At 32.0% G+C, this 57,671-nt stretch carries 55 protein-coding genes and 1 pseudogene (1 of these 56 running past the window's edge); 25 read left to right on the top strand and 31 right to left on the bottom strand.

What is annotated here, in order from left to right:
* Both A5893_RS08710 and porY read left to right on the top strand, forming a co-directional pair.
* Positions 1–295: the end of a response regulator transcription factor gene (locus tag A5893_RS08710; protein ID WP_068822187.1), read on the top strand. The gene continues 371 nt to the left of window position 1, outside the view; only the last 295 of its 666 coding nucleotides appear in the window; the start codon falls outside the window, past its left edge; it ends in the stop codon at positions 293–295.
* 2 nt (positions 296–297) lie between these two features.
* Positions 298–1,569, top strand: coding sequence for a PorY family sensor histidine kinase (gene porY / locus A5893_RS08705; protein ID WP_068822186.1), 1,272 nt, complete (start codon positions 298–300; stop codon positions 1,567–1,569).
* A 16-nt stretch (positions 1,570–1,585) separates the two neighbouring features.
* On the opposite strand, the gene A5893_RS08700 is transcribed toward porY, so the two are convergent.
* Together A5893_RS08700 and A5893_RS08695 are read right to left on the bottom strand one after the other, a co-directional pair.
* The gene (locus A5893_RS08700; RefSeq protein ID WP_068822185.1) at positions 1,586–1,969 is read right to left on the bottom strand and encodes a DUF3037 domain-containing protein; all 384 of its coding nucleotides are present in this window, start codon (positions 1,967–1,969) and stop codon (positions 1,586–1,588) included.
* Positions 1,947–2,738 (bottom strand): HipA family kinase, encoded by a 792-nt coding sequence (locus A5893_RS08695; RefSeq protein WP_068822184.1) that lies wholly within the window; start codon positions 2,736–2,738, stop codon positions 1,947–1,949. The genes A5893_RS08700 and A5893_RS08695 overlap by 23 nt, the downstream gene beginning before the upstream one ends.
* Positions 2,739–2,857: 119 nt before the next feature.
* Here A5893_RS08695 and A5893_RS08690 point away from each other — a divergent pair, with 119 nt between their 5' ends.
* Positions 2,858–3,769 (top strand): YihY/virulence factor BrkB family protein, encoded by a 912-nt coding sequence (locus A5893_RS08690; RefSeq protein ID WP_068822183.1) that lies wholly within the window; start codon positions 2,858–2,860, stop codon positions 3,767–3,769.
* A gap of 50 nt (positions 3,770–3,819) precedes the next feature.
* Complete coding sequence (locus tag A5893_RS08685; RefSeq protein WP_157687531.1) at positions 3,820–4,050, top strand: hypothetical protein; 231 nt, start codon at positions 3,820–3,822, stop codon at positions 4,048–4,050.
* A gap of 11 nt (positions 4,051–4,061) precedes the next feature.
* Here the strand turns inward: A5893_RS08685 and A5893_RS18065 are convergent, their stop codons facing one another.
* Both A5893_RS18065 and A5893_RS08680 read right to left on the bottom strand, forming a co-directional pair.
* Positions 4,062–4,211 carry a hypothetical protein gene (locus A5893_RS18065; RefSeq protein ID WP_232456834.1) on the bottom strand — a complete coding sequence of 50 codons (150 nt, stop codon included), beginning with the start codon at positions 4,209–4,211 and terminating at the stop codon, positions 4,062–4,064.
* A gap of 54 nt (positions 4,212–4,265) precedes the next feature.
* A pseudogene (locus A5893_RS08680) lies at positions 4,266–4,486 on the bottom strand (BLUF domain-containing protein); the annotation flags it as partial.
* A gap of 122 nt (positions 4,487–4,608) precedes the next feature.
* Between A5893_RS08680 and A5893_RS08675 the strand changes: the two are divergent.
* Together A5893_RS08675 and A5893_RS08670 are read left to right on the top strand one after the other, a co-directional pair.
* Positions 4,609–5,151, top strand: a complete 543-nt coding sequence (locus tag A5893_RS08675; protein WP_232456833.1) for a TMEM175 family protein — start codon at positions 4,609–4,611, stop codon at positions 5,149–5,151.
* Between the two features lie 38 nt (positions 5,152–5,189).
* A complete protein-coding gene (locus tag A5893_RS08670) occupies positions 5,190–5,939 on the top strand; it encodes a DUF1570 domain-containing protein (RefSeq protein ID WP_157687530.1) in 750 nt (249 codons plus the stop codon).
* Between the two features lie 17 nt (positions 5,940–5,956).
* Here A5893_RS08670 and A5893_RS08665 read toward each other — a convergent pair whose 3' ends face one another.
* The 5 genes from A5893_RS08665 to A5893_RS08645 form a co-directional block, all read right to left on the bottom strand.
* The gene (locus A5893_RS08665) at positions 5,957–7,333 is read right to left on the bottom strand and encodes a PAS domain-containing protein (protein WP_068822179.1); all 1,377 of its coding nucleotides are present in this window, start codon (positions 7,331–7,333) and stop codon (positions 5,957–5,959) included.
* Between the two features lie 347 nt (positions 7,334–7,680).
* Positions 7,681–8,364 (bottom strand): TMEM175 family protein, encoded by a 684-nt coding sequence (locus tag A5893_RS08660; RefSeq protein ID WP_068822178.1) that lies wholly within the window; start codon positions 8,362–8,364, stop codon positions 7,681–7,683.
* A 151-nt stretch (positions 8,365–8,515) separates the two neighbouring features.
* Positions 8,516–9,853, bottom strand: a complete 1,338-nt coding sequence (locus A5893_RS08655) for a TldD/PmbA family protein (RefSeq protein ID WP_068822177.1) — start codon at positions 9,851–9,853, stop codon at positions 8,516–8,518.
* Positions 9,854–9,951: 98 nt separating this feature from the next.
* The gene (locus A5893_RS08650; RefSeq protein ID WP_068822176.1) at positions 9,952–11,589 is read right to left on the bottom strand and encodes a TldD/PmbA family protein; all 1,638 of its coding nucleotides are present in this window, start codon (positions 11,587–11,589) and stop codon (positions 9,952–9,954) included.
* A gap of 381 nt (positions 11,590–11,970) precedes the next feature.
* A complete protein-coding gene (locus tag A5893_RS08645; RefSeq protein WP_198342295.1) occupies positions 11,971–12,600 on the bottom strand; it encodes a WD40/YVTN/BNR-like repeat-containing protein in 630 nt (209 codons plus the stop codon).
* A 208-nt stretch (positions 12,601–12,808) separates the two neighbouring features.
* On the opposite strand from A5893_RS08645, the gene A5893_RS08640 reads away from it, so the two are divergent.
* On the top strand, positions 12,809–13,717 hold the full coding sequence (locus A5893_RS08640) for a winged helix-turn-helix domain-containing protein (RefSeq protein ID WP_068822174.1): 909 nt from the start codon (positions 12,809–12,811) through the stop codon (positions 13,715–13,717).
* A gap of 220 nt (positions 13,718–13,937) precedes the next feature.
* On the opposite strand, the gene A5893_RS08635 is transcribed toward A5893_RS08640, so the two are convergent.
* The 10 genes from A5893_RS08635 to A5893_RS08590 form a co-directional block, all read right to left on the bottom strand.
* The gene (locus A5893_RS08635) at positions 13,938–16,607 is read right to left on the bottom strand and encodes a DEAD/DEAH box helicase (RefSeq protein ID WP_068822173.1); all 2,670 of its coding nucleotides are present in this window, start codon (positions 16,605–16,607) and stop codon (positions 13,938–13,940) included.
* A 2-nt stretch (positions 16,608–16,609) separates the two neighbouring features.
* Entirely contained in the window at positions 16,610–17,563 is a 954-nt protein-coding gene (locus A5893_RS08630; RefSeq protein ID WP_068822172.1) for a Hachiman antiphage defense system protein HamA, read from the bottom strand.
* Between the two features lie 341 nt (positions 17,564–17,904).
* The gene (locus A5893_RS08625) at positions 17,905–19,545 is read right to left on the bottom strand and encodes a TldD/PmbA family protein (RefSeq protein WP_068822171.1); all 1,641 of its coding nucleotides are present in this window, start codon (positions 19,543–19,545) and stop codon (positions 17,905–17,907) included.
* A 183-nt stretch (positions 19,546–19,728) separates the two neighbouring features.
* Positions 19,729–21,045 (bottom strand): TldD/PmbA family protein, encoded by a 1,317-nt coding sequence (locus A5893_RS08620; RefSeq protein WP_068822170.1) that lies wholly within the window; start codon positions 21,043–21,045, stop codon positions 19,729–19,731.
* An 85-nt stretch (positions 21,046–21,130) separates the two neighbouring features.
* Positions 21,131–22,765 (bottom strand): TldD/PmbA family protein, encoded by a 1,635-nt coding sequence (locus A5893_RS08615; protein WP_068822169.1) that lies wholly within the window; start codon positions 22,763–22,765, stop codon positions 21,131–21,133.
* Between the two features lie 132 nt (positions 22,766–22,897).
* Entirely contained in the window at positions 22,898–24,688 is a 1,791-nt protein-coding gene (locus A5893_RS08610; protein WP_068822168.1) for a hypothetical protein, read from the bottom strand.
* On the bottom strand, positions 24,688–26,838 hold the full coding sequence (locus A5893_RS08605) for a DUF4175 family protein (protein WP_068822167.1): 2,151 nt from the start codon (positions 26,836–26,838) through the stop codon (positions 24,688–24,690). Before A5893_RS08605 ends, A5893_RS08610 begins: the two co-directional genes overlap by 1 nt.
* The gene (locus A5893_RS08600; RefSeq protein WP_068822166.1) at positions 26,831–28,312 is read right to left on the bottom strand and encodes a BatA domain-containing protein; all 1,482 of its coding nucleotides are present in this window, start codon (positions 28,310–28,312) and stop codon (positions 26,831–26,833) included. Before A5893_RS08600 ends, A5893_RS08605 begins: the two co-directional genes overlap by 8 nt.
* A gap of 10 nt (positions 28,313–28,322) precedes the next feature.
* Positions 28,323–29,207, bottom strand: coding sequence for a DUF58 domain-containing protein (locus A5893_RS08595; RefSeq protein ID WP_232456832.1), 885 nt, complete (start codon positions 29,205–29,207; stop codon positions 28,323–28,325).
* A 123-nt stretch (positions 29,208–29,330) separates the two neighbouring features.
* Positions 29,331–30,323, bottom strand: a complete 993-nt coding sequence (locus A5893_RS08590; protein WP_068822164.1) for an AAA family ATPase — start codon at positions 30,321–30,323, stop codon at positions 29,331–29,333.
* A 335-nt stretch (positions 30,324–30,658) separates the two neighbouring features.
* On the opposite strand from A5893_RS08590, the gene A5893_RS08585 reads away from it, so the two are divergent.
* The 12 genes from A5893_RS08585 (at position 30,659) to A5893_RS08530 (ending at position 38,767) form a co-directional block, all read left to right on the top strand.
* Positions 30,659–31,288 carry a DUF4159 domain-containing protein gene (locus tag A5893_RS08585; RefSeq protein ID WP_068822163.1) on the top strand — a complete coding sequence of 210 codons (630 nt, stop codon included), beginning with the start codon at positions 30,659–30,661 and terminating at the stop codon, positions 31,286–31,288.
* Positions 31,289–31,356: 68 nt separating this feature from the next.
* Entirely contained in the window at positions 31,357–32,154 is a 798-nt protein-coding gene (gene mazG, locus A5893_RS08580) for a nucleoside triphosphate pyrophosphohydrolase (protein WP_068822162.1), read from the top strand.
* A gap of 89 nt (positions 32,155–32,243) precedes the next feature.
* Complete coding sequence (locus tag A5893_RS08575; protein ID WP_068822161.1) at positions 32,244–32,525, top strand: type II toxin-antitoxin system RelE/ParE family toxin; 282 nt, start codon at positions 32,244–32,246, stop codon at positions 32,523–32,525.
* Between the two features lie 12 nt (positions 32,526–32,537).
* Positions 32,538–32,843, top strand: a complete 306-nt coding sequence (locus A5893_RS08570; protein ID WP_068822160.1) for a HigA family addiction module antitoxin — start codon at positions 32,538–32,540, stop codon at positions 32,841–32,843.
* Between the two features lie 71 nt (positions 32,844–32,914).
* Positions 32,915–33,370, top strand: coding sequence for a hypothetical protein (locus A5893_RS08565; RefSeq protein WP_068822159.1), 456 nt, complete (start codon positions 32,915–32,917; stop codon positions 33,368–33,370).
* A 56-nt stretch (positions 33,371–33,426) separates the two neighbouring features.
* Complete coding sequence (locus A5893_RS08560) at positions 33,427–33,996, top strand: RNA polymerase sigma factor (protein ID WP_068822158.1); 570 nt, start codon at positions 33,427–33,429, stop codon at positions 33,994–33,996.
* Positions 33,980–35,299, top strand: coding sequence for a hypothetical protein (locus A5893_RS08555; protein WP_068822157.1), 1,320 nt, complete (start codon positions 33,980–33,982; stop codon positions 35,297–35,299). The genes A5893_RS08560 and A5893_RS08555 overlap by 17 nt, the downstream gene beginning before the upstream one ends.
* A gap of 208 nt (positions 35,300–35,507) precedes the next feature.
* On the top strand, positions 35,508–36,212 hold the full coding sequence (locus A5893_RS08550) for a CoA transferase subunit A (protein WP_068822156.1): 705 nt from the start codon (positions 35,508–35,510) through the stop codon (positions 36,210–36,212).
* Between the two features lie 45 nt (positions 36,213–36,257).
* Positions 36,258–36,911: a 3-oxoacid CoA-transferase subunit B gene (locus A5893_RS08545; protein WP_068822155.1), complete on the top strand. Its 654-nt coding sequence runs from the start codon at positions 36,258–36,260 to the stop codon at positions 36,909–36,911.
* Between the two features lie 108 nt (positions 36,912–37,019).
* The gene (locus A5893_RS08540) at positions 37,020–37,838 is read left to right on the top strand and encodes a phosphatase PAP2 family protein (RefSeq protein ID WP_068822154.1); all 819 of its coding nucleotides are present in this window, start codon (positions 37,020–37,022) and stop codon (positions 37,836–37,838) included.
* 84 nt (positions 37,839–37,922) lie between these two features.
* Positions 37,923–38,432, top strand: coding sequence for a YdeI/OmpD-associated family protein (locus A5893_RS08535; protein WP_068822541.1), 510 nt, complete (start codon positions 37,923–37,925; stop codon positions 38,430–38,432).
* Positions 38,429–38,767, top strand: a complete 339-nt coding sequence (locus A5893_RS08530; RefSeq protein ID WP_068822153.1) for a Rieske (2Fe-2S) protein — start codon at positions 38,429–38,431, stop codon at positions 38,765–38,767. The genes A5893_RS08535 and A5893_RS08530 overlap by 4 nt, the downstream gene beginning before the upstream one ends.
* A 64-nt stretch (positions 38,768–38,831) precedes the next feature.
* Here the strand turns inward: A5893_RS08530 and A5893_RS08525 are convergent, their stop codons facing one another.
* The 7 genes from A5893_RS08525 to A5893_RS08495 form a co-directional block, all read right to left on the bottom strand.
* Positions 38,832–39,884, bottom strand: coding sequence for an agmatine deiminase family protein (locus tag A5893_RS08525; RefSeq protein ID WP_068822152.1), 1,053 nt, complete (start codon positions 39,882–39,884; stop codon positions 38,832–38,834).
* A gap of 18 nt (positions 39,885–39,902) precedes the next feature.
* Positions 39,903–40,775: a carbon-nitrogen hydrolase gene (locus tag A5893_RS08520; RefSeq protein ID WP_068822151.1), complete on the bottom strand. Its 873-nt coding sequence runs from the start codon at positions 40,773–40,775 to the stop codon at positions 39,903–39,905.
* 149 nt (positions 40,776–40,924) lie between these two features.
* Complete coding sequence (locus tag A5893_RS08515) at positions 40,925–41,296, bottom strand: hypothetical protein (RefSeq protein WP_068822150.1); 372 nt, start codon at positions 41,294–41,296, stop codon at positions 40,925–40,927.
* Positions 41,297–41,307: 11 nt separating this feature from the next.
* Positions 41,308–41,652, bottom strand: coding sequence for a hypothetical protein (locus A5893_RS17840; RefSeq protein ID WP_068822149.1), 345 nt, complete (start codon positions 41,650–41,652; stop codon positions 41,308–41,310).
* On the bottom strand, positions 41,649–42,557 hold the full coding sequence (locus A5893_RS08505; RefSeq protein WP_068822540.1) for a TIGR01777 family oxidoreductase: 909 nt from the start codon (positions 42,555–42,557) through the stop codon (positions 41,649–41,651). The genes A5893_RS17840 and A5893_RS08505 overlap by 4 nt, the downstream gene beginning before the upstream one ends.
* 52 nt (positions 42,558–42,609) lie before the next feature.
* Positions 42,610–43,113, bottom strand: coding sequence for a GbsR/MarR family transcriptional regulator (locus A5893_RS08500; protein WP_068822148.1), 504 nt, complete (start codon positions 43,111–43,113; stop codon positions 42,610–42,612).
* Between the two features lie 130 nt (positions 43,114–43,243).
* Positions 43,244–44,704, bottom strand: coding sequence for an APC family permease (locus A5893_RS08495; RefSeq protein ID WP_068822147.1), 1,461 nt, complete (start codon positions 44,702–44,704; stop codon positions 43,244–43,246).
* Positions 44,705–44,928: 224 nt separating this feature from the next.
* Here A5893_RS08495 and A5893_RS08490 point away from each other — a divergent pair, with 224 nt between their 5' ends.
* Positions 44,929–47,289 carry a sodium-translocating pyrophosphatase gene (locus A5893_RS08490; RefSeq protein WP_068822146.1) on the top strand — a complete coding sequence of 787 codons (2,361 nt, stop codon included), beginning with the start codon at positions 44,929–44,931 and terminating at the stop codon, positions 47,287–47,289.
* A gap of 264 nt (positions 47,290–47,553) precedes the next feature.
* On the opposite strand, the gene A5893_RS08485 is transcribed toward A5893_RS08490, so the two are convergent.
* Positions 47,554–47,907 carry a 4Fe-4S dicluster domain-containing protein gene (locus A5893_RS08485; RefSeq protein WP_068822145.1) on the bottom strand — a complete coding sequence of 118 codons (354 nt, stop codon included), beginning with the start codon at positions 47,905–47,907 and terminating at the stop codon, positions 47,554–47,556.
* A 90-nt stretch (positions 47,908–47,997) separates the two neighbouring features.
* Here A5893_RS08485 and A5893_RS08480 point away from each other — a divergent pair, with 90 nt between their 5' ends.
* From A5893_RS08480 to dnaJ, 5 genes are all read left to right on the top strand, one after another.
* Positions 47,998–49,023 (top strand): acyl-CoA reductase, encoded by a 1,026-nt coding sequence (locus A5893_RS08480; RefSeq protein ID WP_068822144.1) that lies wholly within the window; start codon positions 47,998–48,000, stop codon positions 49,021–49,023.
* A gap of 48 nt (positions 49,024–49,071) precedes the next feature.
* Complete coding sequence (locus tag A5893_RS08475; protein ID WP_068822143.1) at positions 49,072–49,275, top strand: fructose-6-phosphate aldolase; 204 nt, start codon at positions 49,072–49,074, stop codon at positions 49,273–49,275.
* Positions 49,275–49,955 carry a cell division ATP-binding protein FtsE gene (locus tag A5893_RS08470; protein ID WP_068822142.1) on the top strand — a complete coding sequence of 227 codons (681 nt, stop codon included), beginning with the start codon at positions 49,275–49,277 and terminating at the stop codon, positions 49,953–49,955. Before A5893_RS08475 ends, A5893_RS08470 begins: the two co-directional genes overlap by 1 nt.
* 121 nt (positions 49,956–50,076) lie before the next feature.
* Entirely contained in the window at positions 50,077–50,670 is a 594-nt protein-coding gene (locus A5893_RS08465) for a nucleotide exchange factor GrpE (protein ID WP_068822141.1), read from the top strand.
* 94 nt (positions 50,671–50,764) lie between these two features.
* Positions 50,765–51,934 carry a molecular chaperone DnaJ gene (dnaJ, locus tag A5893_RS08460; RefSeq protein WP_068822140.1) on the top strand — a complete coding sequence of 390 codons (1,170 nt, stop codon included), beginning with the start codon at positions 50,765–50,767 and terminating at the stop codon, positions 51,932–51,934.
* Positions 51,935–51,994: 60 nt separating this feature from the next.
* Here dnaJ and A5893_RS08455 read toward each other — a convergent pair whose 3' ends face one another.
* From A5893_RS08455 to dinB, 4 genes are read right to left on the bottom strand one after another with little or no spacing between them, the layout of a single operon-like run.
* Complete coding sequence (locus A5893_RS08455; RefSeq protein WP_068822139.1) at positions 51,995–52,462, bottom strand: RES family NAD+ phosphorylase; 468 nt, start codon at positions 52,460–52,462, stop codon at positions 51,995–51,997.
* Positions 52,462–52,911 carry an antitoxin Xre/MbcA/ParS toxin-binding domain-containing protein gene (locus A5893_RS08450; protein ID WP_068822138.1) on the bottom strand — a complete coding sequence of 150 codons (450 nt, stop codon included), beginning with the start codon at positions 52,909–52,911 and terminating at the stop codon, positions 52,462–52,464. The genes A5893_RS08455 and A5893_RS08450 overlap by 1 nt, the downstream gene beginning before the upstream one ends.
* A 46-nt stretch (positions 52,912–52,957) precedes the next feature.
* Positions 52,958–55,933 carry a DNA polymerase III subunit alpha gene (locus A5893_RS08445; RefSeq protein ID WP_068822137.1) on the bottom strand — a complete coding sequence of 992 codons (2,976 nt, stop codon included), beginning with the start codon at positions 55,931–55,933 and terminating at the stop codon, positions 52,958–52,960.
* Positions 55,934–55,937: 4 nt separating this feature from the next.
* On the bottom strand, positions 55,938–57,125 hold the full coding sequence (gene dinB, locus A5893_RS08440) for a DNA polymerase IV (RefSeq protein WP_068822136.1): 1,188 nt from the start codon (positions 57,123–57,125) through the stop codon (positions 55,938–55,940).
* Between the last annotated feature and the right edge of the window lie 546 nt (positions 57,126–57,671).

Here is a 57,671-nt window from a genome sequence, read left to right as displayed (position 1 = left end):
CAATATCATCAGATATAAAGAAATAAAAGTGGATTTCTCTTCTAAAACTGTTTATGTAAATGATGTTGAGATAGATATTACCAAAACAGAATTTGCATTATTTTTATTCTTATTACACAATAAAGCTAAGGTTGTTTCTAAAAATGCAATTGCAGAACATTTAAGTGGACAATCTGCATTATATTTTGATAACTTTGATATCATATACACTCATATAAAAAACTTGAAAAAGAAATTGGGTATTGCCGGAGATTACATCAAAACGGTTTATGGTACAGGATATAAAATAGTTTAAATTTGAAATTACTTAAGTACAGTTCAAGACAATATTTATGGCTCTCTGCCATTATCATTCTATTAAGCATTCCCAGTTTTTATTTTGTTGTTAATTCTTTGTTTTTAAAATCTACAGATCAAAATTTAAAAAAAGAGGCAACTCAACTTCCAACACATCTTATTCAATTAAAAGAAGAAAGCGATTTAATTCTTTGGAAGAACATAGACCATGATGTTGTTATTTCAGATTTTGACCCCAATAATTTTAAGGTAGGACCCTTTACAAAAGAAATATATAATCCAGAAACTAAAGAAGATGAGCGTTATCGGATTTTAGAAACAAAGAATGATATTTTTGGGAAAACCTACAATATTTCTTTCAAGGTTTCTTTGGTAGAAAATGATGATCTAATTAAAAGTATTTTAATAGTTCAAATAACTTTATTATTACTATTGTTTATAGGTTTTCAATTAGTTAACAGAAGTATCAGTAAAAAAATATGGTTGCCTTTTAATAAAATCCTCACTTTTTTGAAAGATTATGACCTTGATAATAAAACGCCGCTTAACGAAGAAATTTTAGGAATAGATGAATTTAATGATTTGAATTTAGAAGTAAATGGATTAATAAGCCGGACAGAAAAAACATATCATTTACAAAAAGAATTTACAGAAAATGCTGCTCATGAACTGCAAACGCCAATTGCAATCATTAAAACCAAACTAGATTTATTTTTACAAGAATCTAACCTTACAAAAAACCAAAGCTTAATTGTAGAGCAAATTAGTTATGTATTGCAAAAGTTAGGTAACCTTAATAAAAATTTGCTTTTACTATCAAAATTAGAAAACCAACAATTCCATTTTAATGAAGATGTTGAAGTTAAAGAGCAGGTTTTAAGTGCCATTGAAAATTTGAACTTCTTTGCAGAAGCAAAATATCAACAAATTTTGTTCAACAAATCAAAAGAAGTTTTTATTGAAGGAAATTTGAATCTCTTTTCTCAATTAATTCAGAATTTACTTATAAATGCCATCCAACACTCTTCAAAAGGCACAATTATTAACATTACTTTAACAAGTGAAAGTTTAACAATAAGCAACGAAGGGAAAGAATTTGATTTTACACAAGAGAAATTATTCTCCAGATTTTCTAAAACAATAGAAAAAGATCAGAAAGGCAATGGATTAGGATTAGCTATCTCAAAAAAAATTGCAGAGGTACATCAACTAGATTTAACTTATAAATACGATAAGGCTAAACATTGTTTCATCATCAGTTTTAAAGCTTAATTTATTGCTTATTTACTTAAAGCACAAATTCTTCAAATAGCTTTTCTAAACTTGATTCTAGATTTTTACTAAAGCCAGGATGTGGTTTTGAAGTTTGAATTATTGTACTTCTTGTAGCGGTTAACCATCTAAAACGAGATGGAATATCTAAATCTGAAATTTGGGAACCGCATTTTATACCTTCACAAATACATTTAAAAACATGAAGATGCTGTTCTAATTCTTTTAAATCTAAATCAGGATAAATACCTTTTAACCTGGCGTCATTCAGTTGATATTTTACTTTTAAAAATTTTTCTTTTTTGCAAAATAAAACAACGCCTACATTTAAAAACTCTTCTCGTTCTACCCTTGGCACAACGCGTAAAACAGCATACTCAAATAAGTTTCTCTCTAGCATCGTTTGCAGATTTAACAAAAATATGAGCATTCTTAATCCTATTGTTTAAGAAAAAAGCATACGCCTTTTTAAACTCACCTGTAGAATCAAAATGATTCCCATTTAACCAATCATCAGGAATTAGCTGAACAACTTCTTCAATAAAATTAGAGTCCAATATTTCTGATAATTCTAAACTAACCTCATTGATATTGGTTGCCTGCGCTAGTAAGATATGATCTTTTATTAAAGGAAAAGGAGATAGCGATGATTTTTGGTAATCATCCCAGGAATGATGAAAATATAATGCTGCACCATGATCAATTAACCAAATATCTTTATTCCATACCAACATATTCGGATTTTTTGCGGTACGATCCATATTCATCAATAATGCATCAAGCCATACAATTTTCGAGGCTAAAGTTTCATCAATTTTTGATACTCCAGGATCATATGTAATAGAGCCAGAAAGGTAATGTAGACCTAAATTTAAGCCTGTACTAAATTTTAGTAAATCCTGTATTTCTTCGTCGGGTTCTGTTCTTCCAAATGCTTCGTCTAAATCGGCAAAAACTAATTCTGGTACATTAAATCCTAATTTTCGGGCAATTTCACCACCAATTAATTCGGCAATTAATGCTTTAGTACCTTGCCCAGCTCCCCTAAATTTTAAAACGTATAAAAAACCATCATCTCCTTCTATAATGGCCGGCATAGAACCACCTTCTCTTAGCGGAGTTACATATCTGTCAACATTTACTCTTCTTAACACTAATTCTTTAGCCATATTTCACCTTTTAAATATTTGGTGTTATTGTTGGTAATTAAACAAAATTCTATTAGCCAAATTAATACATTTAATTTTTATATCGATTTAAATAAAAACAAGAAATAACAATACGCTTAATGATAAAAAAAATAACTCCACAAAACGGCTTAAAAGTTTTAAAATCATCTTTCAAAAATCTATCTCAAAATGATGCCTTAAGAATTGCAGCCTCAACAGCATTTTTTGGCACTTTTGCTATACCCGCAATTTTAGTTGTTATCCTTCAAATATTTGGTATTTTCTTAAATCGTAGGAAATTTGGTTCTAATATTATAGAAAAGCTAACTCAAATTATTGGAGAAAATAGTGCAATAGAAATAAAACACATTTTAATTAATCTGATGAAGGTGGGTGAAAACTGGTTTTTTACCTTAGTAATGCTGGTGTTTTTAATTTTTGTTTCCACCACACTTTTTGTAATCATAAGAAATTCTATAAATCAATTATGGTCTTTAAGAATCAATAAACATTTAGGTATTGGTTTCAATCTAAATCAAAGATTAAAATCATTGGCTATCATATCTTCTGGAGGTTTCCTGTTAATCATGGCATTTATTATTGAAGGAATTAGGTTATTTTTAGAAAAACAGTTTAAAGGAGAAATTACTTTTTTAAGTGATTTTTTAAACGAGGCTATTTTCCTGATAATTACTACAATCTGGTTATGTATTGGATTTCGGTTTATTGCTAATGGTCAGCCTAAATGGAAGCCCGTAATAATTAGCGCATTTTTTACTGGTATTCTACTCACTTTTGGTAAGTTAATCATGAGGTATTTCTTATTGAACTCTAATATCAACGAGATTTATGGTACTTCTGGTGCTATTTTATTAGTGATGCTGTTTATATTTTACTCTTCGTTTATCTTTTATTTTGGGGCTTGTTTGGTAAAAGCAATTTGTGATGAATTAGAAATCCCTATACAACCATCAGAAAATGCGCATAAGTTTAGAACTGAAAAAATAGAGGAAGAACGACCATTAATCTAGTTTAACTTTTAATCGGTATTATAATTGTATCCATTAAAAAAACATATATTATGACAGATTCATTTGAAATTTCAATAAATATAATGGGCGATCTTGAAGCTAAAGCAGCCATGGTTAATTTAAATGAAATCACCAATAGTTACGACATTCTTTTACCAGATGATCATCAAATCAGTATCAAGTTTTCAGAAAACGGAGAATTAGTGCAAACTGTAGGTACACCTTTAGATAGCAATACTTTACACAGTATTAGCGAAGCAATAAAAAATCATAATCAGTGATAAACCAAGCTTTAGTCTAAAGCTTCAAAAATTTTCTTTCTTTGCACCATTAACTTAATTAGTTTTACTGCAGATGCGGTTTCTAAGTAATTTTGAATATTAGGATATCTTATATTATCAATTCTATTAACCGTTTCTATGGTAAACTCATCATAGGCCATATTCCAATTTTCAAATATTCTATTTTCTGCATAGCCTTCATCTATTAATTTTACAATAGCTAGCCTTTTGTCTGCGACAATAGAACTGTATAATTTTTTGACGGCATTTTCTTCTCCCTCAAAATATTGGATAAAGTACCTTCAATGTATAATAATAACCCTGTAATGTTTTGCTTTTTATTATTCTCTCTCGAATAATTAAGAAGGCTTTCAATCCCGTTTTCCTGGTTTTTGAAAACAGCAGACTCCACAGCCTGGTAAAAAATGTAATACATAGATGTTTTTAAGATGTTTACAAATTTAGTTATTTCTAGTTTCTAAATACTTAATTAATATTAATTTGGATAAAATTTTTGCGATGTTTGATTACAAATGATAAGGATTCAAATTATTATTAATGAATAAAAACAGGTTAGAGGCTTTTAGTGATGGCGTTTTGGCCATTATTATTACTATCATGGTGTTGGAGTTAAAAATACCACATGGACATGAATTTAAAGATTTAAAACCTTTACTACCTGTTTTGGGAAGTTATATTTTAAGCTTTATATACATTGGTATTTATTGGTCTAACCATCATCATACTTTTCAGGTAGCAACCAAAGTAAATGGAAAAGTTTTATGGGCTAACCTTTACCTATTGTTTTGGTTATCACTTGTTCCTTTTGCAACTTCATGGATGGGTGAGACAGAATTTGGTTATAATTCTGTTGCTTTATATGGTTTTATGTTATTGATGGCTTCCTTAGCATATTATTTACTAGATTATTTTTTAATTAAAATAAATGGGAAGGATTCTGTTTTGGCTAAATCATTAGGAAGCAGATATAAAGAAACAATATCACCAATTATATATTATAGGCATTATCCTGGCTTTTTTTGTGCCATTAATTTCTGCTTTGCTTTATGTTATAGTTGCTATTATGTGGTTTTTACCTGATAAAAGGATTGAAAAACATTTTGAAAATTAACCATAAGATGATTAAAGCTCTATTTACCCTTATTTTACTCCTATTATCCTCATTAATTTTTGCTCAAAAAATTAAATTAAACACTGTTGATTTTGAACTTAAACCAGAAGAGATTGCAAAAATTAATAGAATAGTTTCTTATGAAACAAAAATTTTTAATGGTTTATATGATAATCTTATCAATGATACTTTACAGCTAAACATCAACCTTTATAGCAAGTATAAAAACTTTAGATCTGCTTTAGAACAATATGGAATGAAAGGATTTACCGAATCTGGATTTTATAGTTCAACTACAGATCAGTCCTTTATTTATTATGAGGGAATTGAAAATTTACAAACGGTTTTACATGAAACAAGTCATGCACTTTTAAAAAATAATTCAAGATATTATCCCAGATGGTTTACAGAAGGCTTAGCCGAATTCTTGGAAACTTTAGAAGAAAAGCATTTTAGCATTCAAATAGTAGCTCAATTTGATAGATTAGAACGCATGAAATATGATTACCAAAAACAAGAAAAACTTAATTTATTAAAATATATTTCCAATAATGAAGGATGGCGGGATAAAGGAAAACTTGAATATATGTACACTACTTCCTACAGCATTATATTTTACCTGTATAAAAAAGACCCTCAATTTATTTCTAAAATGGCACAAATGTATAGAAAGGGTTATAGTCAAGAAAAAATTTTCAGCACCTTATTTGGTAGTGTTTCAAATTTTGAGAACGGTTTTAACCTATATTATCGATAACTATTGCCAATCAAAAATTAATTCAGTTTAGGATTAGAAATTTCTGTTTTTAAAGTGATGCTATGTATTACTTCATCCAACTCAGCAGCTGATTGCATCACATAATCCATTATTTTTTTAGTTTCATCTGGTAATTCCTCAGAAATATCTAATAGTGAGATTAAGCCCATAAGACGGGCAAGTGGCGCCCTAACAACGTGAGACTGCATCCATGATATTTCTTTAAATTTTATGTTTTGTGCTTCAATAGCATTAAGGTATTTAAGGCGTTGCAGTTCCTGGTTTTTTTGTTCTGTAACATCCCGTTCTATAGAAATATAATGAGTAAACTGACCAACTTCATTTGATACAGGCGTCAATGAAAACTGAACCCAAAATTCTTCACCATTCTTTTTATAATTAATAATTGTAAAATCACAGATTTCCATGTTACGAATGCAATCATGCATGCGTTTCAACTCATCTTTATCAGTATTAGGTCCTTGTAACATGCGAGGTGTTCTTCCTAAAACTTCTTCAGCAGTATAACCAGTCATATGTGTAAATGCTTCGTTTACATATAAAATGCGTGGGCCAGGAAAATCAAATGATTCTACTTCTGTAATCAATACTGCATCTTTTGTATTGGTAATTACAGATTCTAAAAGTTTAAGGTGTCGTTCTTCGTTCTTGTGGATGGTTATATCACGGATAAAAATGGATAAACCGTTAGCCGATGGATAAATCCGGTTTTCTTGCCATAATTTTGATGGAGCATAATAATCCTGGTTACAAACATATTTTTTTTCATTAAAGGCAGTTCGTATGGCTTCGTAAGTTGCAGATCCAACAACATCTGGAAAAACATCCCAAATATATTTCCCTATCAATTCTTCCCGAGTTTTATGAGACAATAGTAATGCTTGTTCATTAACATAGGTATAGCAAAGATTTTTATCTAAAGAAAAGAAACCATCAGTCATGGTTTGCAGAAGCTCGGTAATTTGTTCTGATTTTTGGTTCAGTTGGTCTTCATTTAATTTCTGTTCAGAAACATCATTGAAATTGCATACAATAGAATTTACATTAGGTTCATGCAGCATATTGGTAAAACAACACTTTAACCATATGTAATTTCCATTAAAATGCTTAGATCTAAAAGTACAGGTTTCTGAAGATGCAGGATGACGAGCAACATGTTTCAGTAAAACATTTACCCTTGGTCTATCATCCGGATGAATATTTAATGGAATGTCGTCTTTTTTTCTTATGCTCGTATCCCAACCATTAATTAATTCTGCAGATGGACTTCTATAGATCACATTAAATTGTGCATCTAATAAAGTTATACCGGAGCTGCTCTGCTCTATTAATTTTTTAAAAGCAAGCTGACCCTCTTCGGTGTTTTCATTCATGTTAAGTTTTAAGTAGGCGGTATGTTTTAAGTAGGCGGTATGTTTTATTAAAATAGGAAAAAAATCTTACAATTGGTACGTTGTCTTTTTGATAGAAATAATAAGATACATAAATAAACACTTAGTTTAATGCATAATTTATCTGTAAGGATTCAGATTATTTTTAACCAATTGATTATCAACAAGATTGTTTTTAATCTTAAATACAATATTTTTAAGAAAGGTTATCAAATTTTATAAATATTTGAAATCAAGATTTCGAGGTTCGTATTTAATTAAACATTTGCATAAAGAATTTATATGAAATAATGGCTTGATGATGTTTATAAAAACATGAATATTAGGGATTATCCCATAGATTTAAGTCCCTTAAAAAACTTTCTTTTTATAATCCTTAATGAAATAGCATATAAAATAAATATATATAAACCATATACTTTATCCTCTTTATCTTCAATATAATAAATACAACATACTGCTAAAATAAATGTAATAATGAAACCTACTAATGCAACTAAAGAAAACTTTTCTGTAAGTAATTCCTGGTCATTAGGAGGATAAGTTCTTAGTTGCGGTTTAGTGATGGTAACATATCTCAATAGCAAATATTGCATCATCAGGCAACATAAAATAATGGTGAAATATAAATAATATGGAGAATAGAATCCGGTTACATGAGATATAACGGACGCACAAAAAGGAAAGAGCCCCACAAAAAACAGGAACAATAAATTCCTGATTATTAAGCCGGTATCATAATCATTTAAAACGCTAAATAATTTTAAATGCCGAGTCCATAAAACACCAATAAAAAAGAAACTAATTGCATAAGCCATAAAATTTCTGCCCTGATGTTGCAACATTAGTAAAAACTCATGCTCTGTTATTTTACCCTCAAATTCTGGTAATCTTATTTCTATAGCCATTAATGTAATCACAATGGCAAAAACAGCATCACTAAAAAGAATCATTCGTTCTAACTGAAATTCCTTTTTAATTTCTTGCTCAATAGTTTCTTTTTTTAATTCCATATTAAAAATAATTTAAAACTAAAGTAATAATTATGTCGCAAAATAGGAGAACAAAATATGCTTGCTCATTTGAGTTTAAAATTGTTCAATAAAATAAAAAAAGCAACGTTTATCAACGCTGCTTTAAATAAAAATCTTCAAATTTTAAAAATTACACTGCATCAGATAAAGATGTAAAGGTAAAATCTCTAACCTTTAAAGGAGGCAACAAATAATTGACGTTTGATTCCGCACTTACCGTACGTTCTGAAATACCCATATCTTCCAAATTATTTAACATAATGATAGGGCTTTCATTAAAACGGAAATTTTTAACAGGGAATTTAATCTCCCCATTTTCTATATAAAAAGTACCATCACGAGTTAAGCCGGTAAGCAATAATGTCTGTGGATCAACTTGTCGGATATACCAAAGTCTGGTTACCAAAATTCCTTTCTCTGTTTCTTTAATTAGTTGTTCTAAAGTTTTAGTACCACCTTGCATGATGGCTCCATCGGGCTGTGGTATTGCTTTTATCCCAGTTTTTTGAGCCCAATACCTGGAACTATATAAGTTTTTTACTGCTCCTTTCTCAATCCAGTTAATTTTTTCTTGTGGTCTTCCGTCGCCGCTCCATGTGCCTGTTGGTAGTTCCGTATTGTATGGATCTGAGTAAATATTCACTTTAGCGTCCATCATTTGTTCGCCTATTTTAGTTTTACCTCCTGCTTTACTCATAAAGCTTCTCCCCTCATCTGCTTGTCTGGCGTCCATAGCAAAGAATATATTCTCCAACATTACAGCAACTGCGGTAGGTTCCAAGATGACAGTGTATTTTCCTGGCTCAATGGCTTTTGCTGTTGCAGACATGCTAGCCTTTTTTGCAGCAACAGTAGTGTCTTTTTTTGTATCGAGTTTAGAAAAATCATTATAACCTCGGGTTGCATATCCAGAACCTTTACCATCATTGGTTCTCATGGTAACATTAAAAGCGACACTGGTTGATTTGTTGTAAGCAAATAATCCTTTACTGTTCATCATTGCAGTGTATCCTTTACTGTCTTCTAAAAAACCAGCTGCATTTAAGTTGTTATCTTTAGAAACTTTAAGACTTTGCGCCACTGCATCTGCTCTTTCTTTTGGTGTTAAACTGGCGGTAACCTCAGAAAATGTTGGTGTATCCGGACCATAAGTTTGCGGACCCAAAAAAGACATGAATTCTGGATTTTCCGGAGCTAGTTGCGCTAATTCCTCTGATCTTTTAACTACTTTTTTTAATGATTCTTCATCAAATTCGTTGATGGTGGCTACTCCCAATTTTTTGCCAAATGCAGATGAAACTACCAATGAAGACTGACTCACACCTCCACTTGTTGAAACTGAATTTCTTGCATATCTAATATTTCCACCATCACCTCCACTCAAATTAATTTCGCATTCGTCTGCCTTTGAGTAGCTCAGCACTTTTTCTAATAATGCTTTGGCTTCTTCTTTATTTAATATTGTCATTTTTTTTAGTTTAAGGTTGTATTAAGTTTTAAGTCGTAAGTTATAGGTTGTAAGTTTGAAACCTATGACTTAATACTTATAACCTAATACTTTACAAATTAAATTTTCCTTGCTGTATTGATCACGTTTACGCCATTAAATCTTGTGGTTGATGATCCATGTGAAACCGCACTTGATTGAGAAGGTTGTCCTTTTCCATCAAAGAAAGAACCTCCTAAACGGTAATCATTAGCATCACAAATTGCACCACATGAATTCCAAAATTCTTGTGTATTAGCTTGATAAGCAACATCCTTAAGCATTCCAACTATTTTTCCCTCCTTAATTTCATAAAATAATTGTCCACCAAACTGAAAATTATAACGTTGCTGATCAATGGAGAAAGAACCATCACCAATAATGTATATTCCTTTTTCTACATTTTTAATCATATCATCAACTGATAATTTCTCTTTGCCTGGTTGTAAAGAAATATTTGCCATCCTTTGAAACTGAACACTGCTCCAATTATCTGCATAACAACAACCTTGCGAAGCCGTTAACCCTAAAATATGAGCTTGATCTCTAATCGCTTGATAATTCACCAGAACTCCATCTTTAACTACATCCCACTCCCCACATTTTACACCCTCATCATCATAACCAACTGCACCTAAAGAACCAACCTGGGTTTTATCAGCTTTAATATTCACCAATTTATTTCCATAGTTGAATTTTTTAGATTCCCATTTATCCAACGTTAAGAAACTGGTACCTGCAAAATTTGCTTCATAACCTAAAACACGATCTAATTCTGTTGGGTGGCCGGTTGATTCATGGATAGTTAACCATAAATGGGAAGGATCCAATACCAAATCATATTTACCAGGCTCTACTGTTTTAGCTTTTAGCTTATCACCAACTTGTGAAGCGGCTTGCTTAGCATCTTCCAGCATATCATACCTTCCTTTATATAAGGTACCAGCTGCAGTTTTTATTTTATGCTGGGGTTTGGCATCTAAATATTCATAACCCATTCCGGTTGGAGCGCTTAAAGCATTCCTGGTTTCAAATTTTCCAGTTTCTTTATTGATTTTAGTGAGGAAGAAAGTAGGCCAAATGCGATGAATATCTTGGTCGATGTAAGAGCCATCCGTTGAAGCAAAATATTTTTGCTCATTTACCAAAAATAAGATAGAATTTACATAATCCGCCCCACCTTTCATGGCCGCATCATTTACAGAAAGCAAAAGATCTACTTTTTCCTTTACCGGCACTTCAAAAGCATTTTTTTCGATTGGAGCTTTCCAGCTGACTTCACCATAGCCTTTTTGTGGAGCCAGTTGTACAGGTTCTGTTAATAATCTGGAATTTTCTTTAGCAATGGAAACTGCTAATGCTGCAGCTTTGGCAATGCTATCATTATCCATTTTATCGGTTGCAGCAAAACCCCAACTTCCATTTGCAATTACCCTAATACCAACTCCATAAGATTCAGTATTAACAATATTCTGAACTTTATCTTCTCGGGTGACCACAAATTGATTCAGATATCTTCCGATACGAACATCCGTATAGGTTGCTCCTTTTGATTTAGCAGCATTTAATGCGACATCTGCAATCAGTTTTTTGACAGCAGGATCAACGTATTCTAAAGCTGCTTCTGGAGAAATCTCATTCCCCCAGACGGGTATGGATGGCATCATCGCAGCTGCTGCTCCTACACCAGTTAAATAAATAAAGTTTCTACGTTTCAATATGTTAAGATTTAGAGGTTACTAAATCTTAAATGTAGAAAAAATTAATGATGATAATAAATTTCAACTAACTGATATTTAAAGTATTTGTAAGGATTATTAGGTTTATTTTTAAAAACGTTTCCCCGCAGATTTCAGAGATTCTCGCAGATACTTAGAAGCTCTGATTTGTTAACATAGGATGTTTAATGTAATAGTTTAAGGAAATTAATTTGAGGGGCTTCCCTTAGCTTCTGAAAAGAAGCTAAGGTCACGCTATCCACTCATACGCCACAAGGCCTTAGGCGCTGAGGCCGGTATCCGCTCCTATCGTTAAGCCAAAGCAACTCGTCATTACGAACATTGAAAGCTGTGTTCAAAATTCTTCCAGATGGTTACATTTTAGCAACCAGCAGGCACTGCCGTTGCATACAATATATTTTCTGACTCATATATCCTAAATACGTATTTTGGTTCTTGAAAAGGAGAATTCCATTTGTATATATCAAATAAAAACTCATTGTTATTTACACCGCGAAGAACCCTATTCCATGTTTTACCTTGATCAGCTGAGTGGAATATTCCATCTGGATGACCACATATTAAATACTTTCCCACTTGTTTGATGGATGAAATTAACGAAGAAGGACGAAGACCCTCATCAATAGCTTTCCAGGTTTCTCCATTATCCAATGAAATATGTATCCTTCTGGATTTTGTTGCTGTGCTATAGGATAAAGCAGCAAATCCACCTTCTATTCGTTCAACAGCTATACCTACCTCACCTTCCTTAATTATCCATTGCCAGTGTTCACCATTATCTGTAGAACGCTTGATACCATCCTGACTTGTAGAAATGATCACGCCATCTCCCTTTACGGCACTATAATGTTTAATTTCAGGTAACACTTGTTTAAAGTCCTGCCATGTTTGTCCGCCATCTGTAGATTTTAAAACAATATTTACACGCTCCGATTTTATTTTCTTCACTGCTTCCTTTTCTTTAGGTACAAATGAATTGAGTACAAACATTAATAAGAGGATGGCCGGAACAAACACTAATAATCTTTTCATTTTTTTTAGTTTAAAGTAAAACATATCGATTTGTAAATTAGCGGACTTAACAGATTGTGCATTGTCCTATCAAAATTGATGAAGCAAACCTACCTTAATATTTTTTGGCTTGATAGGTATGGATTGTAAATAAAAATGTAAACTTTGTAAATAAAATATTGACGTTATGGATGTTAGCCTAAATTTACTTTCAGGGAAACGCAAATACCTTTTTGGTTCCATTTTGCTTTTATCCATTCTGGTAACCTGTGCAGCTTTCATTAGTTTTGACAGTTACGATTTTGACGTAGCCAGGAGAGAAGTTTTGCTTCGCAGAATAGGACATGAAATACTCTTACAATCTGGAGACAGTACATCTAGAGTGCTTCCGATTAAGAAAATCTCAGAAAATGAATACCAGATCACTTTTGAGAATGAGCTTACTTTTCAATCAGATTCCCTGGTAAACACAACAAGCCGTTTGTTGGCTCATGATCCCTTTGCCAGTGATTATGTAGTTAATGTAATGAACTGTGCCAATGGAAGTATAACTTATGGATATGCGATTTCACAAAATATTAAAGATGATATTATTGCCTGTATTGGAAGAACGCAACCCACAGCATGTTACCTGATTAATATTAAATTCAAAACAACTGGCATCACTATAGTAAAAAATGGGTTTCTTTTGGGCAGCCTGCCGATTTTAGCATTTATTGGTTTTATATTTTTTAGAGTTGCCAAACCTAAAAAAGTCTTACCTCAGGGTCAAGATACGGATACCGATTTATTCACTTTAGGTACGGTGTTGTTTGATGCGAAGAATAGGAAGCTGAACATAAATGGAAAAACAATAGAGCTTACTGGAACTGAATGTCGTTTATTGCTCATTTTCGCACAATCTCTCAATAAGACCATAGAACGAAGCTGGTTACAAAAAGAAATTTGGGAAGATGAAGGTGTAATTGTAGGACGCAGCCTGGATATGTTTATATCAAAACTGAGGAAAAAATTGGAATTGGATTCCAATGTAAACATTGTAGTAATCCGTGGCAAAGGCTATAAGCTTGAATTAGGAAATGATACTTTTTCTTAGTTGAGGACTTATGGAATCTTGTTTTTTTATGAAAAGAGTGCAGCAATACTTTGTAGCATCTAATTAAATTTTTGATTATGTTCCAGACGAAGTCTTGATTTTCTATAAAGATTTAAGTGGCCCTAACGGAACACTTAAACCAGTTATAGTAGTAATTACAATAAGTCTACGGGGAAAATAAGCCAGTTTGCAGTCTTTGAGATTAATTTAAAGACCAAGTTTAATTATACTTTAAAAGCTTCATTTTTTTTAAATATCTATTATAAATAGGCTTTAATTTAAGTTCTGTTTTTGACCTTAGCCAATCAAAAATATCAATTTCTTCATAATTAGGTACTTTTTTAAATTCTGAAAATATCTTTAAAGAAATACTTCTTGATATTCCTTTTGAGATTAGTTTTATAACAACGGGTTCAGTTGTTCCTAATTCTAGCATTAATGGTAAAGCCATTGAGAATTTATAGTTTTCTAATACTTTATCATTAGTTATACTTTCAACTAAGTCATTCATCAATTTAAGATATTTTACAACAATATGAGTTGTAACAATTGAATTTATCTTTATTACTTTATTAATTCTAGTGTTAATCGCTTCTTTATCATCAAGTTTTATTCTCTTAGCCAGATTATAATGCGTTGAGTAGAACTTTAAATCGGAGTCAATTAACTCTCTTAAACTCTTATTTCCTAACCACATTCTACAGTAATAAGTAATTTGATTTATTGAAGTAGATATATTATGCTTAAAAAAAGCTTCATTAGCAAAATGGAAAATTTCGTCTAGTCTTTTTAACAAATCGTTAAATTGAAGATAAAAACTCCAATCTTTAAACTCTGTTAAAATCTTTTCTTCATCTGATATATGTTTGTAAAAGTTTCTATTATTTGAAATTGATGGAATTAACCAGTTTTCAAAACCGTAATCTAATATTTGTACATAGAGAATATTTTGAAGAATAGGGTCTATTGTTGGATTCAAGCTTAAAATGTCTAATGGAATCAATAAATCAGCAACGGAAGAGGAAATATTCTCGATGAAAATATTTGATTCCTCTTCGCTGAGGCCCTTATTTTGGAGGTAAATAGGGAAACGGTCTATATCTTGTAGATATTTTTGACGATAAAATATCACTCCATTTGAATCAATATCGCTAGATATTTCTAATGAACTTTTAGATAACTCTCCGATGAAATCATCAAAGTTATCTAAAGCACTATTACTTGCAGTTGTAACTTCTTTTCTTGGAGATTTTTTATAGTAGCTTTCTGCCCATTCATCATTTTCAGATTTTTCAATACAAAAAACTGTTCCAAATAATGAATCTTTAATCCTACCAGCTCTTCCAATCAAATTTCCAAAATCAAAAGATGATAGAGGAAAAGTTCTTTTTTTGGGAGAGACAATAAAAATATTATTTGCGGGTAAATTTACACCTTGCAACAATGTAGAAGTACAAAAGAGAATTTTAATCTTTCCTTCAAGGAAGCAATCTTCAATTTCTTTTCGTACCAAATCAGGTAAATTACCATGATGAAAAGCAACACCTTTATTTAAGCAAATTGCAAGATTATAGAAAGGATGTACTTCATCTTCTAAAAACTCTACAATATCTTTTACCTCAGAATGAATTTGAACATCCTGTAATGGTTCAATATATTTTAAGGCCCAATTTTCAGCCCAATTTCCTTTTGGAGAATATATAATGTTACTTTCATCTGCTCCGCAAATATTTATCAATTCCCTTAATCCATTTCCTGTACTTTTTAAAAATATTTGTTTCAAATCTATTGAAGTCTCTATTTCAAAGGATTGAGAGCTTTCGCTATTTTTTATTAAAGTAAATCTTATTTTTTTATCATGTAATACGGTAACTATAGTTTTTATTTGAAACACTGGGGAAACCATAGTTTCTGAAGAGTTAGACTTTATGTTAAAAATATTTTCATACAATTTATTTGGATTTTCAATATTAGGACCAGCAGCAATAATTATAGCCTCACTAAACAACTTTATAAGCTCTTGGAAAACAAACTCGAAAAGTGTTCCTCTCCCTTGGGTGTCTTCAACATTTTGAATCTCATCTATAAAAATTAAATCTATTTTAAATTCATGTTCTCTTCTTTCTTTTAAAAGACTTAAACATCGTTCGGGAGTTAAAATAAATATCTTCTTAAAATTTAAGCCTGTTTCATCATGAATGTATACTGTTTTTATGTCTACATCATTATCATTGATTTCTTGTCTTAATTCTTCGCTAACTTGATTTATCAATGCTCGTGTTGGAACTACATAAAGGATAAAATATTCGTCATTATTTAATATCTTTTCTTTTATTGCTTTCTTAACTATGAATGACTTACCTGAAGATGTTGGCGCTGAAATAACAATTTTATCATAAGACTTTATATCATCCCACAGCTTTTTTTGGAAAGCCGTTGTTAAAATCTGTTCCTCTCCAATAATTACAGTTTTATTTCTCCTTTCTAATTCTAATTCAAGTAAAATCGCAGAGTCATAAGAATCAATCAATATATTATTCTCTAGTTGAATTTGACTAAAATCATTTGAAGAATTATTTAATAAACGAGTACCTGTTAAGTTTCCAATTCTTGAGAACAAAATATAAGATGCTCTTTCAATATCAATATTGAAACTATCTTGCAAATAGATCAAAGAAGAAATTAATTGAGCTTTATTTTTATGCTTTTCTAAAGGGCTTGTGGATAGAATTGAAGTTAACCAAATTGCTTTTCTGATCCTATCTTTAGCAATAGGGATTTTAGATAAATTAAATTTCTGATAGAATTGATTAAAGATTAAGTCATTGATAAGATTATTTAATAACTCATCATTGTATATTGATTCTATCTTATCAACTAAATCAGACATGTTTAATTGACTTTATTTTCCTTTACATTATATAAGTAAGGAACTCCGTGAATTTTTTTATACATTAAGTCTCGAAATTCATCTACAGACTTACATGGCAAAATAAAAAAATCAAGATAGACTTTCTTTATTTCAGAGTAATTATCTAACTCTTTATTTATTTTATTAAGATATTCTTTTTCTTTACCATTTATAGATTCACTAATTGCATTTTCAAGTATTTCCATTGAAGCACTATCTTTTTGCAACTTTTCAAAGTTCGATGTAGAATACATCAGTAAAATAGGGTGTACTAATGATTGATGTTTAAATATTTTTGAACTTGGAGTTAACCTATCGTAAAGTTCATCTAGATTAGTATTTGTCACACTCAAAAATTCTTTTGCTACAATTAATTCATCATCTAAAAAATCGTTAACAAAATATGCTGAATGAAACCTTTCTATAGAAATTAAAGCTTCTTTAAGAGCTTTGGTTAACGTTGTTGTTACCTTAGATTCGCCAATTAAGTATGCTGGATATTTTTCTGATTTAAACTGATAATCACCAATAAAAATACCATCACCTCCTTTTATTTGATCTCTTATATTGGTTAAAGATTTAATTTTATGCGCAACCATTTTACATCCTAAAATACTTTCTACCAGTACAAATAAAAGAAGCTCACCATATTTTCCATCAGTTTTAGGGTTTTTAAGACCGAATTTGCCATTTGCATTTAAACCCGCCCACATTTCGCCGTTTCTTTTGATATCATCTTCACCGTATATATAATGTGGTAACGAGGTATGCAAGACTGAATTTAAACCATTAAAAATTATTTGAGTACCAGATGGCTTGATTGTAAAAAATCTCAATGTTAATTTATCATCCCATTCAAGAAAATGTTGATTTAATTGATCTAATATTAATTTTCTATCAATTTTTATATGTTTAGACCAGTCTTCAGAAAACATTTCATTAAATAGTAGTTAAAAAATAAATGATTAAGTTTAAAGATAAAGATTAAATTTAGTATTCAACTATGGCTTTAACTTGGATTAAATTTCCCAACCTCGTTTAAGTGTTCCTTTAGGATCACTTAAATGCTTTTAGAAAACTGAGGACTCCATCTGGATTTATATTTCACATTTTTTTAATATCAAATGCCGATTTTTTAAAGAGAATAATTAACAAATTAACTAGGTTTTGCGTTAACGATTGAAGCGGCATCCTTTTTTGCACTTACCATTTAGCAAATACAAAAAAGATATAGTGTAATCCGCCAGCTGGCGGATAAAACGCCCTCCTAATTATTTTAACCAATTTTCCTACCCGTATTAATCACATTTACGCCATTAAACCTGGTGGTGGAAGAACCATGAGAAACCGCACTCACCTGACTTGGTTGTCCTTTTCCATCACGGAAAGTACCACCCAAACGGAAATCTTTTTCATCGCAACGTTGTACGCAAGAGTTCCAAAATTCCTGGGTATTGGCTTGGTAGGAAGCATCTTTTAACATGCCTACAATTTCGCCGTCTTTTACTTCATAAGCTAGCTGGGCGCTAAACTGAAAATTATATCGCTGCTGATCTATAGAGTAAGAATTACGACCAAACATGTAAATCCCTTTCTTCACCCCTTTTACCATTTCGGCAGCTGTCATGGGTTTTGTACCGGCTTTTAAAGAAACATTTGGCATTCTCTGGAACTGAACACTGTCCCAACTATCAGCATAGCAGCAACCTTGAGAAGCTTTTAAACCTAAAATATGCGCCTGGTCTCTGATGGTTTGGTAATTCACCAAAATCCCATCCTTAATGATGTCCCACTGTCCACATTTTACCCCTTCATCATCATAACCTACAGCACCTAAAGAACCGGCTTGTAATTTATCAGCCAAAATATTCACTTTATTACTACCGAAATTAAATTTTTTGCTTTCCCATTTATCCAAAGTTAGGAAGCTGGTACCTGCATAATTGGCTTCGTAACCTAAAACCCGATCCAGCTCTGTGGGGTGACCAACAGATTCATGAATGGTTAAGAAAAGATGTGTTGGGTCTAAAATCAAATCATACTTTCCTGGTTCTACTGGTTTTGCTTTTAATTTTTCCTCCACATGTTTGGCTGCTTCTTTCACATCTTCTAAAATGTCGTAACGTTTCTTGTACATCGTCACGGGGCCACCTTTAATTTTCTCTTCTTCTTTCGGAATCAGATATTCATAACCCATTCCCATTGGTGCACTTAGCGCATCACGAGTTTCAAATTTCCCTCCTTTGGCATCTACTTTAGTCACCGTAAAAGTAGGCCAGATGCGATGAATATCCTGGTCGATATAAGAACCATCCGAAGACGCAAAGTATTTCTGCTCGTTCACCACAAAAACATTGGAGTTAACAAATTTGGCTCCCGCAGCCATGGCGGCAGCATTTACGCCTAATAATAGATCTACTTTTTCTTTGATAGGAACTTCGAAAGCATTTTTTTCAATGGGAGTTTTCCAAGTTACTTCGCCATAACCTTTTTGTGGCGCAAGCTGAACAGGCTCGGTAGCTAATTTTGAATTTCCTTTGGCGATGGCAACCGCTAATTCTGCGGCTTTGGCAATACTGGCATCATCCAATAAATTGGTAGCCGCAAAACCCCAACAGCCATTGGCAATTACCCGTACACCCATTCCGTAAGATTCGGTGTTGGCAATGTTTTGTACCCGGGTTTCTCTGGTGGACACTACTTGGTTCAAATATCTGCCAATACGCACATCGGTATAGGTTGCGCCTAGAGATTTCGCTTTGTTCAATGCGATATCTGCCATTTTTTTCTTTAAAGCAGCATCAACCGGAGTTAAAGCTTCTTCAATTGAAATTGGATTTCCAAAAACGGAAAGGTTTGGCATCAGGGCAGCTCCAGCACCAACTCCTGTTAAATATAAAAAGTTTCTTCTTTTCATGTATTATGATTTGGACGTTTTTACGTCACCTTGAGGAACGAAAGATCACACAAGTAGGAATGCTTTTAGCGTTTGAAACCTATTTGTGTGATGTTTCTCTATCGTTCAACATGACGAAGCTAAAAAAGGATGCCGCTTCAATCGTTGACGCAAAACCTTTTTAGCTGTATAATTTAAATTTTCTTAAACCGCGTCAGACAATGAAGTGAAAGTAAAATCTCTAATTTTCATCGGAGGGATAATCACGTTTCCACTTCGTACAGGTTTACCTAAAGCTTCCACATTGTTCAGCATAATTACCGGACTCTCGTTAAAACGGAAGTTTTTTACTGGGAATTTAATTTCGCCGTTTTCTATGTAAAAAGTACCATCACGGGTTAATCCTGTTAAGAGTAAAGTTTGAGGATCTACAGAACGGATATACCAAAAACGGGTAACCAAAATTCCTTTTTCTGTACCTTTAATTAATTCTTCTAATGATTGTGTACCACCTTCCATCACAAAACTTCTTCCGAAAGGAACGGGTTCAACTCCTTTTTGGTCTGCCCAATATCTCGAATAAGCTAGATTTTTTACCACTCCGTTTTCTACCCATTTGGTTTTCTTTAACAATTGTCCATCACCGTTCCACGTAGCAGAAGGTAAATCAGGATTCATTGGATCAGAATAAATATTTACATTTTCAGAGAATAATTGCTCTCCTAAACGCGTTCCTCCGCCTTTCTTACTCATAAAGCTTCTTCCTTCATCGGCACTACGGGCATCAAAACCTCTAAACATATTTTCTATAATATCCGAAGCTGCCAAAGGCTCTAAAATAACGGTGTATTTTCCTGGCTCGATAGCTTTTGCAGCAGCAGAACCATTTGCTTTGCTAGCAGCTATTTTGCTTAAAGCCAGCGTATCCATTTTATCCAGATTATTGAAACTTTGGCTCACATAACCTGAGCCAGTACCTTCCTGATTTCGTACTGTTACTGAAAATGAAACATCGGTATCTGTATTGTATGCAAATAAACCTTTAGAATTCATGATGGCGTTAAAGCTTGTTGAGTTTTCTAGAAACCCCGCTCCTTCTAATTTTCCATCCTTTATCACTTTTAAACTCTGACCTACCATTTCTGCCCTGGTATCAGGAGTGATAGCAGCAGTTTTTGAATTAAATGTTGGAGAAACAGGAAATTCCTGAGGGCCTAATAAGGGCATAAACTCTGGATTTTCTGGAGCTAACATGGCTAGCTCTTCTGCTCTTTTTACCACTTTTTCTAAAGAGGCATCGTCAAATTCATTGATACTAGCTGAACCTGTTTTTTTACCGTAAGTAGCACTCACTGCTAAACTCATGGTACTGATTTGCCCTGCAGTAGAAACTGCATTACGGGCATACCTAATATTACCTCCGTCAGAACCTCTTAAACTAATTTCGCAAGAGTCTGACTTAGAATAACTCAATACTTTTTTTAATATATCTTGGGCTTGTTGTTTTGTTAAAATTGCCATTTTTTAGGTTTTAGGTTGTAAGTTTTAGGTTGTAAGTTTATTATGTAACTTATTACTTAAAACCTATTACTTACAACTCGATTAATTAAATTTTCCTTGCTGTGTTAATTACGTTTACTCCGTTGAATCTTGTAGTAGAGCTTCCATGAGAAACTGCACTACTTTGTGAAGGCTGACCTTTTCCATCGTTAAAAGAACCTCCTAAACGATAATCGCTTTCATCACAAACGGCAGTACATGAATTCCAGAATTCCTGGGTGTTTGCCTGGTATGCGACATCATTTAACATCCCAACAATTTTCCCGTTTTTGATTTCGTAAAATAACTGTCCACCAAATTGGAAGTTGTAACGTTGCTGATCAATAGAAAAACTACCATTACCAACTATGTAAATACCTTTTTCTACGTTTTTAATCATATCATCTACACTTAACTTTTCTTTACCAGGTTGTAATGAAATGTTCGGCATACGTTGAAATTGAACATCATCCCAGCCTTGAGAATAGCAACAACCTTGAGAAGCATCCAAACCGATGATATGAGCTTGATCTCTAATTGCTTGATAATTGACCAAAACACCATCCTTAATAATATCCCACTTACCACATTTTACACCTTCATCATCATATCCTACTGCACCTAAAGATCCTTTTTGCGTTTTATCAGCAACGATATTCACCTTATCACTACCAAATTTGAATTTTTTGGATTTCCATTTATCTAATGTTAAGAAACTTGTACCGGCGTAATTGGCTTCATAACCTAAAACACGATCTAATTCTGTTGGGTGCCCAACAGATTCATGAATAGTTAACCATAAATGTGATGGGTCTAAAACCAGATCATATTTACCTGGCTCTACAGATTTTGCTGTTACCTTTTCGGTTGCATTTTGAGCAGCAAACTTAACGTCCTCCAACATATCATACCTGTTTTTATAACGGGTAATTACTCCCTGAACTTTATCTTCTGGAGATGCATTTAAATATTCATATCCCATTCCCATTGGAGAACTTAATGAAGAGCGAGTTTGGAATTTGCCAGAAGCTTTATCAATTTTAGTAACGCCAAAAGTTGGGTAAATCCGATGAATATCTTGATCTATATAAGAACCATCTGTTGAGGCAAAATATTTTTGTTCGTTAACTGCAAACATTACAGAGTTTACATAAGTTGCTCCATTTTGCAAAGCTACATCATTGACTTTCAACAATAAATCAACTTTCTCTTTAATAGGAACTTCAAATGTGTTGATTTCAATTGGAGCTTTCCAACTTACTTCGCCAAATCCTTTCTGTGGTGCAAGTTGTACCGGTTCTCCTTGTATTTTAGAATTTGCTTTTGCTACTGCAACCGCTTGTTCTGCAGCTTTTGCAATGGCATCAGTACTCATGCTATTTGTAGCAGCAAAACCCCAGCAACCATTTGCGATAACCCTTACTCCAATTCCGTAAGATTCGGTGTTAGCAACACCTTGCACTCTTTTCTCTCTTGTTGCCACAAATTGATTTAGATATCTACCAATGCGTACATCGGCATAAGTTGCCCCTTTTGATTTCGCAGCATTTAAAGCAACATCAGCTAACTGTTTTTTTAGCCTTACATCAACTCCGTCCAATGCTTGTAGTGGGTCAATCGGATTTCCAAAAGCGGATAAATTGGGTAACATTAAAGTCCCCATACCCATCCCAGTTAAGTATAAAAAGTCTTTTCTCTTCATTAGATTCCTCCTAGATTTTGGTTTTAGTTTTAAAATACAATCTAAGGATTTTTTATTTGATTGTTTATTTGCTTTGTAAGAATTATGTTTCAAATCAATAATTTATTGAAACATTAGCGTAGGCAGAAGATTTTAATCAGATATTTTAGCTTCAAACCATAAAAAACCACAGCTTAATAAAAAAAGCATAAAGAATAACCAATTTGACACTTCTTTAATTTGTTTTTCTGTAATGGTTTCAGATTTTGGGGAATTTACTTGATTGTTTTTGATGAAATTGAAGGTGTTTCTTATTTTCTTAGTTTGATTTGCAGCTAGCCAACTTTTATTATCAAAAATATACACTTGTTTTACTAATCCGTTTATCTCAACTTTATTCCATCCTGATTTTGTCGGCCAAAATGTTGCAGACCATTCATTGGAGAAGTTTTGATTTTGCATAGGTGCTATTGCAATATTTTCTACACTAATTTTAGGTGTTTTATTATCATCGCTTTTATAAAGCAAAGTATTTTCATTATAAATTTTTGGAAATTCATCTTTTAATAAAACATCTTCTTTTATATCAACCTTTTTAATGGTGTTGCTAATTATCACCGACCAATATTTTGCGTAGTCTTTTTGATTTCCTTTTATAGCCCATTGATAACTATTTGAAATGGATGTAATTGCTATTTTGCCGATACCTGAAACCTTACTATCCGTATAAATTTTTCCTTTATCATCTAAAACTAAAAGTTGATGTGTTTTTACTGGATTTAATTGAACAGGATTTTCTATTGTTAAAGGAGATGTTTTATCTTCATCATTGATCATTTTAAAACTAAATCCTTGAGCTTGTTTTACAGCTAAACTGTTCACAGAAAAACCAGCAGCATAAGTTGATGTTGGTTTCTCATCACCAATTCTGACTAATAATCCTAAACCTTCGTCAATTTGAGAATTGAGGGCATACTTTTCTTGATTGCTTAAATTGGTCAACTCAGCATCATCTGCAATAATCAAATCAAATTTTTGCAACAAATTTTTATTTAAATTATTAAGATTGGTTGTTGTTAAATTCAAAAAATCTGAGCTGAATTTTTCTTTACTAATTCTTGTCCGCAATGCCAAAGCATAATTATTTTGGTAAAGCCAATCCTTTAAAAATTTGTATTCAAAATCAGGATTAGAAGCCAAAATCAAGACTTTAACCGGCTGTTTTTCAATTACCTCAAAAGGTACAGCTTCATTCACTATAGAATCTTTATTTTGAATTGCTGCTATATGGTAGGTGAAATATCCAATTTGGTTTGTTTTTCCTTTTAATGAGAAATTAGCTTCTTCATTCGCTTTGATACTTACAGAATCTAAATTAGTTCCCAAACCACTTAAAACTAAGTTAACGGATTTATCAGACCCGTTTTTGTATTTACCCTCAACAATTAAATCATCTGTATTTGTAATGGTTTTCTGCCAACTAACATTTTGAATTCCGTTAATATTTTTAATTGGTTTAAAATTGATTTTATAATTTATTAGTTTTTTAAGCTCTGAATTTTCTAAACCTTCTCCATATAAATTGATGGTTTTAATTTCTGGATGTTCTGATAAATAATAAGATAAATCAGGCAGGAATTTTATTTTATTTTTTGAGTTGTTTTGAAAAATACCAGAATCTAAAGTAAAAAGTTGAGCATTTGATTTTGAGACGCTATCAAGATTTGCCCCTTCTGTAAGTAGGTTAAATTCTTCTTTTTTTACCGATTTAAAAACTTCATATCTTATGGGGTAAATCAAAAAAAACAAAGATCCAACTGCAATAACTGAAGCAATCAATCTTAGAATTAACCAATTTTTATTTCTCCTTTTAACTTCTTTAAAAAGTAAAAATGCCAATAAAAAAACGCTTAGAAATAAGGCAATCAACTTAAATTCTTCCATTATTGTTTAGATTTTAAGTTTTGTAAATATGCTTTTCCTAATGAAGAATTTCCACTCTCCAAACTCGCCTTTGGTAAATAAACATCATTTTCTAACAGACCAAATAATGCTTTTTGAACAGTTGAAATATCATTAGAACTATAGTTAACACCTTCATTTATTTTGCCTAAAAGTTTTAAAGAATTTAAATAAAGATTAGGCTGTTTTGAAGCAGCGTCTACTAAGTAAGTCCTTGCGTTAATCAGTATTTTTTTATCGGCGACAGCCAAATTTATATTTTGTTTTAATTGCTCTAGAATAGAAACACTACCTTTTAAATCTTTCTGTTTTTTGTTATTTCCATCAAAATTCTTTTGGTTTTGTGGAGTGATTATTTTATCCAATTCACCAGTTAATCGTTTCTCCAATTTAAGCGGGGCCGTTTTTATTGTTGTTTTAGCGACATAAGCTCTAGAACTTTGCTGCAAATCTTTCAATAAGCGTAAAGCTTTATATTCAAAAGGCAAGGCTTCTTGTGGTTTATAAGTTCTAAGCCTTAACTCAGAATTCCACATTTCTGTTAAAGTAGCCTTCAGCTTAGATTTTTGTTCAGGTTCAAAAAAAGTGGCATCTTCGGCATTATCATGCTTATGAGCATATTGATCCATAATTGCGCTCACATCACCAAATTTTTTCTCTTCTTTATTTCCATGGTCATGTCCATCGTCAGCACTGTGTTCTTCACCTTCTGCCGTTGCTCCTATTTGATTTTCATTTTCTTCTCCTAAAAATTTACCATACCTTAAACGAAGTAATTTTTGATCAATGCCTAAATTATTGCTCCTATTTTTAAATTCATCAGGAGTAATTATTTGTTGTTCTTTTAATAATTTTTCTGTATCGATAATGATTTGGCGCTGACTTCTGAAATACTCCGGAACTAAGTTTACACCGCCCATCATTCCGTTCATACTCATCAACTCTGTGGTATCTGCAATAGAAACTATATAAACATCAGATTTACTTTCCTGGCCATGATTGTCTTTTGCTTTAATGTAGAAATAAAGTTCGTCGCCGGCTTTCATTTCCAAAGATTTTAGGTTGATTGTTTTATTTAAATTAAGTTGCCTGCCTCCAATTTGTTGTTGAAAACTGATTTTTTGTTCTTTAAAACTCACGCCTTCACCTTTTCCGGATGCTGTTGTAGCATTAATAAAAGCCTCAGAAATACCATAATCATCAGCTAAAACAGCTTTGATTTTTATTTGATAAGGCATTCCAATATCAATAACCGTTTGTTGCTGTGGCTGAGAAATTTTTATAACAACCGGTAAATCTTTAATGATTTCAATTTGATACAATTCTGATTTTTTTCCATCTACCAAAACCTGATAAAAACCAGATTGGTTTAATATTTTGGAGGTTTCCCAATGTGTAAAATCTTTATTTGGCTTTAAGCCGATGAATACTTTTTCGTTAAAAACAAATTCGATTTTTTTTGCTGGAGTTGTGGTTTTTATCTCCCAATTTATTGCTGCATTTTCTACCACTTTTAATGAAAACTGACTTTGAGAAACCTGTTTTATTTGGGTGTAATTAGGTGCATTAATATTTACTTTAACTGATGATATTTGGGGTAGAATAACATCTTTTACATTACTTATTTGCGATACTTTTGGAAATGATTCGCTGGCTAAGACTTGTTTTTTGAAAGGGAAAATTTGCGTTAGTAAAAAACATAAAGAAACGCCAAATAAAATCATCAAAATGATTTTGAACTTTTTTGATTGCAATTTTAACGGTTTAATTTCCTCTAAAAAAGTTGATATTTTATTTGCTTGTAAGATTTGTAAAGTTCCTAGTTCAGTTTCGGATGAAATCAATAATTGTGAACTATCTTCTAGTTGTGGGAAGTTTTGATTGAGCAGAATAGAAAAATCATTTGCGCTAACATTTACACTTTTATCAGTAATTAATAAGTAGCATAAAGTAGCAATAAATACCGTAATAAAGGTCGTTACAATAGAAAAACTAAAAATCAAATTTCCTAATAATCCAAAAATCAAACCTACGCTTATCGACAAAAACAATATATTAATCAAAGAAAAAATTCTCCATTTTTTCCTTTCGTTTTCTATCCATTGATTGTTTTTCTGGCTCAATTTATCCATTTGCTTTTTTACGATAAGTGAGTACTCTTTCTAAAAAGAAAGTAAAGAATGCAGCAATCCAAAAATAGGAAGCTATTGAATAATCAATTTTAGAAATAGTTTTTGCTTTATTCAATGATTTTCCGTCAAAAATGAACGTCTGATTTTTGGCGATTTGCCTTTTATCATTCACATCCAAATCATAATTTTCATTCATAAGATTTGTCTCTTTAAACAAAACTGACATTAACGATCTTGGGAAATTTTCACTCCAAACCAAATCTGTCCATTGAGGATTTAAACGAGTATAGAATTGAAAATTAGTGCTTTTTCCGTTAGTGTTTTTCGATATTATAGCGTTTCCAAAACCATCTGTCCATATATTATCATCTACAGAAGAAATGTTTATAATTCTTTTATAAATCCTATCGTTTTCACTCGATCCTGTTTTTAACAATCTATTGATATTTTCTGTTTTTCCAACTGCATAACTGAATAATTTAGTTTTTTCAGCTAATTTATTTTGCTGATTAAAAGGTTTTTCAGAAAGCCAAAATATCCAATCTGCATCGGTTGAAACTAATGAAAACTGTTGCGGATTATTAATAATGATATTCATTTTAGTAAAACCTGCAATCGCCTTTAAAGCCGAGTTTAAATAAATAGCATCTTGTTTATCATCAGTATAAACATCAATTTTTAATGGTTTACTGATTACTTTTACCCAATTTTTTTGATTTTTAAATCGAATAAAACTTTCTCCATTTTCTATATTTAGCTCTAAATCTTTATGATTTACATTATAATTAACTGTTTCAAAAGTTGTTTGTGAAGCACTGCTTTTCATGCATAAGACTTTAATGCTGTCTTGCTTACCAACAAGAGCATAAATTACAGATTGACTTAAAGTATCTTTTGCGGTAATACTTCTAATCTCTAAATCTAAATGAACTTTTGGGATTGAACCCTGAAATTTTGATTGACTTAAATCTGTATAAACAATAGTTTTAAAATCACCAGCTAATTGCGAATTCAATTGTTTAATCAATGAAAATGGCGGAATATTAGATGCTTTTTTGTTCAAAAAAGACTGAGAATCTACTAAAGCAATTTTATTAAATCCCTTATCAAAATCATGAATCTCATAACCTTTCTCATTTAACAACTTGATTACTGCTTTTTGCTTTGCAGATAAATCAGCATATTTTGCCTCATCAAAAAGTATCCAACCTTTTATATTCTTTTCCGAGTTCTCAGTTTTCAAAAAAGGTTCTGCCAATAAAAAAGCAATCATTAAAATCAGTAAACTCCTCAATAAAAATAATAGCCAATCCTTAATTTGAAAACTCTTTGAGCTTTGTTTAGCACTTTCTCCCAATAAAAAAACACTTCCAATTTTTAATGTTTTTCCTTTTTTAACATTCCATAAATGGATAATTAGCGGAACAATAATTCCTGCTGCAGCTAATAACCCGATGGTGTAAGTAAAAAACATTTTAAAAATTTTAGATTTTAGACTTATTCCTTTGATTTAAAAAATCCCTCAACGCTTGGTCTAAAGGTTGATCAGTGCTCAACATCCGATAATAAATATTTCTATCCAATAAGCTAATTCTCATCTTTTCTAAGTGTTCGTTTAAAGCCATAACATAAGCTTTTCTAGCAGCTGATTGGTCAACTTGTAAAGTTTCACCTGTCTCTAAATCCTCAAAACTATGATAACCTTTAAAATTGAGTTCCAACTCATTTTTGGCCATCAGATGAAAAACCACCACCTCATGTTTTAATGTATTCAGTGTGTCTAGTAGATCAAAAATTTCATTATTTTTTTGGTATAAATCGGTAACAAAAATTAGCAATTCCCTTTTCTGACTGCCAGCATACAACTCCTTGTAATGGATAGGTTTGGTGAAATCTCCTTCTGGCTTTATTTGCTCTAACTGATAAAACATCCTGGCTAAATGTTGGTAATCTTGTTTAGGCGACATGGAGAAAATCCCGCCATCCTTAAAAACATATAAGCCAATTGCGTCACCTTGTAAGTTTCCTAAATAAGCCAATGAAGCTGCTAAATAACGGGCATAATCTATCTTCTTAAAATCACCATCGCTATGATTCATAGATGCACTTGCATCAACCAAAATGCGAATAGAAATATTGGTTTCTACCTCAGATTCTCTAATATAATAGCGATCCGATCTGGCAAACATCTTCCAATCTAATGAGCGTAAATCATCACCAGGTTGGTAACTTCTGTACTGAATAAACTCTAAACCAGAACCCTTTATCGTACTTTTATTAATACCGCTCATAAAGCCATCAATGGTTGTTTTCGCCGCCAGTGATAGTTCTTTAATCGCCATTAATATTTTAGGATCTAATAAAGTCATTTAGGTGGTTAGTTGATTAGTTTGTTAGATGGTTAGTTTGTTAGGTGATTAGCTGTTAGGAGTTAAAAACTTTTTACTTGTTACTTTTTACTTTTTACTTTTTACTTTAATACTTATACCCCACTAAACCTTCACCCTCGCTACACTCTTCAAAAGTTCTTCCGTAACTCTATCTGCACTCACATTTTCTGCCTCGGCTTTAAAATTCATCAAAACACGGTGCCTTAAAACGGGATAAGCCATGATTTGTAAATCTTCCATTTTTACGGCGTATCTTCCATAAAACAAAGCCCTTGCTTTGGCAGTCAAAATTAAAGCCTGACCGGCTCTTGGTCCAGCTCCCCATCTCACCCATTCTTTCACATAATTTATAGTTGTGGTATAAGGTCTGGTAGCCCTTATTAAATTGCTCACATAAAAAATCAATTCATCGCTTATACTAACTTCACGAACCAAAGCTTGCAGTTTTTGTATCTCTTCTGCATTAATAACTGCCTCTACTTTTTCTTTTTTAGAACCAGTGGTGTTAGATAAAATCATTACTTCTTCCTCTTGCGAAGGATAGCCGATTTTTATATACAAAAGAAAACGATCTAACTGTGCCTCTGGTAGAGGATACGTTCCTGCTTGCTCAATTGGGTTTTGCGTGGCTAAAATAAAAAATGGCTTATCTAAAGGATAAGTTTGTCCACCATAAGTGACTTCAAATTCTTGCATTGCCTCTAGTAAAGCTGCCTGTGTTTTTGGTGGCGTCCGGTTAATTTCATCTGCCAATACGATATTCGCGAAAAGTGGCCCTTTATTAAACTTAAAAAAACGTTTTCCAGTAACATGATCTTCCTCTAAAATCTCTGTTCCAACAATATCGGTAGGCATTAAATCTGGCGTAAACTGAATTCTTCTGAATGATAGATGCAAAGCTTGCGAAAGTGTTCTTACCATTAAAGTTTTCGCTAAACCGGGTACTCCTTCTAATAAACAATGTCCGCCAGCCATTAAAGCAATCAGCATTTCTTCTATAATTACATCCTGCCCAACAATCACTTTTTGGATTTCCTTTTTCAAAAGCGATAGTTTTTGGACTAATCCTTTTATTTCAGTTTCTGTATATTCCATTAAATAAAATCAATTATGTCTTAATTCAATTTGATATTCTTTTTTATATAAAATCAATTTGGGCGTTTTTACACGCTTTTCACTGTATCTTTTTTGCAATTTGCATCATGGTGAAAGCAAAAAAAGGATGCCACTCCAATCGTTACGCAAAAAATTATCAGTTTAAAATTTGAAAATTACATTTTTTAAAAAATCAAACTCCTTTTATCAAATTACAATCTTCAATATAGTTGCAATCTTTAAATTTTCACAACTATTCAAAAATCTATCAAAGAAATTACAAATAATTTAGCTAAAAAACCAAATTGCTACAAATTTTGCTTTAAATTCGATATATGTTTAGCACTAAATTTACTTTTGCAAGAATTAAGTATGCTTCTGGAGATTGGAATACTGATCAAAGGATGCCGGCAAATGTGCTTAACTCATTATTAGAATACACAACTATTCCTTTAAATGCAGATGAGAAAATTGTCGATTTATCAAGTCCCGAATTATTTAACTATCCTTTTTGTTATTTAAGCGGACATAAACTCGTTCAGTTTACACAAAAAGAAGCTTCGAATTTTAAAACCTATGTAAAAAACGGAGGTTTTGTTTTTGTTGATGATTGCAATCATGATATCGATGCTTTATTTGCTAAATCTTTCGAAACTCAAATGACTTCTATTTTTGGCGCTCAAGCATTAAAAAAAATCCCAAATAATCATGCTATTTATTCTTCATTTTTTGAGTTTGAAAAAGGCCCGCCAACTACCTCTTTTGAATTAAATGGTTGGGGCGATGATTTGGTTCATGATTATTTAAAAGCCATAGAAATAAATAACCGTATTGGTGTTTTATACAGCAATAAAGATTATGGTTGCGAATGGGATTATGATTTTAGAAACAAAAGATTTTTAGCTGAGGATAACACCAAATTTGCCGTAAATATCATCATGTATGCAATGGGAATAAACGCTTAAACAGTGTCAATAAAAATTTCTCGAAACCCATTTAATACAATTCTTAAAACAATATCTACTTTTACTTTATGAACGTTTTTGAAAAACAAAATTCGCCAGCGCAAGCTTTTGAAAGATTACTAGCTATAATGGACGATTTAAGGGCGCAATGTCCTTGGGATAAAAAGCAAACTTTAGAAACCTTACGTCATTTAACCATCGAAGAAACCTACGAACTTTCTGATGCAATTTTAGAAGGTGATATGCAGGAAATTAAAAAGGAATTAGGTGATTTGATGTTGCACTTAGTTTTTTATTCCAAAATAGGTTCAGAAACTAATGCTTTTAACATTACTGATGTTTGTAATGGAATTTGCGAAAAACTGATTAACAGACATCCACATATTTATAGCGATGTTGTTGCCGAAACAGAAGAACAAGTAAAACAAAATTGGGAGCAAATTAAATTAAAAGAAGGCAATAAATCAGTTTTAGGAGGTGTTCCTTCGTCTCTACCGGCAATGATTAAAGCATTTCGTATTCAAGAAAAAGTTAGAGGAGTAGGTTTCGATTTTGAAGAAAAACATCAGGTTTGGGAAAAAGTTGAAGAAGAGTTGCAAGAATTTAAAGCAGAGTTTAACGTAGTTGATCACATAGAAATCGATAAAGAAAAAGCGGAAGCAGAATTTGGCGACCTATTATTTTCACTGATTAATTATGCCCGTTTCATCAACATCAATCCAGAAGACGCATTGGAAAAAACCAATCGTAAATTCATCAAAAGATTTCAATACTTAGAATCAAAAGCTTCTGAATTAAACAAATCATTACAAGATATGACCCTAGCAGAAATGGATGTTTTTTGGAACGAGGCTAAGAGGATTTGAAGTGAATTCTTTGATTATAATTTTCAGCAATCAAATAAATTACTAATAAGAAAAAAATACCTACCTTTAACGTTAGTAACGCAAAAGATATGATTATTTCATTTGGTTCAAAAGAAACTGAACAAATTTGGAATGGATACAGAATTAAGAAAATACCAATCGAAATTCAAAATTTAGGGCGAAGGAAATTAAGAATGTTAAATAGTTCTCAAGATCTTAATGACTTAAGAATTCCTCCCTCTAACAGGTTGGAAAAACTTTCAGGTAATTTGAAACAATTTTATAGCATTCGTATCAATATCCAATGGCGAATAATTTTTATTTGGACAAACGGAAATGCAAGTGAGGTAGAAATAATTGATTATCATTAGAAACAAAAAAACATGGATAAGTTAGCAAATATACATCCCGGAGAGATTTTAAATGTTGAGTTTTTGATACCATTTCAAATTACGGCTTATCGTCTTTCTAAAGATTTAAAAATTCCACAAACTAGAGTTTCTGAAATTATTAAAGGAAACCGCAGAATAACCGCGGATACTGCGTTAAGATTGTCTAAATATTTTGGAAATTCTCCTAAATTTTGGCTCGGGATTCAAGATGATTATGATATTGAAGAAGAAAATGAGAATAAGCAATCAGAATTAAATCAAATTAAACTATTCGACAAAGAATTATTAATTGCTTAATTCAAGTTAAAAAAAACCTTTTTGTAGCGCATTTATGTTTTTCATCGTAATAAACATAAAACCAGCGTATCATGTACCTCAATAATTTTCAATCCTATATTTTTGGAGCAATATTAATTTTCTTCCTCTGCTTCGCAGCTTGTGAGAAAGGAATATTAAACGGCCCATTACTTTCTTATGGAGAAAAGGTAGAACTTCAAAAATCGCAATCCATTCTTTTTGGAACTAACACTAGCGATGGGTTGAAATTGACTGTAAATACTATAAATGATAGTCGTTGCCCGAAAGATGTTAATTGCATAAGAGCTGGCGAAGCTGCAGTAAAAATCACTATTTATGATATCAAAGAAAACTCTGCAACCTTTGATCTTTATTATGGTGATAAATCTCATTTTAAACCAGATACCGTAAATTTCAGTATAGATAAAAAAGCTTATAAGGTGATATTATTTGATGTAAATCCTTATCCTCAAACCAGTACAATTCAAGATAGTTTAAAAGCAAAACTTACGCTTTTGAATAATTAAATTAAGAAATAGATATAAATTAGAATAGCTATCTTTAAAAAACGTAGCCTGTATAAATGAGTAAATCCCACAACGATTTTAGTGATCAAGAATTGATTGCTAAATGTCGTAAAGACGATAGCAAAGCCCAAGAAATGCTTTATAAGCGTTTTTATGGATATGCTATGGGAATTTCATTGAGATATTGTATCAATCGGGATGATGCTTTGGAAGCCGCAAATGATGCATTTATCAAATTATTTAAAACCATAAAAACTTTTGATGATGGTAGATTAATTAAACCTTGGTTTAGGCAAATTATCGTGAACTCTGCTATCGATAATAGAAGAAAAAATATAAAGCATTTAGCAGTATTAAATATTGAATATGCTGATGAGGCACCTGCAGACCATAATATAATCAGTAAAATAACTGCCCAAGAAATATTAGAGTTATTAAAAGAATTACCAGAAATGCACCGCATGATTTTTAACCTTTATGAGATTGATGGTTATACACATGAAGAAATTGCGGATATTTTAGAAATGCCATCTAGCAGCTCTCGGGTTTATTTATCGAGGGCAAAAGAAAAATTAAGACGATTAGTGAAGGCTCAATTTTATTTGAATTATGAAAGAGCAATTTGATAGAGCGATAAGAAACCATATCCGTGATACATTTGGAAGTTTTGACGACCAAATGGCAGATGATGGTTGGAAAAAGTTCAACGATAAAAAAAGAAGGAAAAGAAGAGGTTTAATATTTTGGTACACTTTACCAAGTGGCATTGCTGCTGCATTGGCTTTAGTTTGGCTGTTAAATTGGAATAATTTATCTAATATTAATAAAAATAATCAGGCTCAAATAGCCAAACAAACTATCGATAAAAACGAAAATATCAACAAATCAAAAGAAAATATTGAAATCCTTTCTGATAAAAAGCAAGATAAAATTGTTAAAAATAACAAGCCCGAACAAAATAGTTTAGAGTTTAATAAAACCAAAAAAGATTTAGAACCTACCTTAAAAAACGATAATAATTTAGAAAATATCTCAACTCATAATAATCTTTCTCATTTAGGAATCTCAAAAGAAAAAGAAATCAGCTATAACGAATTGATAATAGCTAATTCAACAGAAAATATCAATCACACCAATCCAATTGAAGTAAATGCAAAAGATTTTAAGCCTTTAGCAACAGAAAACATCACGCTTCAATTGAATCAAAATTTGCTTGCTAATCAAAGTTTGAAAAAGGATTTTTATTCTCTTCCTCCACAATTATCAGAAGATAAAAAACCGCAAACCATTAAAAAAGACAGGTTTAAAATGTCAGTCGATGCCAATACTTACTATTCTTTTTCTGATGCTGGAGTAAATGATGCTTTAAATTTAGGATTTGGTTTAGCAACAGAATTAAAACTAACCAAAAAATTAAGTTTAAACTCAGGAATTCTTTTAAACCGACAAACATCAAGTTTTGATGGCAATAGTCGTTCAACATCAGATTTTAAATTGGCTAGTTTTAGCACTTTAGCCGCTGTTCCTGAAGCGCAAATAACAAATGCAAAATTGATTGGATTAGATATTCCCTTAGATTTAAAATTTGATTTTAAAGTAGGGAAAATAAAATCTTTTATTACCTCAGGAATCAGCTCCTACAGCGTAATCAATGAAGAATATATTAATGATTACTCTATCGTAAATTATTCTATAACAGGCATTTTGAATAGTAATATTACAGATAAAAGAGAAAATCCAGCTGGTAATTTCTCTTATTTTAAATTTGCCAGAACTGTAAACTTCTCTTTTGGGTTTTTATACCCACTTACCAAGAAAAGCACCATATCAGTAGAACCCTTTATGAAATATCCTTTATCAGGATTAGGTTATCAGGATTTAAAAATTGGATCCGGAGGTTTAAGTTTCAAATTAAATTTTGGTAGATAGATTTAGTTACGAGATGACTAATTTTCTATTAAAATAGTCTGAATCTCGATTTATTTGATTTTAGAATTATCAGGATTAAAAGCAGTACCATCTAGCTCAATTAACTTTGTATTTAAGCATTGTGACCTCTGTGGTTAAATATAAAATTCTTAATTTAGTCTTTAAAGTAATTATAATCTTTAGTCAAAAGACTTCCAAATAAATCAATATGAATAAAGTAATATCAAATGCTGACGAGGCTATTAGGGATATTAAAGATGGAATGACTTTAATGTTGGGTGGTTTTGGCCTTTGCGGAATTCCAGAAAATTGCATTAATGCTTTGGTAAAAAAAGGCACTAAAGATTTAACCTGCATCTCTAACAATGCCGGAGTTGATGATTTTGGAATTGGATTGTTGCTACAAAAAAATCAGGTTAAGAAAATGATTTCCTCTTATGTCGGCGAAAACGCAGAATTTGAACGTCAGCTTTTAAGCGGAGAGTTAGAAGTTGAATTAATACCACAAGGCACATTGGCCACAAGATGTATGGCCGCTGGATATGGAATGCCCGCAATTTTTACTCCAGCTGGCGTTGGGACGGAAGTTGCCAAAGGAAAGGAAATAAGGAATTTTAATGGTAAAGATTATTTAATGGAAATGGCTTTTGAAGCCGATTTTGCCATTGTAAAAGCTTGGAAAGGCGACACCATGGGAAACCTAATCTATAAATCTACGGCTCGCAATTTTAATCCATTAATGGCAATGGGTGGCAAAGTAACAATTGCTGAGGTTGAAGAATTAGTGCCTGCAGGCGATTTAGACCCAGATCAAATTCATACGCCAGGAATATATGTCCATCGAATTTTTGAAGGTAAAAATTACGAGAAAAGAATTGAGCAAAGAACTGTTAGATCCGATAACTCAAAATAGGAATCTTCAAATCCTGTAATCATCAAATTTTCAAATTATAAACACATGTTAGATAAAACCGGCATCGCAAAAAGAATAGCAAAAGAAGTTAAAGACGGTATGTACGTAAACCTAGGAATTGGCATTCCAACTTTAGTTGCCAACTATATTCCTGAAGGTTTAAATGTAGTTTTACAATCAGAAAACGGCTTATTAGGAATGGGACCATTCCCTTTTGAAGGAGAAGAAGATGCAGATTTAATTAATGCAGGAAAACAAACCATTACCACTTTGCCAGGTTCTTCAATATTTGATTCGGCATTAAGTTTTGGAATGATTAGAGCTGGGAAGGTGGATTTAACCATTTTAGGAGCAATGGAAGTTTCTGAAAATGGTGACATTGCTAACTGGAAAATTCCTGGTAAAATGGTAAAAGGAATGGGCGGAGCAATGGATTTAGTTGCATCTGCAAAAAATATCATTGTTGCTATGCAACAAGTTAATAAACACGGCGAATCTAAATTGTTAAAAACTTGTTCATTACCATTAACGGGTGTAAAATGCGTTAAAAAAATAGTAACAGAATTAGGCGTTTATGAAGTAAAAGATCATGCATTTCATTTATTAGAAAGAGCAAAAGGCGTAAGTATTCAGCAAATCAAAGATGCAACACTAGGCCATTTAATAATTCAAGGTGAAATCCCAGAAATGGAATTTTAATACTTAAAAATAATAGATTTTATATTAAAAACTATCGTGGCAACAATTTTGGTTAATACTTCAAATTGTTAATCAAAAAATGTTTTTAAAAGCAAAATCAAATTAAATATGAAATTTAAATACTCAATATTATTATTACTGACTATTTTAATGGTCAATTATAATGCCTTTTCTCAATCAGAATCTCCATACGAAACTAAATTTAAAACTGACGGTCCTGCTGTTGTTGCAGGCTTAGGTTTAAGTTATTTAGGTTTAACCCTGATTAAAAATAAATCAGAATTAACACCAACCGAAGTTGCTGCCAAAAATAAGGATGATGTTTTCTTTTTAGATAGATTTTCTGCAGGTAATTTTAGAGATAAAGCAGACAAAGATAGTTACATTCCCTTTTATGGATCATTTGCAGTTGCACCAATTGTAGCTTTAATTGACGGTAAACAACGTTCACATTACGGACAAGTTTCTGTGATGTTTATAGAAACCATGTCGGCAGCGGCAGCCTCTTTCACTATTTCTGCAGGTTTGGTAAAACGTAGTCGTCCTTTAGTTTATAATACTTCTTTGCCTTTAAGCGATAGACAGGATAAGGATGCACAACGCTCATTTTTTGCTGGACATACAACAGCAACTGCAGCTGCAACATTTTTTGCAGCCAAAGTTTTTAATGATTTTAATCCCGATTCTGAATTAAAACCTTATGTATGGACCGCTGCAGCCTTAGTTCCGGCCGTTGTAGGTTACCAAAGATTAAGAGCGGGTAAACATTTTTTAACTGATAATATTTTGGGTTATGCTGTTGGTGCTGGTCTAGGGATTTTAATTCCAGAATTACATAAAAAAACTAATAATTCAGGAATATCTGTTGCTCCGGTAATGGGTTTAAACTATCAGGGTTTAGGAATGACTTATCACATTACAAAATAAAATATTTTATTGCCAAAAGGCGATGTTTGAAAAGTCTGTCATTTTATGATGGACTTTTCGCGTTTTAGCACTTATCTTTATTTCATGATTCAATTCGCTACTATCATTCATCAATTTGAAAAAATGGGAGAAAAAACCGGTTGGACTTATGTAGAGGTTCCTTTTGATATTTCTCAGCAAATAAAAAAAGATTGTAAAGTAAGCTATCGTGTAAAGGGAAAAATTGATGAAACTGAAATTTATGGGATTGCGGTTTTACCTATGGGCGAGGGAAATTTCATTATTGCTTTAAAAAAAGAACTTCAAAAAAAAATAGGCAAAAGAAAAGGTGCTTTGGTAAATATCCAAATTGAAGAAGATAAAAATTTTAAAATTGAGATGCCCGATGATTTAGAATATTGTTTAGATGATGCTATTGGTGCAGCTCAGCAATTTTTGTCGATGCCGAAATCGCATCAAAACTATTATATCAATTGGATTAATAGCGCTAAGACAGATCCTACAAGAGTAAAGAGGTTAAGCCAAACTGTAAATGCAATGGTCATGAAAATGGATTATGGAGAAATGATGAGGCATAATAAAAAAGATAAATGAAGTGGATTGCTATCAACAAAAACGAATTAAAAGATATGCCAATCCAAATATTAGTGGTTGAGGGCAAAAAAATATGTTTGGTACATTACAATGATGAATATTTTGCTACCTCAGCAAAATGCCCTCATGCTGGTGCAGATATTTCTCAAGGTTGGTGCGAAAGTGGTTATTTAGTTTGTCCTTTCCATCGTTATAAATACAATTTAGAAACTGGTAGAGGAGTAGCAGGACAAGGAGATTATATTGAAAAATATTCAGTTAAAGAAAATGAAAATCAGTTATTAATTGGCTTAACAGAAAGTTGGTGGAAAAGGATTTTGGGGTTTATAATTTAATTTTAATTACTTTTTTGTGGATAAAAGATTAAACAAGAATTATCCACTTTAAAATATTAAAAACCTAAACTGCTGGCTCTTGCTGACTTAAACAATGAAAACTTCCCAAACCCCAAATAATATCGGTAGAATCTATACCAACAGTTTCTCTTGTAGGGAAACATTTAGCAATAATCTCTAAAGCAATTTTGTCTTTACTGCATCGATAAGTTGGCACAATCACATGTCCGTTGCTGATATAAAAATTGGCATATGAAGCGGGCAAACGAGTATCCTCAAAAATCACAGCATCTGGCATCGGTAATTCTATAATGTTTAAAGGCTCGCCATTAATTAAGCGCATTTCTTTCAATTCTCTCAAATTGGTTTGTAGCAACTCATAGTTTTCGTCTTCGGGATTATCTTCAACAACCGTCAATACAGTATTATGATTTACAAAACGAACCGTATCATCAATATGACCATCGGTATCATCGCCAACAATACCATCACTTACCCAAAGCACTTGTTTTTGCCCATAAAAATCCATTAAATATTGCTCAACTTGCTGCTGATTTAAATGCGGATTTCTATTTTTATTTAGCAAACAACTTTTGGAAGTTAAAATAGTACCCGCTCCGTTAAATTCAACAGAACCACCTTCCATAATAATCTCAGGATAAAAAACAGGGATATTAAAATAAGATCCAATTTTGGTTGGAACAACATCATCCAAATCAAATGGAGGATATTTGCCGCCCCAAGCGTTGAAACCCCAATCAACAATTACTTTTGCTTGCTCTGCATTTTCATTGATTAAAAAAGCAGGACCATGGTCACGACACCAAGCATCATTAGTGGGATTAAAGTAAAACTCAACTTTAGAAAAATCAGCTCCAGCTTCCTCAATAAATTTTAAAGCAAAATCTTTCATTTCTTGGTTTCTCACGTTGATGCGAACCTTTTCAGAAAGCGCTAAATATTTGATAAACTCGGCATATTTTGGATAAATCGAATCAATCTTTCCTGGCCAACTTTCTTCTTTATGAGGCCACGAAAGCCACGTAGCTTCATGTTTTGACCATTCTGGAGGAAATGAATATCCAGCAATTGCTGGATTAGTGTTTGTTTGACTCATGACTTAATAAACTAAAACTTAATCTTCGTCTATGTAACGCTTAACAATCGGCTGATAAGAATCAATTCTTCTATCTCTCAAGAAAGGCCAATGAACTCTATAACTGTCAGATTTTGCTAAATCAACTTCTTGTACATGTACTTCTTCATTGTCTACAGATCCTTTATACAATAATCTTCCAAAAGGATTTGCGATAAAAGAACCACCCCAAAATTTAACTCCAGCTTCCTCTCCTACTCTGTTAACGCCAACTACATGAACTCCATTTGCAATTGCATGAGAACTTTGAATAGTTTGCCATGCGTTGTGTTGCTCTTCGTTTGTTGGTAAATCTTGAGTGGTAGCCCAACCAATTGCAGTTGGGTAAAATAAAATCTCTGCTCCCATTAAAGAGGTAATCCTTGCTGCTTCTGGATACCATTGATCCCAACATATTAAAACACCAATTGTGGCAAATTTAGTTTTGAAAACTTTATAGCCTAAATCGCCAGGAGTAAAATAGAATTTTTCATAAAAACCTGGATCATCGGGAATGTGCATTTTGCGATACTTACCTAAGTAAGAACCATCTGCATCTAAAACAGCTGTTGTATTATGATAAATTCCTTGTGCTCTTTTTTCAAACAAAGAAGCGATGATTACCACGCCTAAATCTTTTGCAACTATTTGTAAAACATCTGTGGAGGGACCAGGAATTGTTTCAGCCAATTCAAAATTATCATAATCTTCAACGTCGCAAAAATATAGAGAAGTAAAAAGCTCTTGTAAACAAATAACTTGAGCGCCTTTTGCCGCGGCTTCTTTTACTTTTTCAATTGCTTTATCTAAATTCTCTTGTTTATTCGCAGTGCAGGTCATTTGGACCAAACCGAGCTTAACATTTTTTGCCATGGCGATGATTTTTAAATTTTGGCAAAAATAAGAAATCCAATTGAAAAATGATGTGGGCTTTCATTAATGACCAAATAGATAAATTATAATTTAAATAAAAAATGCTTTGAGCTACCAAAGCATTTTAAATACAGTTATCTAGAACATTACTAATCTATCTGAAGATTTGCTTCTTTAGATTTTCTTTTGCCTCTAAAAAAGAAGTACAAATTTAAAAAAAGCATCAATCCTAAATAAATGGCAAATCCACCAATTTTATAACTCAATTTTTCAATGAGTTCTTGATAACTATCTTGAAATAGAGTAAGGTTTAATATCATTAATGCAAATCCTAAATTTAACAGATAAAACCCTGTTTCAAATAGCTTATTTGTTGCTTTTGCAATTTCTAACCTCCCCTTAAAAATATCAGACATATATATTAAACTATTCTTGAACAAAGTTTTAGAAACATAAACTGTTAAAGCAATTGCAATTGGTAAATAAATGGCATAGCCGATTAAAATTTTTTGAGTTTCCATGATTTTAAAATTTAAATTAATTTTTTGATTTGTTTTGTAATAATTAAAATGTTGAAGTAATGTAATGAGGCCAGTAGAAATAATATGATTGCTGTTTTAGTACAAATAACCTCTACTAGTAAAGCGTAATTAGTAATTGTTGTCCATTGAATTAAAGTGATTGCGCAATAACCAAGGTTAAAAAGGTAATATGCAACTAATAATATATGATTGATTTTTAAACATAAATCTTCATGATTCGGAATTAATTGCGCTACGTAAACGCTTCCATTTTCATAACAGATTTTACCTACTTTTATAATAATAACGACTGTTATGCTTAAATAAATAACATAACCAATAATATTTAAGTTCATGATACAAGATTTTTCAAAGCTTTATCTAGTGATTCAAATTTAAAAACGAAACCATTTTTTATCAGTTTATCTGGAATAACATTTCTACTTTTTAAAACTAGTTCTGGTTCAGTACCAATAATTTTTGCTCCAATCTTTAGTAAAAATTTTGGGGTCGGTATCCCAAACGGAATTTTTAGTTGATTTCTTAATTCTGCCATGAAAAGTTCATTTGTAATTGGTTTTGGAGAAACAACATTAATAACTCCAGTCATCTTGTCTTTGACAATAAAAGAAATTGCCCTTGCAAAATCTTCTTCATGTATCCAACTTATATATTGATTGCCACCTCCTTGTTTACCACCTAAACCAAATTGGGTCAATCTTTTTAATGGAATAAATGCACCACCTTTCTTACCTAACACAATAGAAGTCCTCAATGCTGTTTTTAATGTTTTTGGTGTTTCTATTTCAAAAAAACTTTGCTCCCAAAATTTAGCAACATTCATAGAAAAATCATCGCCAATTTCTCCATTATCTTCAGTCATTCGTTTATCTAAAGAATATCTATAAATAGTTGATGTAGATGAATTTAACCAATGCTTTGGAGGGTTATTACAAAGTAAAACTGCTCTGTTTAAAATAGATGTACTATCAACTCTGGAATTTAAAATTTCTTCTTGATTTTCTTTGGTATATCTGCAATCAACAGATTTTCCTGCAAGATTAATTAATACATCTACATTCTCTAAATCTGTTTCCCAACCAGTTAATTTTTTAGCATCCCATCTAACATATTTAATCTTTCCCCCAAGTTCGAACTTTCCTCTTGTCAGAATACATATTTCATCAAAATCATTTTTAAAATGATTCAGTAAAACTTTGCCTAAAAAACCAGTACCCGCTGCTATAACTAACTTTTTCATTTTCATTGTTTTAAAACTTTCAATAAATAATGAAAGTTTGATTTAAAAAAATTTACTTCATAACTTTCATCAATAATCTTCCAACCCAATTATCCTTAATTTCTGTTACCTTATCAATCATATTATCTGCTTTAAGTACAAAATCATAAAGTTTTTTAGTTTGATTTACAAATTGTCCAGCTTCTAGTGAAGTTTTTGCGTCTATAGAAGATACTTCTTTTAAGATTTTTAAAGCCGGCTTAATTTCTCTTCTACTTCTTTCTTTCGCAATTTTCACTGCTAATTCATCTAAATCTTTTTCTGCAGTGAAAAAATCTTTACGCTCTCCAGTCTTATACTCTTTATAAACAATGCCCCAATCCATTAAAGCCCTCAAATTCATACTTGCATTCCCTCTAGAAATAATTAATTCTTCCATTACGTCTTCCATAGATAATGGATTATTAGAAACAATTAATAAGGCATGTATTTGAGCCATCGTCTTATTTATACCCCATTGAGAACCTAATGCTCCCCATGTTTGTATAAATTTATTTTTTGCCTCATCTAATTGCATGGACAAATATAATATTAAGTTTCCGAACTTTCAAAAAATATTGAAAGATTATTTTCTGTTACTGGAAAACAATCCAAATATTGATTAATAAAATTTCAAGGAAGATTCTAAAATCCTTACTAGCAATTTTTTAAAGAGCTTCTTGTTTCTTATTCCAAAGAAAATAAATTGGAATTCCAATTAAAACAATACCTAATCCCCAACCGCAAGTAGCTGGCTTTACAATTAATAATACTACGCAAATTGCAGATGCAATAATAATATATAAAGCTGGCAAAACTGGATATCCAAAAGCTTTGTAAGGACGCTCCCATTCTGGTCTTTTCTTTCTTAATACAAATAAACCTATGATTGTAACGATATAAAATAGTAAAGAAGAAAATGTACAATAATCTAAAAGTTGCCCATAAGAACCAGAAAGACATAAAACTGATGACCAAATGGCTTGTAATATCAAAGCAAATCCGGGTACGTCTTTCTTGTTTAAATTCCCTGCTCTCTTAAAAAAAACGCCATCTTTAGCCATGGCATAATATAATCTTGCTCCAGATAAAATCAATCCATTATTGCATCCAAAAGTAGAAACCATAATTAATAGCGCCATGATAGTTACAGCCGAACTTCCAAAAATAATGGAGGCTGCAGCCGTTCCAACTCTATCTTGCGAAGCAAAAGAAATTCCTCTTTCTAAAACAGTTGCACCTTCTGGCGAACCATACATAGGTAGTAACATGATGTACGCCACATTAGCTAAAATATAAAGAATGGTTACGGTCAAAGTTCCAAAAAACAAACTTAAAGGAATATTTTTCTGAGGATCTTTAACCTCTCCTGCTGTATAAGTAATGTTATTCCAAGAATCAGAGCTAAATAAAGATCCAATCATGGAAGCACCAATTGCACCCCACAATACTACACCACTCAATAATTCCTTGGTTATGGTTCCATCGTCGTTTCTTTTAATAGCAAAAGTTGTCCAAAAATTTGTAAGATTAATTTTAAAGGCTTCGCTATTTAGTCCAAAATAAATACCCAAAACAATTAATCCTACTAAAGAAAGCAATTTGGCTAAAGTAAAACTCGTTTGTACCAATTTGGCACTTTTAATTCCTTGAAGATTTAGGATGGTTAAGAATGCTATCAGTAATAATGCTAGAAATTGCGTTGCATTAAATTTGAAAAATCCTAAAGAAAACAGAATGTGCTGTTCATCAAAAAAAGGAATTAATTCAGCAGTATATTTTGCAAATGCGATAGCGACAGCAGCTATTACGCCAGTTTGTATAACGGTAAAAACAGTCCATCCAAATAGAAACCCAACCATTGGGTTAAATGCTTCTTTTAAGTAAACATATTGTCCACCTGCTTTTGGCATCATACCTGCCAATTCGCCATAACTCAACGCAGCAATCAAAGTAATAACTCCTGTTAACAACCAAATTAATAATATCACTCCTGGTGAGCCTACAGTTCTTGCCATTTCAGAGCTCACCAAAAATATTCCTGAGCCAATCATAGACCCGGCAACTATCATCGTAGAATCTAGAAGACCTAACTCCCTTTTCATCTGGTTGTGTATTATTTTTTCCATTTAAAAAATTTAATTATATAAATACCTAAAGATTTGATTTACTGAATTTTAAAAATTTTGTTTTAAAATGTAGGAGGTAAATATGAATAAAACATTTATTATTTATTCGATTTTTAATGAAACAAGAAAAATAAATGTTTGGAAATACCAATTACCCTGCTAATTTTGGAAATTCTGATAAAACCAGATTCACCTAAATTATTGCTTTATATTTTATTATTTATATGGATTTTTTACAAACTAATTTAATTTATTTTATCCCCGTATTAGGGATTATTGGCCTGCTAGTCATGGTTTCCAAATCTATTTGGGTATCTAAACAAGATGCAGGAGATGCTAAAATGCAAGAACTTGCAGGCTATATTGCAGATGGTGCAATGGCATTCTTAAAAGCCGAATGGAGAGTTTTGAGCATTTTCGTAATTTTTGCCGGAGCTTTATTAGCTTATTCTGGTACAATTCATGAAATTAATGGCAAAGAGATTCACTCTAGTTGGGTGATAGCTGTAGCATTTGTTATTGGAGCAGTGTTTTCTGCAACTGCAGGTTATATTGGGATGAGAGCTGCCACTAAAGCAAACGTAAGAACCACACAAGCTGCAAGAACTAGCTTAAAACAAGCCTTAAAAGTATCATTTACAGGCGGAACGGTTATGGGTTTGGGCGTTGCTGGTTTAGCAATTTTGGGCTTAGGAGGTTTATTCATCGCTTTTTTAGCTTATTTTTCTGATTTAGGTTCTGAAACAGTTAAAACATCTATAGAAGTATTAACAGGATTTTCTTTAGGAGCAGAATCAATTGCCTTATTTGCCAGAGTTGGCGGCGGTATTTATACAAAAGCTGCAGATGTCGGTGCAGATTTAGTTGGCAAAGTAGAAGCTGGGATCCCTGAAGATGATGTACGTAATCCTGCTACGATTGCAGATAATGTTGGTGATAATGTTGGTGATGTTGCAGGTATGGGTGCCGATTTATTTGGTTCTTACGTAGCAACTATTCTTGCTACCATGGTTTTAGGGCAAGAGATAAATGCATCAGGTGATAATTTTGGAGGAATGTCTCCTATCTTATTACCAATGGTTATTTGTGGTTTAGGAATTTTATTTTCTATCGTCGGAACATGGTTTGTAACCATTAAGGATGAAAATTCTAACGTACAAACTGCTTTAAATTTAGGAAACTGGTCTTCAATTGCAATAACTGCCATAGCTTCTTTTTTTATTGTAAAGTGGATGTTACCAGAAAACCTAATATTAAGAGGTTATGAATTTACCAGTATGAATGTGTTTTACGCTATCATAGTTGGTTTAGTGGTAGGTACTATAATGAGTATTGTAACCGAATATTATACAGCAATGGGTAAATCTCCAGTTGATTCTATCATTCAACAATCATCTACAGGACATGCAACTAATATTATCGCTGGCTTAGCAGTCGGAATGAAGTCAACAGTTATTCCTATAATAACTTTGGCAGCAGGTATTATGTTTTCCTATTATTTTGCTGGTTTATACGGAGTTGCAATTGCAGCTGCTGGTATGATGGCAACAACTGCAATGCAGTTAGCTATTGATGCTTTCGGACCAATTGCTGATAATGCAGGTGGAATTGCAGAAATGAGTCAGTTACCTCCAGAAGTTCGTGAACGTACAGATAATTTAGACGCCGTAGGAAATACTACAGCAGCAACCGGAAAAGGTTTTGCAATTGCATCAGCAGCTTTAACTTCTTTGGCATTATTTGCAGCATTTGTAGGTGTTGCTGGTATTTCTTCTATTGACATCTATAAAGCTCCTGTGTTAGCGGCTTTATTTGTTGGCGGGATGATACCATTTATATTCTCTGCATTATGTATTCAAGCAGTTGGTAAAGCGGCAATGGATATGGTAAACGAAGTTCGTCGTCAGTTTAGAGAAATTCCAGGAATTATGGAATACAAAGCAAAACCAGAATATGAAAAATGTGTGGCTATCTCTACAAAAGCATCAATTCGTGAAATGATGATGCCGGGAGCAATTGCTTTATTAACACCCATTCTTGTTGGTTTTGGTTTTAAAAATGTTTTTAACGATGCAAGTTCTGCGGAAATGTTAGGTGGTTTATTAGCTGGCGTTACCGTTTCTGGAGTATTAATGGGTATTTTCCAATCAAACGCTGGAGGTGCTTGGGATAACGCCAAAAAATCTTTCGAGAAAGGTGTAATGATTAACAATGAAATGCACTACAAAAAATCTGAACCTCATAAAGCTTCTGTAACTGGTGATACTGTTGGCGATCCATTTAAAGATACTTCTGGTCCATCCATGAATATCCTTATCAAATTAATGTCGATAGTTTCTTTGGTGATTGCACCTTATATTGCACAAACTCAAGGCACAATTAGTTCAGGTAATTCATTAAACATTAACCACCAAATAGAAAATGTTCAAATCATTAAAAGTGAAAATGGCAAAATAGTTGCCATTCACAAAGATGGTTCTACTTGTACAGAGCAAGAAATGGCGATAATGAAAAAAGCAGGTCTTAAATGTTGTACTAAACCGGGTTTAATGGAGAGATTTAAAACTCCTGCTCCAGTTAACTAGTTTTAATATTGTTTTATTTAATCCCAATCTTATCTAAAAAGGTTGGGATTTTTTTTTGAAAAACTTAAGATAGTGGTATTCAATTTCCGATAGTCGGGCTTTACGCTATACTCCGTTTGTCCGCAAATGGCGGCCAATCCGGGGTACCGCTTCAATCCCGTTTATTAATATTGGTTTATCTTTTTTAACTCTGAATATATTTAATATTACAAAAAAAAGGGTTGCCTTAAAAAAGACAACCCTTTCAATGTCAAAATATAAAAACTAATCTTCTTGGTGTAACCAAGCTTTCTTAGCCAATAGTTCTTCTTCAGTTTCTCTTACATCTTCATCATCTACACAGCAATCTACAGGACAAACAGCAGCACATTGTGGCTCATCATGAAAACCTTTACACTCGGTACATTTATCAGAAACAATATAATAAACCTCATCAGAAATTGCCGATTGAGCTTCATCTGCATTTAAAGTTTCTCCACCACCAAAATCTATAATACCTTTTAAATTTGTGCCTTCAGAGAATTTCCAGGCTTGACCCGCATCATATATTGCATTATTTGGGCATTCTGGCTCACATGCTCCGCAATTTATGCACTCGTCTGTAATTTTAATTGCCATATCTTATTTATTCTAACGCCTTAAACGTATTTTTGTTTTTTCTTAATAAGCTGCAAATATAACACAATTAAATTATTCGGAATTCAGTCAATGTCAGATTTTTTTAAAGAAAATAGAGTAAAGGCGTTTATCAAATTAGGAGATTTCTTACTAAATCCTCCTGATGATTTAAAAAATATCATTGAAAGTGCAAAGCATAAAAATGCGTGGTTCAATCCTGAACAAGTTTTAAGTGCAATCCATGCAAATGGAAAAATGCTTAATAAAAATGATTTATTAAACTTTTCAAAAAACATTCCTGAATTAAATCCTGATCCTAAAAAAGTAGGATTGATATTGGCTGGTAACATTCCTATGGTAGGTTTCCACGATATTTTAACAGTATTACTAACTGGAAATATTGCGCTAATTAAATTATCATCTCAAGATGATTTAATTATTCCATCAGTTCTTTCAATGTTAATAACTATCGAACCTAAATTTAAAAATCAAATTCAATTTGTAGAAAGATTAGAAAATTTTGATGCGGTAATTGCAACCGGAAGTAATAACTCTTCTCGTTATTTTGATTACTATTTTTCAAAAGTGCCCAACATCATCAGAAAAAACAGAAATAGCGTTGCCATTTTAACCGGACAAGAAACCACAGAAGAATTGAAAGAATTAGGTAATGATATTTTCAATTATTATGGTTTAGGCTGTAGAAATGTATCCAAATTATTTGTTCCTAAAGATTATATTTTCAATCATTTTTTTGAATCAATAGAAGAATTTAATCCTATAATCAATCATCATAAATACAATAATAATTACGATTACAACAAGTCTATTTTCTTGGTTAATAAGAATCAGCACTTTGATAATGGCTTTCTTTTAGTAGCAAAAGACGAAAGAATGTTTTCTCCGTTAGCGGTTATCTATTATGAAGAATACGATTCATTAAACGATGTGATTGAAAAAGTGAACGGTAAATCGGAGGAAATTCAAGTTGTTGTTTCAACAATTAACGAAACTATTCTGCCTGCAAAAGTCAGCTTCGGCGAAAGCCAAAACCCTAAACTTTGGGATTTTGCAGATGGCGTGGATACCATTGCTTTTCTAAACTCGTTAAACTGAAATTAAAATTAACCACACACCAAGCATAAAAAATTTTACCTTTGGTATATGTATATCATAAAAGTTAAAGGAGTAGCAAAAATCCCTGATTATGTACAATTAAGAGATGAGCAATTTACACTTTTAGCCTATTTTAGGGTAGATAGACCTGAAAAACATTTAGAAAAAGTAGGTTTAGCAGATAAAGCAGAATACATCATGAATATTGTAAAAGATTTACCTTTCGGAAAAATCTTAAAATTAGAAATCTAATGGTAGGAAACTCAGTAATAAAATTAAATAACATTGATATATTTCAGCAAAAACACCTTGTTTTATCAAGCGTAAATTTACACGTTGATAAAGGTGAATTTGTTTATTTGATAGGACAAACAGGATCTGGGAAAAGTAGTTTGTTAAAAATTATTTACGGCGATTTACATATTCAAAATGGTGATGGACACGCTGTAGGATATGAATTAAAAAATTTAAAAGATGCTGATGTTCCTTTTATGCGTCGAAAATTAGGAATTGTTTTTCAGGATTTTCAATTATTAACAGATAGAAGTATTGAGCAAAACCTGGCTTTTGTTTTAAAAGCAACTGGATGGAAAGATAAAAATTTGATTGATGAACGTATAAAAGATGTTCTGGAAAAAGTAGGTTTAAGAAGCAAGATGAAAAAAATGCCACATGAAATTTCTGGTGGCGAGCAACAGCGTGTTGTTGTAGCAAGGGCTTTATTAAATGATCCAGAATTGATTTTAGCAGATGAACCTACTGGAAATTTAGATCCAGAAACTTCAGAAGAAATCATGATTTTGTTACGTCAAATTAGCCAATCTGGTACAGCTGTTTTAATGGCAACTCACGATTATCATATCATACGTACTTTCCCTTCTCGTATTATAAAATGCGAAAACGGAAAAGTAATTGAAGACGCAACGGTTTAAATACAGTTCAAAAATATTTTACAGTCAAATTGGAAGTTTAATTCTTGTTAAACTGACAGCTTGACTGTTTTTCGTTAATGGCAGCATGTTTGGACTTTGGATAAAATTATAATTAATAATAATGTTTAAGAAAAAGAAGGTTTCAGAACAAGAAGAACATAACAAAATGGCAGATAACGCAGAAAACCAAGAACCAGAATATCTTAAAGAAGAGATTGAAGAAGTTAATGAGGCTAGAGTTAACCAAGTCGAAGATAATGAGCTAAGTGAAACAGATAAATTAAAGGAAGAAGTAGCTCAATTAAACGATAAATACGTTCGTTTATTTGCAGAATTTGACAACTATAAACGCAGAACAAATCAAGAACGCAGAGATTTATTACAAACAGCAGGAAAAGATGTAATTGTTTCTATGTTAGGAGTTTTAGATGATTTTGAAAGAGCTGATAAAGCTATGGAAAAAGCAATTGACGTTAAGCAGGTAAAAGAAGGCATTGAGTTGGTTCATCATAAATTAAAATCGCTTTTAGTCCAAAAAGGATTAGTACCAATGGATACAAAAGGTAAAACTTTTGATGCTGATATTCATGAAGCTATTACTTCTATTCCAGCTCCTTCTCAAGATTTAAAAGGAAAAGTGGTTGATGAGGTAGAAAAAGGATATCTATTAAATGATAAAGTGATTCGTTTTGCTAAAGTTATAGTGGGGGCATAAATAATGATAGGATGATTGAATTTTGAATGATTGAATAAACCTGCCTTCGCATTATTTTATCATTCCTTTCCTCAATCCTTCAAAATTAAAAAACATGAGTAAAAGAGATTATTACGATATACTTGGAGTTTCTAAAGGTGCTCCAGCAGATGAAATAAAGAAAGCCTATCGTAAGCAGGCCATAAAATTTCACCCTGATAAAAATCCGGATGATAAATCTGCTGAAGATAAATTTAAAGAAGCTGCTGAAGCTTATGAAGTATTAAGTAATCCAGAGAAAAAACAACGCTATGATCAATTTGGTCATGCAGGTTCACAAAGTGGATTTGGCGGAGGTTACGGCGGCGGCGGCATGAATATGGAAGATATATTTAGCCAGTTTGGCGATGTATTTGGTGGCGGTGGCGGCAGTCCTTTCGATAGTTTTTTTGGTGGTGGAGGTCAATCTCGTAGCAGTGGAGGAAGAAGAGTTCAAAAAGGCACCAACTTACGTATTAAGGTAAAATTAACCTTAGAAGAAATTGCTAATGGAGTTGAAAAGAAGATAAAAGTAAACAAGCAAATTGTTTGTACAACTTGCGATGGAACTGGAGCAAAAGATAAAAACTCTTTTTCTACATGTAAAACTTGTGGCGGACAAGGTGCTGTAAGGCGAGTAACAAATACCATTTTGGGTCAAATGCAAACTACCAGCACTTGCCCTACTTGTAATGGCGAAGGCACTACAATTTCTTCAAAATGTAATACTTGCCATGGCGATGGTGTAATGCGTGGAGAAGAAACCATCAGCATAAATATTCCTGCTGGTGTAAGCGAGGGCATGCAATTGAGCATGAGCGGAAAAGGAAATGCTGCTCCACGTGGCGGAGTACCAGGAGATTTAATTATTTTGGTAGAAGAAATTTTACATGAATCTTTGAAAAGAGAAGGAATAAATATCATTTATGATTTGCATGTAAGTTTTGTTGATGCAACTTTAGGTGCAAGTATAGAAGTGCCAACAATTGATGGCAAAGCCAGAATTAAATTAGATCCCGGAACTCAAGGAGGAAAAATATTACGACTAAAAGGAAAAGGAATTCCAGAAGTTAATTCTTACCACAAAGGTGATCAATTAGTACAAGTAAATATTTGGACGCCAAAGATCTTGAATAACGAAGAAAGAGAATTATTAGAAAAATTAAAAGAATCTCAGAACTTCAAACCTAGTCCTGGTAAAAATGAGAAAAGTTTCTTTGATAGAATGAAAGAATATTTTGAATAATTAAAAACTAAATATTTTATTAAAATGGCTTATAAGAGAATCATAAGCCATTTTTTTTGTTTAAAAGTCAAGTTTTAATCTGTTATCAAAATTAAACGGAACAACGTCAATTATTTTAATTTTTGAAAATTTTGTATGCAATGGGTTTAAGAGATAATTGTATTCTTGATCAACAATTGCGGAAGGCACTTTTAATACTGCAGATTTCATTTCAGATATCCATTGATTTCCTAGCTTTTGTGTAATTGGATAATGTAAAACTTGATACCAATCAGCATTTAATTTTTGCAATTGCTTTAGTTCTATTTCTGATATTAAAACTGAATCAGGAATATCAATCACTGCCAAAGAAAATTTTCCCGAATTTAATGAAGCTCCACTTTTATGTGCTAAAATCTCTAAACAAGATAAAGATGCAGAACCTCCGGTATAAATCATTCCTTCTCCTTCGCTATTCCACCTACCAGCAAAACCGGGTGCAATTAAAGAATTTGAATATTTGGTTTGGGAAATCCTATAGACCTTCATTAAGCCAATACACCGTAATCAATACGATTTAATTCATTCATAATCATATTTATACCAGTTATAGAATCTAAAAGATCTATAGGTTTAGCATCTATCCCAATATTATGTTGAGGCAACCAGTTTTTAAATTCTTTAATAGATCCAAAAGTATCTATTCCTTTATCATATAATTCTAATAAAAACAGTACGTGTTCACTTAAACTTGTACTTAATTCTTTAGCTATTGATAAATGTTTACGTAACGTTGGCTCTGTTAAATCTAGATTTTTAGCCATATCTAAACGCGTAGAACCACTAATATCTAATAAATCTTGGATAGAAGATGATGATAAGCCTCCCTTTATTACTGAAAGCCTATTTATAGGAGATTCAAAATAAGTTTGATAGGGTGCTAATGCCTCCATTACAACGCTTGAGCCGACATCCTCTATATCTTCATAATTTTTCATACACAAATGTAATTATTTACTTTTGTAAATGAAAATAATTACACAATTAATCATCCTGGTTATTCCACCAACCTGACTTCTTCATTTCAGAAACTTCTACAGAAAAGAAATTAAATTCTTCTGTCACTTTACCTTTAATCAAATAACATCCTTTTCCTTTAAATGTAAATTTAGCAGCAATTTCTGGAAATAAGACTGTATCAATCCAGTCACCATCTTCATCTAAAAAAGTTCCAAAAAACATGGTCTCGCCATGTTTTGTTTTGGCATATTTAGTGGTTATCAACTGACCAACAATTTCAATTTCTTGTCCAACTTTACCAGGGATGTCTTTTGCTTTTATACCCTTCCATCCTTGTTTTTCCATTAATTCAAATGGAGATGAAAGCATAAAATCCAGTAATTCCAACTCGTCAAGCATATCGTTTCTCTTATCAAAATATAAATCAGGGACTTTAAAATCCGACTTTGATTCTGCTTTAAAAAGCTTGTTTTGAACAACTTGAGCAGGTTTTTTATTCATTAAAAAATGTGCGTCCCAGAGTAAGGCTTGTTTAGATTTTTGGGTAAATCTAAAAGCACCAACACGTATTAAGATAATTAGCTGTTCTAAACCAATAGTAACTCTATCTACAAAATCATTAATACTTTTGAATAATCCATAACATTCCCTTTCTTTTATCGCTGTTTGTATCAGTTTTGATTCTAAACCTTTTACATGTATAAAACCTAAAAATATAACATCAGCATTTATGGATGTTAGCCAATCACTTTGGTTTAAACATGGCGCCTCAACCTTTGCACCTGCTCTTTGAGCTTCATGCACATACAAACCAGTTTGATAAAATCCACCAAAATTATTAATTACACCTACCATAAATTCTAAAGGAAAATGAGCCTTTAAATACATACTTTGATAGCTTTCCACAGCAAAAGATGCAGAATGCCCCTTTGCAAAAGAATAACCAGCAAAAGATTCTATCTGGCTCCAAACATCAGTACTTAAACTCCTTTCTCTACCCATTTCATCACAATTAGAAAAAAACTTATCCTTCACTTGTTGAAACTCTTCCCTTGAACGATATTTTCCTGACATTCCTCTTCTCAAAACATCAGATTCACTCAAGCTTAAACCAGCAAAATGATAAGCTACTTTTATCACATCTTCTTGATAAACCATTACTCCATAAGTATCAGGCATAATTTCCCACAAAACTGGGTGCGCAATTGATTTTCCTTTATCCCAAGCATGATGTCTTAAAATATATTCCCTCATCATTCCAGATTGTGCCACACCTGGCCTTATAATAGAACTCGCAGCAAACAATGTGAGATAATCCCTACATTGCAATTTAGCTAACAACATTCTCATCGCAGGCGACTCCACATAAAAACAACCTACTAAATTTCCCTTTTCAAGATGCTCAATAATTTTTTCATCCTTCATAAATTTTGGAATATCATGTATGTCGATAGTTATTCCTCTATTTTTTTTAACGATAGCTAAAGTATCTTTTATATGTCCTAAACCTCGTTGACTTAAGATATCAAATTTGTAAAGACCTAAATCCTCGGCATTGTACATATCAAATTGGCAAATTGGAAATCCTTTGGGAGGATGCGAGGTTGCGGTATAACGATAAATGGGCAACTCAGAAATCAAAATTCCACCAGCATGAATACTTAAATTTTTTGGGAAATCTTTTATTTGTAAAGCATAATTACAAATCTCGAAATCTAATCCCTTTTTCTTTTTGTCTGGAGCAAATCCATTTTTTACTTTTTCAATCAGTCCTTCAATTTCGCCAGTAGGCAAACCATAAACTTTCCCCAATTCTCTTAAAGAAGAATTAGCTTGAAAAGTTGTGTAGGTAGCTTGTAAACAAGTATGTTCCAAACCATACTCTTTAAAAATATATCCAATAACTTCATCTCTATCTTGCCAAGAAAAATCAATATCGAAATCTGGAGGCGTTGTTCTAAAAATATTGATAAACCTTTCAAAATATAAATCTAAATCAATAGGGTCAACATCAGTTATTTTCAAACAATAAGCCACAACACTATTTGCACCACTACCTCTACCTATATAATAGAAGTTTCTATTTTGGGCAAAAGTTATAATACCATGATTAATCAAAAAATATGAAACGTATTTACCTTCTCTAATTACCTTTAACTCTTTATCTATACGCTCTCTTATAATTTGAGTTATTTCTTTGTATCGATATTTTGCACCTTTTTCAACTAAATAAACTAGCTTTTCATAATCTAATTTTTCGGAAATTTTTTTATCGATATGATTATCAAACCTTGATTTATTTTTATTCACGCCCAATTCAAAATCAATCAATTCGCAGTTTTCTAGCAAATCAAATGTGTTTTTTATTATTTGTGGATATTCTCCATAATAACTTTTAAAAGTTTCTTCGTCTAAAAATATTTCATCAGCCAAAGCCAAATCTTCATTTTTAATTTTAGAAATAATGGTATTTTTTTGTATTGCTCTTAATACTTTGTGTAGTTCAAAATCTTTCTTATCAGCAAAACTTACAGAATGCAAAATCACTATTTTCTCTTTATAAAAACTCCATTTCTTGAGCTTTAAAAAATGTAAATCTTTATAATTTATTCCAATAAACTCATTCTCATCTAAATCATATTCAACATCTCTTTTAAAAGGATAAATTATAAAAACATCAGTTCTAATTTCACATTTATCATCAAATGAAAGTTCTTCTTTTAAATGCTTTGATAATAATCGATTTAGCTTTTCAAATCCATTTTGATTTTTAGCTATGCCAACAAATTTTTGAGAAATTTCATTCCTAAAATCAATTCCTAAAATTGGTAAAAAACTTCCTTTTTTATTAAGCCTAAGAGTTTCTAAACATCCGGAAGTGTTATTAATGTCTGTAATTACAAATCTTTCTACACCATGCTTTTTTGCTTGATGTAAAAGTTTTTTAGGAGATAAAGTACCGTGTAAAAAACTAAAATAGCTGTGGCAATTAAGAAACATTTAATCAACTGGATATACCATTAAAAGGATTAAACGACCTGGAATTTATGCCCATTGTTACTGCTCTATGAACAGATTTATTCCCAAATCTGTTATTAATATTATCCAAAGCTTGGTATAATTGAATATGATTTTCATTATCGTTAAACAAGTGTATTTGTTGGTGTCCCCTTACTAATTTGCTCAACCTCACTCCTATCAATCTAATTAACATTCTACGGTTATATAGCTTTTTAAACAACATTTTAACCTGTGGTATCAATTCATGATCAGAAGAACTGTATGAGATTTTAATTTGTTGCGTATAAGTATTAAAGTCAGAGTATCTAATTTTCACACTTACACAACCCGTCAAAAAGTTTTCATTCCGCATCTTAAAACATAAATCTTCGGTCATAGAAACTAATAAACACTCTAACATCCCAATATCCATCGTATCTTTATCAAAAGTTTCCTCACTAGAAAGCGATTTCCTTTCAGTATAAGGTATAATCGAAGAATTATCAATCGCATTAGCTTTTTCCCACATCATTGTCCCATGCTTTCCAAAAGCCGATTGCAACAATTGTAAAGGCATCTGCTGCAAAGTAAAAACCTTTTTTATACCCATCTTTCTTAAACTTTCTCCAGCCTTTTCTCCAATCATTGGCAACTTCCTTACAGATAAAGGGGCCAAAAAAGATTTTTCATCCCCAAAATTTACATATTTATAATTATTAGGTTTCGCCAAACCTGTTGCTACTTTAGATACCGTTTTGTTTTTAGACATTCCAAATGAAATAGGCAAAGCAGTTTCCTTTATAATTCTCTGCCTTAATTCTTTAGAATATTCTAAAGTTCCATTAAAATCGTCAAATCCAGTCATATCCATATAAAATTCATCTATAGAAGTTTTTTCGAATACCGGAGCAGCCTCATTAATCATCTCAGTAATTTCTAAAGATGCCTTAGAATAACTATCATAATCTCCTCTTATAAATAATAATTCAGGACATAGCTGCTTAGCCAACCTTCCCGACATAGCAGAATGTACCCCATATTTTCTAGCTTCATAACTACAAGAAGCAACCACACCTCGTTCGCTAGATCCACCTATTGCAACAGGTTTTCCTAGTAAACAAGGATTAGATCTGCATTCTACTGAAACAAAAAAACTGTCTAAATCAATATGTATAATCTGATTCTCGTCCATTCTTTCTATATTATTAAAAATTTAAATCTATAATAATGGCGTTTTAACACGCTATCCGTTATAGTTTTTTAACCGCCACAGGCGGTCAAAAAAGCTGTCACTCCTATCGTTAACGCAAATAAAAAAACAGAATATATATAATCATCACTTTGTTAAAAAAGTATAAAACAAATATAATACTAATATTTTTAGCATTTAACATTGTTGAAAAGTAAGATGGATTATAGAAAATTAGATAGAAATCCTTAAGATTTAGGATACTAACATGGAAATAAGATTATCCAAATTTAAAGTATAAATCTCTTAAATAGAAAACTTAAGTAGCAAGCAAAATAGGTATATAGAGGTATAAAAAACAATGATGTAAAATCAAATGTAAACACTAAAGAATGTCACAAAAGAACTTATACAATATCACATTTTTAGAATGAAGATAGAAAATTCAGTCAAAAAAAAGCCCCCGATCCGTTAAGGAAGGGGGGCGTTAAGGTCTGGCACCGACCTACTCTCCCACGTTTTACCGCAGTACCATCGGCTCAGGCGGGC

The organism is Pedobacter psychrophilus (genome assembly GCF_001652725.1).
GTDB classification, from domain to species: Bacteria; Bacteroidota; Bacteroidia; order Sphingobacteriales; family Sphingobacteriaceae; genus Pseudopedobacter; species Pseudopedobacter psychrophilus.
The sequence above is the reverse complement of the archived record's forward strand: the minus strand, read 5'-3'. Positions and strand labels throughout refer to the sequence as shown.

Coding starts and splice junctions, on each gene's coding strand:
- A5893_RS08700 (WP_068822185.1), bottom strand. CDS start 1,969: ATGCTAGAGAGAAACTTATTTGAGTATGCTGTTTTACGCGTTGTGCCA.
- A5893_RS08695 (WP_068822184.1), bottom strand. CDS start 2,738: ATGGCTAAAGAATTAGTGTTAAGAAGAGTAAATGTTGACAGATATGTA.
- A5893_RS08690 (WP_068822183.1), top strand. CDS start 2,858: ATGATAAAAAAAATAACTCCACAAAACGGCTTAAAAGTTTTAAAATCA.
- A5893_RS08685 (WP_157687531.1), top strand. CDS start 3,820: ATGACAGATTCATTTGAAATTTCAATAAATATAATGGGCGATCTTGAA.
- A5893_RS18065 (WP_232456834.1), bottom strand. CDS start 4,211: ATGGCCTATGATGAGTTTACCATAGAAACGGTTAATAGAATTGATAAT.
- A5893_RS08675 (WP_232456833.1), top strand. CDS start 4,609: ATGAATAAAAACAGGTTAGAGGCTTTTAGTGATGGCGTTTTGGCCATT.
- A5893_RS08670 (WP_157687530.1), top strand. CDS start 5,190: ATGATTAAAGCTCTATTTACCCTTATTTTACTCCTATTATCCTCATTA.
- A5893_RS08665 (WP_068822179.1), bottom strand. CDS start 7,333: ATGAATGAAAACACCGAAGAGGGTCAGCTTGCTTTTAAAAAATTAATA.
- A5893_RS08660 (WP_068822178.1), bottom strand. CDS start 8,364: ATGGAATTAAAAAAAGAAACTATTGAGCAAGAAATTAAAAAGGAATTT.
- A5893_RS08655 (WP_068822177.1), bottom strand. CDS start 9,853: ATGACAATATTAAATAAAGAAGAAGCCAAAGCATTATTAGAAAAAGTG.
- A5893_RS08645 (WP_198342295.1), bottom strand. CDS start 12,600: ATGTTTGTACTCAATTCATTTGTACCTAAAGAAAAGGAAGCAGTGAAG.
- A5893_RS08640 (WP_068822174.1), top strand. CDS start 12,809: ATGGATGTTAGCCTAAATTTACTTTCAGGGAAACGCAAATACCTTTTT.
- A5893_RS08635 (WP_068822173.1), bottom strand. CDS start 16,607: ATGTCTGATTTAGTTGATAAGATAGAATCAATATACAATGATGAGTTA.
- A5893_RS08630 (WP_068822172.1), bottom strand. CDS start 17,563: ATGTTTTCTGAAGACTGGTCTAAACATATAAAAATTGATAGAAAATTA.
- A5893_RS08625 (WP_068822171.1), bottom strand. CDS start 19,545: ATGAAAAGAAGAAACTTTTTATATTTAACAGGAGTTGGTGCTGGAGCT.
- A5893_RS08620 (WP_068822170.1), bottom strand. CDS start 21,045: ATGGCAATTTTAACAAAACAACAAGCCCAAGATATATTAAAAAAAGTA.
- A5893_RS08615 (WP_068822169.1), bottom strand. CDS start 22,765: ATGAAGAGAAAAGACTTTTTATACTTAACTGGGATGGGTATGGGGACT.
- A5893_RS08610 (WP_068822168.1), bottom strand. CDS start 24,688: ATGGAAGAATTTAAGTTGATTGCCTTATTTCTAAGCGTTTTTTTATTG.
- A5893_RS08605 (WP_068822167.1), bottom strand. CDS start 26,838: ATGGATAAATTGAGCCAGAAAAACAATCAATGGATAGAAAACGAAAGG.
- A5893_RS08600 (WP_068822166.1), bottom strand. CDS start 28,312: ATGTTTTTTACTTACACCATCGGGTTATTAGCTGCAGCAGGAATTATT.
- A5893_RS08595 (WP_232456832.1), bottom strand. CDS start 29,207: ATGACTTTATTAGATCCTAAAATATTAATGGCGATTAAAGAACTATCA.
- A5893_RS08590 (WP_068822164.1), bottom strand. CDS start 30,323: ATGGAATATACAGAAACTGAAATAAAAGGATTAGTCCAAAAACTATCG.
- A5893_RS08585 (WP_068822163.1), top strand. CDS start 30,659: ATGTTTAGCACTAAATTTACTTTTGCAAGAATTAAGTATGCTTCTGGA.
- mazG (WP_068822162.1), top strand. CDS start 31,357: ATGAACGTTTTTGAAAAACAAAATTCGCCAGCGCAAGCTTTTGAAAGA.
- A5893_RS08575 (WP_068822161.1), top strand. CDS start 32,244: ATGATTATTTCATTTGGTTCAAAAGAAACTGAACAAATTTGGAATGGA.
- A5893_RS08570 (WP_068822160.1), top strand. CDS start 32,538: ATGGATAAGTTAGCAAATATACATCCCGGAGAGATTTTAAATGTTGAG.
- A5893_RS08565 (WP_068822159.1), top strand. CDS start 32,915: ATGTACCTCAATAATTTTCAATCCTATATTTTTGGAGCAATATTAATT.
- A5893_RS08560 (WP_068822158.1), top strand. CDS start 33,427: ATGAGTAAATCCCACAACGATTTTAGTGATCAAGAATTGATTGCTAAA.
- A5893_RS08555 (WP_068822157.1), top strand. CDS start 33,980: ATGAAAGAGCAATTTGATAGAGCGATAAGAAACCATATCCGTGATACA.
- A5893_RS08550 (WP_068822156.1), top strand. CDS start 35,508: ATGAATAAAGTAATATCAAATGCTGACGAGGCTATTAGGGATATTAAA.
- A5893_RS08545 (WP_068822155.1), top strand. CDS start 36,258: ATGTTAGATAAAACCGGCATCGCAAAAAGAATAGCAAAAGAAGTTAAA.
- A5893_RS08540 (WP_068822154.1), top strand. CDS start 37,020: ATGAAATTTAAATACTCAATATTATTATTACTGACTATTTTAATGGTC.
- A5893_RS08535 (WP_068822541.1), top strand. CDS start 37,923: ATGATTCAATTCGCTACTATCATTCATCAATTTGAAAAAATGGGAGAA.
- A5893_RS08530 (WP_068822153.1), top strand. CDS start 38,429: ATGAAGTGGATTGCTATCAACAAAAACGAATTAAAAGATATGCCAATC.
- A5893_RS08525 (WP_068822152.1), bottom strand. CDS start 39,884: ATGAGTCAAACAAACACTAATCCAGCAATTGCTGGATATTCATTTCCT.
- A5893_RS08520 (WP_068822151.1), bottom strand. CDS start 40,775: ATGGCAAAAAATGTTAAGCTCGGTTTGGTCCAAATGACCTGCACTGCG.
- A5893_RS08515 (WP_068822150.1), bottom strand. CDS start 41,296: ATGGAAACTCAAAAAATTTTAATCGGCTATGCCATTTATTTACCAATT.
- A5893_RS17840 (WP_068822149.1), bottom strand. CDS start 41,652: ATGAACTTAAATATTATTGGTTATGTTATTTATTTAAGCATAACAGTC.
- A5893_RS08505 (WP_068822540.1), bottom strand. CDS start 42,557: ATGAAAAAGTTAGTTATAGCAGCGGGTACTGGTTTTTTAGGCAAAGTT.
- A5893_RS08500 (WP_068822148.1), bottom strand. CDS start 43,113: ATGCAATTAGATGAGGCAAAAAATAAATTTATACAAACATGGGGAGCA.
- A5893_RS08495 (WP_068822147.1), bottom strand. CDS start 44,704: ATGGAAAAAATAATACACAACCAGATGAAAAGGGAGTTAGGTCTTCTA.
- A5893_RS08490 (WP_068822146.1), top strand. CDS start 44,929: ATGGATTTTTTACAAACTAATTTAATTTATTTTATCCCCGTATTAGGG.
- A5893_RS08485 (WP_068822145.1), bottom strand. CDS start 47,907: ATGGCAATTAAAATTACAGACGAGTGCATAAATTGCGGAGCATGTGAG.
- A5893_RS08480 (WP_068822144.1), top strand. CDS start 47,998: ATGTCAGATTTTTTTAAAGAAAATAGAGTAAAGGCGTTTATCAAATTA.
- A5893_RS08475 (WP_068822143.1), top strand. CDS start 49,072: ATGTATATCATAAAAGTTAAAGGAGTAGCAAAAATCCCTGATTATGTA.
- A5893_RS08470 (WP_068822142.1), top strand. CDS start 49,275: ATGGTAGGAAACTCAGTAATAAAATTAAATAACATTGATATATTTCAG.
- A5893_RS08465 (WP_068822141.1), top strand. CDS start 50,077: ATGTTTAAGAAAAAGAAGGTTTCAGAACAAGAAGAACATAACAAAATG.
- dnaJ (WP_068822140.1), top strand. CDS start 50,765: ATGAGTAAAAGAGATTATTACGATATACTTGGAGTTTCTAAAGGTGCT.
- A5893_RS08455 (WP_068822139.1), bottom strand. CDS start 52,462: ATGAAGGTCTATAGGATTTCCCAAACCAAATATTCAAATTCTTTAATT.
- A5893_RS08450 (WP_068822138.1), bottom strand. CDS start 52,911: ATGAAAAATTATGAAGATATAGAGGATGTCGGCTCAAGCGTTGTAATG.
- A5893_RS08445 (WP_068822137.1), bottom strand. CDS start 55,933: ATGTTTCTTAATTGCCACAGCTATTTTAGTTTTTTACACGGTACTTTA.
- dinB (WP_068822136.1), bottom strand. CDS start 57,125: ATGGACGAGAATCAGATTATACATATTGATTTAGACAGTTTTTTTGTT.